Consider the following 55,760-nt stretch of genomic DNA (forward strand, 5'->3'; position numbering starts at 1 on the left):
AGAAAGGTCCTTTGCCGCCGGCACGGTTTCCGCGCGACTTCGTTCCTCCTAAGGTCAGCACCTGGCACCGCGCAGTGCGTGCCAAGCCAACCAAGCAACCGAACGAAATGGAGCAGTTTTCAATGTCGCAATGGATACGCAGGATCGGCGCCGCGGCGTCTCTATGGGGCGCAATGAGCGTCACCCTCGCCTTCGCAGCCCCCGTCGTGGGCAAGAGCCCGTGGGGCCCGAACGACGAACTCGGCCGACTGAACCTCATGACCGCGAGCACCAAGGCCCAGGTGCTTTCCCGCGCGGACGGTGCGCGTGTGTACGACCTGTCGGTCGAGTACTTCGTCGGCATGCCGAGCTGGCACGGCATCGGCGATCCGCGCTACCAGATCTGGATGACGCACACGCCGCACGGCACCGTGGTCGATGACCCGATGGGCGTCGGCCACACGCAGAACAAGCACGTGAGCTACACCGGCGCGGCCATCTCGATGTACACCCACATGGGCACGCACATCGATGCGCTCAACCATTTCGGCCTCGACGGCAAGATCTGGAACGGCTTCGAGGCGCGCGAACACCTGGGCGACCGCGGCTGGAAGAAGACCGGCGCCGAGACCATCCCGCCGATCGTGGCCCGCGGCGTCCTGATCGACGTTGCCGCCGCCAAGGGCGTCGAGATGCTGGCGCCCGGCTACCGCGTCACCCGGGCCGATCTGCAGGAGACGCTCGACAAGCAGCGCGTGAAGCTGGAGACAGGCGACGTGGTCCTGATCCGCACCGGCCGCATGAAGCTCTACGACAAAGCCGACGCCTACATGGATTCGCCGCCGGGCATGAGCGTGGATGCCGCGCGCTTTCTCGTGGAGTCGGGTGGCGCGATGGTCGTGGGTGCCGACAACCTGAGCTTTGAAACCTTCCCGCCCGACGCCGACGACAACTACGTGCCGGTGCACACCTACCTGCTCGCGCAGCAGGGCGCGCCGATCATCGAGCTGGTCAACCTGGAAGCGCTCGCCAAGGACCGCGTCTACGAGTTCGCGTTCATCGGCGCGTCGCTCAAGCTGCGTGGCGGCGACGCCGCACCGATGCGCCCCATCGCCATCCCGCTGCGGCGCTGAGACGCTCGCGCGTGCTGCGTTGGCCTCGTCGGCTGGTACGCTCGGCGCCATGGATCGCTACGCTGCCATGCAGTACTTTTGCCGCGTCGTCGAGCAGGGCAGCCTGGCCGCGGGCGCCCGTGCGCTGAACCTCTCGAACTCGGTCGTCACGAAGGCCATCCAGTCGCTGGAAGCCTGGACCGATTGCCGCCTGCTCGCGCGAACCACGCGCAGCATGCAGCTCACCGAAGCCGGCGAGCGCTTCTACAGCTTCTGCCAGCGGACGCTGGCAGACACCGAGCGCACGCTGACCGATGTCCGCTCGGTGAGCCGCGGGTTGACCGGACGGCTGGTCGTGGCTGCACCGGTGTCGCTCACGCTGTCGCATCTGCACGTGCATCTGCATGCGTTCCAGGCGCAACACCCGGGCATCGAACTCGAGATGCGGCTGAACGACCGGCCGGTCGATCTGGTGCGCGAAGGCATCGACGTCGCGCTGCGCGGCCAGGCGCGGCTGGAAGACTCGAGCCTGGTGGCCATGCCGCTGATGGACCTGGCCCGCGTGGTGTGCGCCGCGCCCGCCTACTGGGAACGTCACGGCCGGCCCGCGACACCCGCCGACCTGTCGGGCCACAACTGCCTGCAGTACCTGTTGGGCGACGACCGCGACGAATGGGTGTTCGACGGACCGGACGGGCGCGCACGTGTGCGGGTGAGCGGCACGTTCCGCGCCGACAACAGCCTGCTGCTGATCGACGCGATGCGCCGGGGCGTCGGGCTGGGCCTGGTGCCGTCGGTGATGGTGAAGGATGCACTGGCCGACGGCTCGTTGCAGACCTCGCTCGACGCCTACGTGGCGCCGCCTCGGCGCCTCTTTGCGGTCTACCCGACGCGCGACCACCTGATGCTGAAGGTGCACGCGCTGGTCACCTTCCTGAAGCAGCAGTTGCCGCCGCTCACCCCATCAGTTCCTTCGGCAGCGCCGCCATGAACGACGCGAAGTTGGTCGAGCCCTGGCCGGGGCTCATGTGCTCGACCATCAGTTCGGCCGCGGCCTTGGCATCGCGCCGCTGAATCGCGTCGAGCAGCTTGGAATGCTGCTCCCATGACGACTTGAGGCGACCGAACGCGGCAAAGGCGTGGCGCCTGTAGGCGCCCGTCTGCGAACGCATCCGCAGGATTTCCTGGCGCAGGTAGGGATTGCGCGCCCCCTGGTAGAGCGCCTCGTGGAAGCGCCGGTTGTGCTCCTGCCAGGCCTTGACGTCTTCTTTCTTGACCGCGGCGGCGGCGCGCTCGTGCGACTTGGCGAGGTCGAGCCGCTCTTCGGGCGTCATGCGCTCACAGGCCAGCCGCACGCACAGGCCCTCGAGCTCGGCCAGCAGCTCCCACATGGCCAGCAGCTGGGTCATGTCCATCTTCGCGACGACCATGCCGCCACGCGGCAGGCTTTCCACCAGGCCCTGGGCCTGCAGTTGCAGCAGCGCCTCGCGCACCGGCGTGCGCGAGACCTCGTAGGCCGTCATCAGCGCCTGTTCGTCCACCGTGTCTCCGGGCAAGAGCGTGCCGTCGCGGATGGACTCCTCGACCGCAAGGCGGATGCGTTCAGCGGTTTTCATGGGTCGAGCTCCCGTAAAACAACGATTGAATAAAACATTTTTGTGAGTTATAAATATATTTATAGACCTCATCCATCTTTTAATTTTACCTGCTCCAGAGAGAGCGCACGGTGCCAGGAGACCGCTTTGACCGACCCCACCCTCGAGCCATGGAAGACATGGGTCACGCTGAGCCTGCAGTTGCATGGCATCGATGCCGCACCCGGACTTCAGGTCCGCGCGGCGCGCACGTTGGCACGGCTGGCGCCCATGGCGAGCCGTCTGGCCGCCGGCACCACACCGCCGTTCGACATCCGCCCCGTGGAGCACGCGAATGAGTGATGCGGGCATGCCCTCCATCGCCGCGCTGCGCCGGTCGATTGCCACGGGTGCCAGCTCGGCCGATGAAGCGCTGGCCTTGCAGCGCGAGGCCTTCGAGCGCGGCGCTGCGGTCCATCGCTGCGTGGTCGAGCGCGCTACAGACAGCCGGCCGATCGCGGATGCCCCGCTCTCCGGCATCGCGATGGCGCACAAGGATGTGTTCGGCACAGGGCTGCGTGCCGCAGGGCAAGGACGACCGGAAGGCGCTGCGGCCGATGCGGTGACCGGCCCTCCTTCCGCCCCGTTGCGACGCCTTTCCGAGCGTGGCGCGACCTACCTCGGCGCCCTTGTGATGGCGGAGTACGCTTGTGGCGCGACCGCGGAGAACCCGCACTTTCCCGCACCACTGAATCCGCTGGACCCGGCGGCGGCGGTCGGCGGGTCATCCAGCGGCTCGGCGGTGGCGGTGGCTGCCGGCTTGTGCCGGGCCTCGCTGGGGACGGACACCGCGGGGTCGGTGCGCATTCCCGCATCCACCTGTGGCGTGGTCGGATTCAAGCCCGGCGCCGGCGTGATCGACGCAGGTGGCGTGTCGCAGCTGGCGCCATCGCTGGACACCGTCGGCGTGGTGGCGCGCTCGGTGTCGGATGCGGCCCATGTGTTCGCGGCGCTGCTGCCCGACGAAGCGCCGATGGCGCAGCGTCTGCTCAGCATGGAAGGCATCGAGGAAGACCTGTCGCGCCACCGCCGCTGGCGCGTGGCGTCGGCACTGGACCAGCCCGACCTGCGCGACGACGTTGCAAGCCGGCTCGGGGCATTCGAATCTCGCGCCACCTCGCACGCGGTGGCATGGCACCGCGCGTCCTTGCACGGGCTCGACGAACTGTCGTGTCTTGCCCAGATCGTGCTCCACGTCGAGGCCGCGGCCACGCATGCGCACAGCGTGCGCCACGCACTCGGCTCGCTGGCGCCGATCACGCAGGCAATCCTCCTGCCGGGCTGGGCCGTCCCGGCCGCCTGGTACCGACACGCCTGCGAAGCCCGCGCGGGCTGGCGCGACGCCTTCATCGCCGGGCACTTCGCGCAAGCCGACGTGCTGTTGTTGCCTTCGCTGCCGCGTGGCGTGCCTGACGCGCAAGCGGTGACCACCACCTCCGACCGCTTCGACCCGCGCGAACTGGTCGCGCTTCACCACTACCACGCCTTCGTGAACTACCTCGGACTCCCTTCGTTGTCGTTCCCGATCGGCACCGACGCGCGCGGCCGACCCGTCTGCATCCAGGCCATCGCTGCGCCGGGCACCGAGGCCGAGCTGCTGGCCTTCGGACACCAGTTCGCCGCGCCGACGGGCGCTCCTTCCGTTCCCGCGGCGCGCACCGCCCATCGCGCCCGCACCCCGCTTCATTGACTTCCCACGGAGAAACCATGCCCAAGATCAACGCCTCCCCTGCCCTCGCGCGCTTTCGCGTGCTCGACCTGTCCCGCGTTCGCGCCGGCCCCACATGCGTGCGCATCCTTGCGGATTTCGGCGCCGACGTGATCCGCATCGAACCCCCGGCGGGTGTCGACCCGAACGAGGCGATGTTCGCAGCCGACCGCTGGGGCGGCGACTTCCAGAACCTCAACCGCAACAAGCGATCGATGACGCTGAACCTCAAGAAGCCGGAAGGGCTCGAGGCCTTCATGCGGCTGGTGGAAACAGCCGACGTGGTGGTGGAAAACTGGCGCCCCGACGTCAAGGCGCGACTGGGCATCGACTACGAGGCGCTGCGCGCGGTCAATCCGCGGATCATCCTCGCGAGCATCTCGGGCTTCGGCCAGGATGGTCCCTATGCCTGGCGCCCTGGCTTCGACCAGATCATCCAGGGCATGGGCGGGTTGATGTCGGTCACGGGCTTCCCCGCACAGGGCCCCGTGCGCGCCGGCCTCGCGGTGGCCGATTCGGGCACCGGCGTCTATGCGGCAGCGGGCATCCTGATCGCGCTGCTGGAGCGCGAGCGTTCCGGGCAGGGGCAATGGGTGCACGGCTCGCTGCTGCACACGCAGGTGGCGCTGATGGACTTCCAGGCCGCGCGCTACCTCAACGACGGCGACGTGCCCGCCCAGGCAGGCAACGACCACCCGACGAGCAGCCCGATGGGCCTCTTCCAGGCCAGCGACGGCGTGTTCAATCTCGGCGCGTCGGGCGAAGGCAACTGGGTGCGGCTGTGCGAATGCCTGCAGACGCCGCAGTTGAGGACGGTGCCCGCCTTCGCCACAGAGAAGCTGCGCGTCGAACACCGGCTGGCCCTCAACGAGGCCCTGGCCGAGGTCTTCAAGAGCCAGACGGTCGCGCACTGGGTCGAACTGCTGAACCGCGCCGGCGTGCCCGCGGGCCCCGTCTATTCGATTCCGCAGGTCTTCGAGGACGCCCAGGTGAACCATCTGGGCATCGCGCAGGACGTGGAAGCGGGCAACGGCCGGCGCTATCGGCTGGTGTCGCAGCCCATCACGCTGGCGCGCACGCCAGCGCGCATCGCGCACGCCGCCCCGGCCTGGGGCGAGCACACCACCGAGATGCTGACCGAGATTGGCTACACGCCCTCCGACATCGAACAGCTGCAAGCGAAGGCCGCGGTATGAGCGAAGGACACATCCGGACCGAGACCGCAGCGGGGGTCGGAACCCTGGTGATCAGCCATGCACGCAAACACAACGCGATGACGCTGGCCATGTGGCAGCAGCTCGCCGAAGCCGTACAGGCGCTGGCCCACGACCGCGCCGTGCGCGTGATTGTCGTCACCGGTGAAGGCGACGCCGCTTTCGTCTCGGGCGCCGACATCAGCGAGTTTGCGCAACAGCGCAGCGGCACCGACGCCGTGGCCGCCTACGACCACGCGGTGGCGACCGCCCAGCGCGTGCTGGCCGAATGCGCCAAGCCGACAGTGGCGCGCATCCAGGGCATCTGCATGGGCGGCGGCATGGGCATCGCCCTCGCCTGCGACCTTCGCTTCGCCGCATCGAACGCACGCTTTCGCATGCCGGCCGCGCGCATCGGCCTGGGCTACGCGTTCGAGGGCATGCAGCGGCTGGTGAGATTGCTGGGTGCACCGGCCACCTTCGACCTGTTCTACACGGCGCGCAACCTCCACGCCCCCGAGGCGATGCGACTGGGCCTGGTCAACGACTGCATCGACGCCGAGATCTTCGACGCCGAAGTGGCGTCACGCGTGGCGCTTATTGCCCAGAACGCGCCGCTGGCCTTGCGGGCCGCAAAGGCCGCGATTCTCGCTACGCTGGAGCCCCCGACAGCGCAGGCCCGGGAAGCGATCGACGCGATGGTGCGCCAGTGCTTCGCCAGCCGGGACTACGCCGAGGGCCAGGCTGCATTTGCCGAGCGGCGCGCGCCGCATTTCGAAGGGAGCTGAACCGATGACCGCCACCCTGCAAGAGAACCCGTCATGAGCAATCCACGCGTCCCCTTTCGACTCTCGTCCGAGCGCCCGCCGTTGATGCCGCTGGACGGCGGCCACATCCTCGCGCACATCGTCGTGAACGTGGAGCACTGGCCTTTCGACCGTCCCATGCCGCGCACGCTGCTGACGCCGCCGCACGGCAAGGAGACGGTGCCCGACGTGCCGAACTTCAGCTGGGCCGAGTACGGCCTGCGCTGCGGGCTGCCACGCATGATCGAGGCGCTGCGCAGTCGCAGATTGCGCGCGTCCGCCAGCCTCAACGCCTCCGTGATCGACTCTCACCCGAGCGCCGCGCAGGCCATCCTGGAGGCCGGCTGGGAATTCATCGGCCACGGGGTGCAGCAGCAGTCGCTGGCGCAACTCGACGGGCACGCCCAGGCGGAAGCCATCGTGAAGTCGCTCGACCGCATCGCCGCCTTCACCGGCGCTCGTCCGCGCGGCTGGCTCTCGCCCGGCCTGCGCGAAGCGGCGGACACACCCGACATCCTCGCCGCCGCCGGCATCGACCATGTGTTCGATTGGTGCCTGGACGACTTGCCGTGCTGGATGCAAACCGAGCACCGTCCGCTGATGGCCCTGCCCTACATGCTGGAGGTCAACGATTCGGTGATCTATGCGGTCGAGAAGCACTCCTCGCCCGAAATGAAGCTGCGGCTCGAACGCACCCTGGAGGTTTTTGCGCGCGAAGTCGCCCGCCTGGGCCAGCCCCGGGTGCTGGCCATCGGGCTGCATCCGCACCTGATGGGCGTGCCCCACCGCTTCGGCGATTTCGAAGCCATGCTGGACCTGCTGCTCGCGCACCCGATGGTGCGGGTGGTGACGGGCTCATCCCTCCATGACTGGTACGCCGCGCAGGTCCCCGCGCCGGCGCCGCTCGTTGCCCGGTCCGGCGACGTCCCCTTTGTCCCGATGCCTCAATGAACGCCATCGACACCCTCATCGCCCACGTGCGCTCGCGCGATTTCGACTCCCTGCCACCCGAAGCGGTGAATGCGGCGCGGATGTTCATCTACGACACCATCGGCGTCGGCATCTCCGGCTCGCGCCATCCGCGCATGCCGGCCCTCAAGCAGGCAGCGCAGTCCCTGGGCGACGGCGACGCCGTCACGGTCTGGGGCAGCGGCGAGAAGCTGCCGTTCCCGTCGGCCGTGATGCTCAACGCCTACCAGGTGTTCAACCAGGAATTCGACGCGGTGCACGACGTCGCCGTGGTCCATGCCTTCGCCTGCATCGTGCCGGCCGCACTCGGCTATGCCCAACGCGAAGGCGGCGTCTCGGGCAAGGCGTTGATCACGGCGGTGACGCTGGGACTCGACGTGGCCATCTACGTCGCGCTGGCGCAGCGTGCGCCGATGCGCTTCTTCCGCCCCGCCATGTGCGGCGGCCTCGGCGCCACGGCCGCACTGTGCAAGCTCGCCGGCATGGACGCCGACACGATGCACAACGCGCTCGGCCTCATGTACAGCCATCTCTCCGGCACCATGCAAGCCCATGCCGAGGGCTCGCCCGCGGTCGGCCTGCAGGTGGGCCTGAACGCACGCGCCGCCGTCACCGCCTTCGAACTGGCGCGTGCCGGCTTCCCGGGACCGCGAGACATCCTGGAGGGCCCGTTCGGCTACTTCGCGCTCTATGACTTCGGCCAGTCGCGCTGGGCCGACGTGGCGAACGACGTCGGCCAGGTCTTCCAGATCGCGCGCATGAGCCACAAGCCCTACCCCACCGGCCGCGCGACCCACGCGGGCGTCGATGCGGTCGTCGATCTCATGGCCGCGCACGGCTTCGGAGCGGACGACGTGGAAACCGTGCGCGTGCATGCCTCGGCGCTGATCGCACGGCTCGTGGGGCGGCCGGCGCAGCCTGGCATGGACTCGGCCAGCGCCAAGCTCAGCATGGGCTACGTGGTGGCCACGGCACTGCGCAAGGGCCGGGTGGGCATCGAGGCCTTCGACCCGCCCGCGTTGAACGACGCGTGCACCTTCGAACTGGCACGCCGGGTCGAGGTGCTGGACGACGGCAACCCCAACCCGAACGCCCTGGGTCCGCAAGTGGTCGAAGTGGTGCTCAAACGGGGCGACACGCTGCGGCTGGCCGTGCCGCACTTTCTCGGCAGCCCCGGCCGGCCGCTGCCCGCGCCGGATCAGCAGGCCAAGTTCATGGCCTGCTGCGCCTCGATCAAGCCGCGGCTGCCGCCGTCACAGGCCGAAACACTGGATTCGGCACTGCGCCGGCTCGAAGAACTGCCTGACGTGCGCGAACTCATCCCATTGATGACGGCGCCCGCCTGACACCCCGGGGCCGCCCGGCCCCTTTCGCTTCTTTCCGTTCCCTGCATCGTTCGTTCATTGCGCCCTCGTGGCCGCAAGGGACGCGCGCGCTCGCGCGGCCGATGCCCCACTCACCCTGCCATCGAAATACACCATGAACCGTTCTTCCGACAACTACCAGGACATCCGTGACGCCGTGCGCGCGCTGTGCGCCGAGTTTCCCGACGAATACCACCGCAAGATCGACGAGCAACGCGCCTACCCCGAAGCCTTCGTCGATGCACTGACTGCCGCGGGCTGGCTGGCAGCGCTGATCCCGCAGTCCTACGGCGGTTCCGGCCTCGGGCTCGCGGAAGCCTCGGTGATCATGGAGGAGATCAACCGCTGCGGCGGCAACTCCGGCGCCTGCCACGGCCAGATGTACAACATGGGCACGCTGCTGCGCCACGGCAGCGAGGCGCAGAAAAGTCGCTACCTGCCGAGGATCGCCAGTGGCGAGCTGCGGCTTCAGTCGATGGGCGTGACCGAGCCCACCACCGGCACCGACACCACGAAGATCAAGACCACGGCCGTGCGCAAGGGCGACACCTATGTCGTCAACGGGCAGAAGGTGTGGATCTCGCGCGTGCAGCACTCCGACCTGATGATCCTCTTGGCGCGCACCACGCCGCTGGCCGAAGTGAAGAAAAAATCCGAAGGCATGTCGATCTTTCTGGTCGACCTGCACCAGGCCATCGGCAACGGCCTGACCGTGCAGCCGATCGCGAACATGGTGAACCACGAGACCAATGAGCTGTTCATCGAAAACCTGGAGATTCCGGCGGACCACCTGATCGGCGAGGAAGGCCAGGGTTTCCGCTACATCCTCGACGGGCTTAACGCTGAGCGCACGCTGATTGCCGCGGAATGCATCGGCGACGGCAAGTGGTTCATTGACCGCGTGACCGGGTATGTGAAGGACCGTGTCGTGTTCGGCCGCCCGATCGGTCAGAACCAGGGCGTGCAGTTCCCGATTGCCGAGAGCCACATCGAGGTGGAAGCCGCCGACCTCATGCGCTGGCGTGCCTGCGAGCTTTTCGACGCCCGACAGCCTTGCGGCGCGGAAGCGAACATGGCGAAGTACCTGGCCGCCAAGGCCAGCTGGGAGGCCGCCAATGCGTGCCTGCAGTTCCATGGCGGCTTCGGCTTTGCCAACGAGTACGACGTCGAACGCAAATTCCGGGAGACTCGGCTCTACCAGGTGGCGCCGATCTCGACCAACCTGATCCTCGCGTATGTCGCGGAACATCTGCTCGGTCTGCCGCGCTCGTTCTGAAGAAGCCAGGCTGGGGCTGCAGCACAAGTGGAAGCGGACACTCAGGCGGGCCAGGTTGAGTGTCGGCAACCCGTCTGGAGCCGCCGTATGCGAAGGACTGCCATGCAACGAATGCCAACGTCGGACTTGCAGCCACCGACGTCAAGCTCGAGAGCCTGATTGCTTACTGGGAGCATCGCGCCGTCAGTCCCACGTCCGATTCCCTCCTCGCTGAAATTGCCGCCGGTACGCAGAAGGCGTCGCCCCCACGATCTGACCGAAACGGCGCGCGAACTGCGTCGGCTCTCCGAAACCGGTGCTTTCGCCGATCTCCGCCGCAGAGGCGCCGGTAAAGACCAGCAGCGTCTTGGCGCGCTCGATCCGGCGTTCGGTCACCAGCTCCAGGAAGGTCTTGCCCGTTTCGCTCTTCAGCAGGTGGGCCAAGTGCGTGGGCGACACATGGCTCGCATGCGCCGCATCGCCCAGCGTCAGCTCCTGCGCGAGGTTGCGGCTGATGTAGCGGATGCAGCGCAGCACCGCCGGCCGGTACGACTGCAGGGCCATCCCCTGCGCCTCGCAGTTGCGAAACTCCTCGCCGTAGCGCCGCCACACCATGCCGATCAGATGAAGCAGATGGCTGCGAATCAGCAGGTGGCTGGCGGTGTCTTCGCCCGGCGGCCGCTGCGCTTCCTGCGCCATGTGTTCGCACAGCACTTGGAGCTGGTGGGTCTCGGTTTCATCGAAGCGGAAATCCAGGCAATGCTGGAACCGGAAAGGCGCGAGCTCGGGCGCGCGTGACAACGGCACCTCCGACAGCTCGAACACATCGAGGTCCAGCGACGGCAGCAGGTAGTCCTTGCTGATGTTGATCACATGGAACACGCCGTCGGCCGCGTTCGGGATGTAGTGCACCAGAAACGGCAGCACGAAGCTCACCGTGCCGGCACCGATGGCGCGCTGGTTGCCGCCGATGTAGTGCGTGGTCTCGCCCCGCGTGTTGACGTAGATCTGGAAGTACTCGTGCCGGTGCGGCACCGGATTCGGCAGGCAGTTGCTCTGGTCGTGGATACCGAAATAGGCGCGCTGCGCCCGCGCTGCCATCGTGTAGTTGCTGATGGCGGCACGCGCGGCACCGGCGCGGGGCGGCGGCACGAATTCGTCTGGGGAAGGCGTGGGTGGCATGAAGAGCTGATCTCAAGATCGCAAGGATTGCATATCTTTGCGCAAGCCTGCGCGTTGAGGTGAGGAGGTCTCGTTCCTAGACTCTAGCCACTCCTTTCCAAACCTTCCAGAGAGACAAACCCATGTCCCCCCACCCGACGGCCGAGCGCGCGACCGATACCCGTACCGACGCCCTTCAAGTCCAGCCCATCTCCATCGACATCGTGGACAGCGACCAACGCTTTCCAGTGCGCCGCGTCTACTGCGTGGGCCGCAACTACCTGGCCCACATCCGGGAGATGAAGGAAGGCGACGAGCGCGATCCGCCGTTCTTCTTCCAGAAGCCGTCCGACTCGGTGGTGACCGACGGGCGCGTACCCTACCCCACGCTGACGGACGACTTCCAGTTCGAGTTCGAACTCGTCGTGGCCATCGGCACTCATGCGTCGAACGTGACGCCCGAGGACGCGCTGGACCACGTCTTTGGCTACGCTGCGGGCCTGGACATGACCCGGCGTGACCGCCAGCGCGAATGCAACAAGCGCGGCCTGCCGTGGGAACAGGGCAAGTCTTTCGATCACTCGGCGCCCTGCGGCCCGATCCATCCGGTGGCGAAGGTCGGGCACATCCGCTCGGGAGCACTCAACCTCTCGGTGAACGGCGCGGTGCGGCAAGACTCGGTGCTCGAAAAGATGATCTGGAATGTCCACGAGATCGTCAGCGAGCTGTCCAAGCAATACCGCCTGCTGCCCGGCGACCTGATCTTCACCGGGACGCCGGAAGGGGTCGGCCCGGTGCAGCGCGGCGACAAGCTCACCGGCCGCATCGACGGGCTCGCGCCCCTGCAGGTCGAGATCGTCTGAGCCCGCAACAGCACACGGAGACACCATGAAACCACTCGAACGCATCTCGTACTCGTCCATCGCGGATCGCCCCGCACTGAAGTTGCCCGGCGGCAAACGACTGGCCGTCTGGGTGATCGTCAACGTCGAGGAATGGAACATCGACGAGACCATGCCCCGCACCGTGCTGACACCACCGGCCGGCGGTTCGCCGATGCCCGACATCCCGAACTGGGCCTGGCACGAGTACGGCAACCGCGTCGGCTTCTGGCGCATGCTCGAAGTGATCGACGCACTCGGCATCAACGCCACGCTCGCCATCAACGGTTCGGCCATCGGCGCCTACGAGCCCATCGCCAAGGCGGCGAAGGAACGCCAGTGGGAGTTCATCGGCCACGGCTTCGGGCAGCGCAACATGCAAAAGGTGCCCGACGAGGTCGAGGACATCGCCAAGACCACCGAGGCCATTCGCGCCTACACCGGCAAGCGCCCGCGCGGCTGGCTCGGTCCGGGGCTCACCGAGACCTGGCACACGCCCGACATCCTGGCCGAGCAGGGCTACGAGTACGTGTGCGACTGGGTACTCGACGATCAGCCGGTGCGGCTGAAGACACGCGACGGCGGCACGATCGTGAACGTGCCCTACACGCAGGAATGCAACGACGTGGCAATGATGCTGATCCAGCACCACAAGGCCAGCGAGTACCGCGACCGTGCCATCGACCAGTTCGAACAGCTCTACGCCGACGCGAAAGACTCAGCCCGCGTCATGGCGCTGGTGGTGCACCCCTACATCATGGGCGCGCCGCACCGCCTGCGCTACTTCCGAGAAGCGCTGGCGCACATCCAGCAGCATGAGGACGTGGCCTTCATGACCGGCGAGCAGATCCTCGACTGGTACGGCGCGGCAAGCCCCGCTGCGTGAACCCTCGCCGGCACAGCGCCGGCGACCCCATGCAACGAACGAACAACAAACAGATTTCTCGCTCGGCGAGAAGGAGACAACACGTGCATTCCTCAACCTCCGTCATTTCACCGGCGGTCGGTGGCGCGCGCCGCGAGGCGCCCATCACCGCACTGGAGATCGGCATGTTCCTGGTGCTGCTCGCCTCGTACGCGCTCAACGCGATGGACCGACAGATCTTTCCACTCATCGCCGCGGACGTGCGCAAGGAGTTCGGCTTCAGCCTGGCCGACACCGGCCTGCTGTCGACCATCTTCACGCTGGGCATGGCCGTGGCCGGCATTCCGACCGGCTATCTGCTGGCGCGGCTGTCGCGCAAGACGGTGTTGCAGATCGGCATTGCGATCTTCTCGCTGGGTACGCTGCTGGCGGCCTACTCGTACGGCTTCGCCGACATGATCGTCTACCGGGCCGTCACCGGCATCGGCGAAGCGATGCAACTGACGGTGGTGATCGCCATCGCCGCGAGCTACTTCGCGCGCTACCGGGCCACCGCCGTGGGCGCCATCAACTTCTCCTTCGGCATCGGCGCGATCCTGGGGCCGCTGCTCGGCGGCCACCTGATCGGCGTCGAGCGCGATTGGCGCCTGCCGCTCATCGTGTTCGGCGTCGCGGGCTTCGCGGCCATGGCGGTGATCGCGCTCACCGTGAGCAAGCGCATGACCGAGAACGTGGCGGCCACCGGCGGGCGCACCGACCAGCGCGGCGCCACCACCCTGTGGAACCGCAACACGGCCCTGCTGACTGGCATGAGCGTCATCGGTGGGCTCTGCATCTATGGCTACCTGGGCATGTACCCGACCTTCCTGCGCGAGCATCTGCACTACACGCCGTCGGACACCGGCCGCGTGATGAGCACCTTCGGCTTCGGCGTGTTCGCATCGATCTTCGGCGGCTGGCTCGGCGACCGCTTCCATCCCAAGCTCGTGCTCTCGGCGAGCTTCGTGGGCACCGGCCTGCTGGGCTTCCTGATGTTCTCGGGCCCCACCGACATGGTGGTGCAGTCGGCGCTGTCCTTCGCGTGGGGCTTCGTGGTGAGCGGCGTGCTGTACGTGAACCTGGCGGGGTATCACATCAAGGCGGTGCATGCCTCGCTCACGAGCCGCGCCACGGGCGTGTTCGTCACCACGCTGTACGGCGCGGGTGCGGTCGCGGGCTTCGTCATCGGCGGCATCGCCTCGCGCTTCGGCTGGAGCACGGCCGGGCTGGTGCAGATCACGCTGCTGGCGGCTGTCGGCGTGGGGCTCACGCTGCTGCTGCACACCGACCGCATGTCGCTGCCGGCACGCAAGCCGTGATGCTGCTCGACGGGGCGCTGCTCGGCGGCGCCGCGGCCCTGGCCGGCGCACTCAATGCCGTGGCGGGCGGCGGCAGTTTTCTGACCCTGCCGGCACTGGCGATGGTCGGCGTGCCGCTGGTGTCGGCCAACGCCACCGGGACCGCCGCGCTGCTGCCGGGCTATCTGGCCGGTGCCTGGGCATTGCGCAAGGAACTGTCTGGGCCGATGTCGCCTTCGCTCCTGCGGTTGGGCGTGCTGTCGGTGCTCGGCGGCGCGGCCGGTGCGGCGCTGCTGCTGTCGACCTCGAACCATGCCTTTGCCCGCATCGTGCCGTGGCTGCTGCTGGCCGCGACGCTGCTCTTCGCGATCGGGCCCGGCCTGGTGCGCCGCAGGCTCGCCACCGCCGACAACCACAAGCCACGAGGCCGGTGGCTCGCCGACCTGGGCATCGCCGCGGTCGCCGTCTATGGCGGCTACTTCAACGGTGGCCTCGGCATCCTGCTGCTCGCCGTGCTTGGTGCGCTGGGGCACACGGACATGGGACGCATGAACGGCATCAAGAACTTCGTCTCCGCGATCCTGACGCTGATCGCCGTGGCGATTTACGCGGCCAGTGGCGCGATCGTCTGGACCTACGCGCTGTGGATGGCCCTCGGTGCCACGGTCGGTGGCTATGCCGGCGGCATGGCGGCACGGCGGCTGAAGCCCGAGGTGGTGCGCGGCTTCGTCGTGCTGACGGGGCTGGCGATGACGGCGGCCTTTCTTCTCAAGGCGTATTGAACGGGCTTTCGTTTCTTTCTTCTTTCCGTCACTTCAATCACTCGGTCGACCCATGAAAACAACCAAGAGAGACTTCACCCGTTTTGTCGGCGCCTTGATGGTCGCCGCCACCGGTGCGCCGGCGCTCGTCGGCTCGGCGTCGGTGTCGGCCCGCACAGCGCGTGCGCCCGCGTCGCCCGGCCTTCGACGCGGCAATTACCTGATCCGCAACGGCGCGATCATCACGGTCGACCGCGCCAAGGGCGTGCTGCCGCGCGCCGACGTATGGGTCCGCAACGGCGTGATCGAGAAGATCGGGCGCGGCCTGAGCGCACCGGCTGGCGCGGAGATCATCGATGCGACCGACATGATCGTCATGCCGGGCTTCGTCAATTCGCACTATCACATGTGGAGCGCCATCGGCCGCAGCTTCACCGCACGCGACGGCGGCTTCTCGTACTACCCCGCCAAGAACGCGACCTCGACCCTGTACACGCCCGACGATTTCTACAACAGCGTGATGCTGGGTTGCGCCGAGCTGGCGAACGGCGGCACGACGACCGTGCACAACTGGTCGCACAACACCCGCTCCCCCGCCCATGCCGATGCCGAACTGCGTGCGCACCAGCACTCGCTGCTGCGCGCCCGCTACGCCTACGGCCACGTCGACAAGATGCCCGCCGACGAACTCAACCGCTACGAGGACCTGGCGCGCGTGCGGCGCGAATGGTTCGGCGAGCGTTCGCCTTTCGACGGGCTGGTGCACCTGGGGCTGAACCTGCGCGGGCCGCAGCAGAGCACCGACGCCGTGTTCCACGAAGAGATGAAGGCCGCCAAGGCCAGCGGATTGCCCGTTGCGATCCACGCACCGCAGGAGGCACCGAACAACGTCGATGCCGTCGACTACGAACGACGCGGCTACCTGGGCCCGGATTTCATGCTCGCGCACTACGTGCCCGCCAGCACGGCCGACCTGGCGGCCATGGCACGCACGAAAACGCCGCTGTCCTTTGCTACGCACTCCGAGCTGCGGCTCAGCAGCACCGGCGATGCGCGCGCCGCGCTCTTCGCGATGCGCAACGCGGGCTTGACCATTTCGTTGTCGAGCGATGCGACCTCCATCGCGCCGCCCGACATGTTCGAGGCGATGCGCTTCACCTGGAACCTGGGCGTGCCATGGGCCGGCACGCCCAGCGCGCAGTCGAAGGCGGTCGGCGTGCCCGAGGCGATCGAGATGGCGACCCTCAACGGCGCCATCGCGATGGGACTGGGCGACGTCACCGGCTCGATCACCGAAGGCAAGCGCGCCGACCTCATCCTGGTGCGCACACAGGACCTGAACATGGGCCCGGTCGGCAATGTCGAGACCGCCATCGTGCAAAGCGGCAGCGCCGCCAACGTCGACACCGTGATGGTCGACGGGCGGATCGTGAAGCGCAACGGCCGGCTGCTGGCCTACGACACACGCGGCATCATGCAGCGCGCGCGGCAATCGGCGGACCGGATTCGCGCTGCGGCGAGCGAAGCCCTGAAGGCCTGAAGCTCTTGCGGCCATTCGCACGCGGCGTACACGCCGGCGGTCGAGCGGTTGGCGGGCCGACACCGGGAAAGCCGAGTCACCGAGTCACGAACGGCTACAGCAGACGACGACGCGCCCGCCGCAGGAACTCAATGCCCGGCGCCGAGCCTCAGCACCTGCCCGGTCAGAAACTGCGCGCGCGGGCCGGCCACGTAGTCGAGCAGCGGCAGGCAGGCCTGCGGCGCGAGGCCGTGCGTCAGCTCCAGCGCGTTGATGCGCAACCCGTGCGCGCCCCATTCGGCGGCCAGCGTGGCCACCAGCATCCGGGCCGCGTCGGCGTCGCCGGCCAGTTGCCAATCGAGCTCCGGTTCGGATGCAGGCAGCAGCAGCGTGAGGCTGGCCAGCGCAGCGTGGCTCGACCGAAAGCAGCGCGCCGCATCGAGCACGGCATCGAGCCGCGTGCCGGGCTGTGCCTCCAGCGCGCGCGCGTCGATGACCGCCGGACAGCCCGCGCGGTCGAGGTGGCCTGCATGCGCGCGCACCCACACGCCCAGTGCCGCATGCCAGGCCGCCTCGCGCACGGACTCGAGATGCGGGCGCAAGGGCGCATCGAACGGAAGCAGCAGATGCGCGCCGGCCGGCAGCGGCTGGCTTCCTCCGCACACGGACGAGCCGCCGTCGAGCACCAGCAGTTGTCCGGTGAGCACGCGCGCGCCGGGGCTGGCCAGGAAGCACAACGCGTGCGCCATGTCCTCGGGCTCGGCCATCCGGCCCATGGGGATCTTCGACACCGCCTGCGCCGGGTTCAGCCGGCCGCCCTCGATCAGGCGCTGCACGAGTTCGGTTCGCACGAAGCCCGGTGCCAGCGTGGTCACCGTCCAGTCGGGCTGGGCTTGCGCCAACGCGCGGCTCTGTGCGATCAGTCCCGCCTTGCTGGGGCTGTAGAGACCGCGCCACGGAATGGCGCGCAGGCCTGCACCAGACGCCACGTTGACGATGCGCGCCCCGGGCCGCAGGTGCGGCGCACAGGCCTGCACCATGCGCGCCGGCGCGGCCAGGTTGAGCGCGAGAAGGCGAGCCGCCGAGCCGTCGTCATGGCCCGACGTGGCCTCGGCACCGCCGGCCGACAGGCCCGCGTTGTTGATCAATGCATCGAGCGGCGGAATCTCGTGCCCCAGGTGCTCGATCCGCGCCGCGTCCGTCAGGTCGGCCACGAGGCTCATCGGTGGCGCGGCGTCGGCCGGCCAGGCGGCTTCGAGGCGCTGCAGCGCCACCGCATCGGCGTCGACCAGCACGCAGCGCCATCCTTCGCGCGCCAGGCCCAACGCCGTGGCGCGGCCGATGCCTGCAGCGGCGCCGGTGAGCAGAACGGTGGGCATCAGGTGCCGCGTACGTCGCGCAACAGCGCGTACACGGCGTCGTGCGGCGCTGCCCTGCCGACCGGCTGGCGCACGCCGAACAGGGCGGCGTCGTCCTGCGTCAGCTCGGGCCGTGTGCGCTCCTCGATCCAGTCGTAGACCACGGTCCGCGCGGCCACGCGCCACTCACCGCCGCGACGCTCGAAACGGTCCACGTAACGCCCGCAAAGGAAGGTCTCGAGGTCCGGCCGTGTGGCCGTGGCCTGGAGCGCGAAGAAGCTGCTTTCCACTGCCGCAACGTCACCATGCAGCTCGATCAGCACGTTGGTGATCTGATGGACGCGGCGTCCGCCTTGCCGCAATCTGGGCAGCGCCTGCGCGATGAAGCCGGCGGCGCTGCCGTTCCACGCGCCGTGGCAGTCCGTGGCGTCCTCCCAGTAAGCCGAACGCAAGGCGGTCTCGTCGCAGCGGTCGATGCCGCGGCAATAGCGCAGCAGGCAGTCGCGGATCGCCTCGCGGTCCAGCAGCGACTGCAAGGCCGCCGGCATCGGCTCGGGTGCACTCATGCAGCAGTGGGCGCGGCGCGCCGAAAGAGCTGCACCAGGTTGCCCTCGGGATCGCGCAGCGACAGCACGGCCCCGTGGTCGCCCATGTCGCGCAGGCCCAGGACCTGCCCGCCGGCGGCCACGATGCGTTCCTGCGCGCCCTCGAAGTCGTCCACCTCCAGCACCATCACCAGCCCGCCGGTCGCGGGTGCGGCCTCTTCAAGACAGGCCAGGGCCACATTGGTGTTGCCCACGCCGTACTGGATCCAGCGGTCGCCATCGCGAAACTTCACCGGCAGGCCGAGCGCACCTTCGTAGAAGGCATGCAGGCGGGCCGGCTCCTTCGCCACGACGAACACGTTCTGCACCCGCTTGGGCGATGCGACGGCGCCGCTCACAGCGAGGTCTCCGAAGCGCCGCCGTCCAGGCGCAGCACATCCGCATTGAAGAAACGCGAGCCGTCGCCGGCCAGGAAGCAGATGGCGTCGGCGATGTCCTCCACCGTGCCCAGGCGGCCCAGCGGTGTGCGCCCGATGCGCCGGGCATCGAGTTCGGCGTTGCGATGCTTGGCCGTGCCCTCGGTGGGCACGGCACCGGGCGCGACCGCGTTCACGCGGATGTTGCGCGCGCCCAGGTCGGCCGCCGATGCGCGGGTGATGCCCAGCACGCCGGCCTTGATGCCGCTGTAGACCACCGACCGCATGGGCGACTTGAAGGCGGCGATGGACGCCACGTTGATGATCGAGCCACCGCGCTCCGCGTCCATGACTTCCGCCGCGGCCTGGATGCCCCAGATCACCGACTTGAAGCCGATCTCCACCATGCGGTCCATGACCTCCGGCGTGATCTCGGCGAGCGGCTGGTAGCGCACCCAGGCGGCGTTGTTGACCATGATGTCCAGCCGTCCCGCATCGCGCGTGAACTGCGCCACGGCCTCGCGCATACCTTCGCGCGTCGACACATCGCAGGGCAGCCCGATGGCCTGGCCACCCAGCGCGCGGATCTCGGCCACGGCCTCCTCCACGAACTCGGGCTTGAGGTCGTTGATGCCGACCGTCGCGCCCAGGCGCGCCATGGCGCGTGCGGTGGCGCGACCGATGCCGTGGCCGGCGCCGCTGATGAAGGCCGCTCGGCCTGAAAGAGACATCGTCATGGGTGGGCTTTCGTGAGGGGTGGCTCGGGCACCAGCAGGGCGTCCAGCGCATGCGCGCCGCGCCCCTGGTCCAGCACCACCAAGGGGTTGATATCGATCTCGGACACGCTGTCGGCATGGCGCACGGCAAATCGCGACAGCGCCACGATGGCCTTCGCCGCCGCCGGCACATCGGCCTTGGGCCGGCCGCGCGCGCCGTCGAGCAGCGGGAAGGCCTTGAGCGACCGCAGCATGGCGGTGGCTTGCGCCTCGTCCACGGGCGCCGGCTGCAGCGCCACGTCCTTGAAGATCTCGGCAAAGATGCCGCCCAGGCCGACCATCACCATCGGGCCGAACATCGGGTCCTTCTTCGTGCCCAGGATCAGCTCGACGCCGCCTTGCACCATCTGCGCGATGAGCACGCCGGCGATGCGGGCCGCGGGCGCCTTCTGCGCCACGCGCGCGAGCAGCTGGTCGTACTCCTCGAGCAGTTGCGCTTCGGACCGCACGCCGACGAACACGCCGCCGACCTCGGTCTTGTGGGCGATGTCGGGCGAGACGATCTTGAGCACCAGCGGAAAGCCCATCGCGCGCGCCGCGGCGAGCGCCTCGTCGCGGTTGGCGGCAATCGCCTCACGCGGCACGGGCAGGCCGGCTTCGGCCAGCACGGCCTTGGCGCTCGCCTCGGTGGCGAAGGCCTGTGCGGCCAACGGCGCGCGCTCGATGGCCGGCACCGCCACCCGTGCAGCGTCGCGCGCACCGAAGCGCAGCAGTGCCGCCACCGTCGCGCAGGCCGCATCGATGCCTTCGACCACGGGGAAACCCATCGCGTTGAGCGTGGCCCGCACGTCCTGCGGCGCGCGAGCACACAGGAGGATCAGGCGCGAAGGATGGTCCTTGCGCACCTGTTCCAGCGCGGCAAGAAACACATCACGCAGCCGGGGCACATGGAAGGCATTGGCCGACTGCAGGATCAGCGCATCGCAACTGGCGTCGCGCGCCACGGCATCGAGCATCTGGGCCAGGACTTCGGGCCGGCTCGACACCTGTGCCGTCATGTCCACCGGATTGGAGGGCGCGGCGAAGGGCACGACCGACAGGATGCGTTCCTGCGTCTGCGCGGCGAGCTTGGGCAGCGCCAGGCCTTGCGCGCTGGCCGCATCGGCCAGCAGCACGCCAAAGCCGCCGGAGGCCGTGAGCACGGCCACGCGATGGCCACCGGGCACATGCGCAGGACCGACGACCGACAGCGCATGGCCGACTTCGAGCAACTGCTCGATGCTGGGCACACGGATGGCGCCGCCGTTGCGCAGCACGGCATCGAACACGGCGTCGGAACAGGCCAGCGCGCCGGTGTGCGAGGCCGCCGCCTCGCTGCCGGCCTCCGAGACGCCCACCTTCAACACCACCAGCGGCTTGCCCGCCTCGCGGGCCATGGCCATGGCCTGCGTCAGCTTGGCGCCGTCGCGGCAGGTTTCCATGCAGCAAAGGATCACGCGCGTGCCGGGGTCGGCCGCCAGTGAGGCGATGGCATCGGCGATGTCCACGTCGCATTCGTTGCCCGTGGTCAGCATGCGGCTGATGCCCAGGCCGCGCTCGCCGGCCAGGCGCAGGGTGAAGCTGCCCAGGTTGCCGCTTTGCGAGACGATGCCCACCGGGCCGGCGACGGGAAAGGACGACTCCAGCGCCACCGAGAAGGTGGCGATGCTCTTGTCGGGCACGCCGATCGCGCCCAGGCAGTTGGGGCCGACCACGCGCAGGCCGGTGGCGCGGGCCAAGTCGCCGATCTGCGCCTGCAGACGGCCGCCCTCCTCGCCCATTTCGGAAAAACCGGCCGACAGGATGACCGCAGCTTTCACACCGCGCCGGGCGCAGTCCTTCACCGCATCGAGCACGCCCGCCGGCGGCACGGCGACCACGGCCAGCTCGGGCACTTCGGGCACTTCGTCCAGGGTTGCATAGGCCGGCAGCGACTGCACGAGACCCGCCTTGCGGTTGATCGGATAGATGCCGCCCGCGTAGCCGTACTTCTGCAGGAACTGCAGCGGCCGGCCGCCGATCTTGGTGACGTCGTCCGACGCACCGAAGATGGCGATCGAGCGCGGCTCGAACAGCGCGTCCATGCCGCGCCCCACTTCCACGACCGGCATCTCAGCGCCCCTTGTAGACGGGTTTGCGCTTCTCGAGGAAGGCCGTGCGGGCTTCCTGCGCGTCCTCGGTGCGGGCCAGCGCCATGGTGAAGTTCTGCTCGAAGCGGTAGCCGTCGCGCTGCGGCATCAGGTCCATCATGTTGGCGGCCTGCTTGGCATAGGCGATGGCCAGCGGCGCCTTGGAGGCGATCTCCTGCGCGATCTCCAGCGCGAGCGGCATCAGCTGTTCGGCGGGCACCACCTCGTCGATCACGCCGCGGCGGTACAGCTCGGCGGCAGGCACCTTCATGCCGGTGAAGAACATGCGGCGCGTGAACGACCGCCCGACCATGGTGCGCAGCATCGAGACACCGCCTGCGAGTCCGACGTTGATCTCCGGCATGGCGAAGGTGGCGTCCTCGCTCGCCAGGAAAATGTCGCACGCGGCCATGAGACCGAAGCCCGCGCCCAGCGCGGGGCCGTTGACGGCCGCGATCACGGGCTTGGCGCATTCGCGGATGGCATTGCCCGTCTCGCGCGTCCAGCGGTTGTGGTCGAGGAAGTCGCCGGCCTTGTCTGCATTGGGGCGGTCCTTCAGGTCGGCGCCGGAGCAGAAGAACTTGCCGGTGCCCGTGAGAATCGCCACGCGCACGTCGGAGCGCTCGGAGACTTCATCAAAGATCTCGATCAAGCGGCGGCGCGTGGCGCGGTCCAGCGCGTTGACCGGCGGCTTGTCGAGCCGGACGACGGCGATGTAGTCGGAAACTTCCAGATTGATGCTCATCGCACACTCCCGGTTTGGTTGGAAAAAGAAACGTGTGGTGCGCTCGCCTGCGGCGCCAGCGCCAACAGGTGGGCGACATGCAAGAGGCGGTCGCCATAGCGGAACTCGGAGGCGATGAGGCGCTGCGCCGTGCGCGTGGCCAGCACCTCCTCGCTCACGCCCATGCCCCCGTGCATCTGGATCGCCGCTTCCGCGCAGGCGCGCGCCGACTCGGCCAGCGACACCTTGGCCAGGCGCAGGGTGCGGCGCAGGTCGGGCGCGTTCTGTTCATGGGCGTGGAAGCAATGGATCACCAAGCCCTTGGCGCCCAGGTACTTCACGTACATGTCGGCCACGCGATGGCGCAGCACCTGGAAGCTCGACAACGCCACGCCGAACTGGCGCCGCTCCTTCAGGTGGGTGACCGTCTGGCGGATGAGGGTGGCCAGCGCGGCCACCGTGTCGGCGGCCGTGAGCAGCAAGGCGGCATCGGTCGCCTTGGCGCGCGCATCGCGTGCAGCAGCGCCACGCGCGATGCAAGCGCTCTCGGGCACGGGCAGCTGCGCCAGGATGAAGTCCGCGCCCAGGCGGCCCTCCATCGTCCGGTATCGGGCCTTCGGTGCGCCGACACGTTCGGCATCGACCAAGAAGATGGCGTCCTCGCCATCGACTTGCGCAGGCACGAGGTAATGCGTGGCAGGCAATGTCGCGTCGACGCCCTGCACCGTGCCGCTCAACTCGTAACCGATGTCCAGGTGCCTGGCCGTCACGGCATTGACGTCGGGCGTGGCAGACAAGGCGGTCAAGGGTGCCATCTGCACGCTGCCCTCGGCCACGGCTTCCAGCCAGCGCCGGGCCGTTTCGGCACCCGCGGCCTGCAGCAGCAGCGGCACCACGGCGCAGGTCTCGACCACCGGCAGTTGAAGGCCATGCGTGGCGAGCCCCTCCACGATGGACGCGAGATCGCTCAGGCTGCCGCCGACACCGCCGGCCTCCTCGGGCACGAGGGTGGCCGTCCAGCCCAGTTCGCGCACGGGGTCGCCCGCGACCGCGACGGCGATGTGGTCTTCGGCATAGCGGCTCGCCGCGTCCAGCAGCATGCCGGGAAAGAGCGACGGGAAAGAAGTGGACATGGCTCAGGCTCCCAGGAGTTCGTTGGCGACCACGTTGCGCTGCACCTCGGAGGTGCCGCCGGCGATGGTGCGGGCGCGCGTGAACATGTAGTTCTGGATCCAGGTGGCGTCGGGCACGTCGTCCCCCACCTCGGCGAGAAAGCGATGCGCGGCATCGGGACCGACCGCATCGAGGGCGATGGTCGTCAGGCGTTGTGCGACGTCGGCGCAGGTCATCTTGATGACCGAGGGCTGCACGCCCAGTGGCCGCTGGTGGATCAGGTCGTCGGTGGCCTGCGCCATCATCACGCGCGCGCCCTTCACGTCGGCCTCGCACAGCAGCAGCTTGTGGTGCAGGCCGCCGAAGTCGCGCAGCCCCGCAGTGGCACGGCTCGCCTCTTCCACCAGCTGCGTGACCTGGCGGCGCATGAGCTCCAGCCGCGCCACGTTGGCCGGCGGAAGACGTTCGCGCTCGAGCAGGAACTTGGCACAGGTCCAGCCCTTGCCGACCTCGCCGACGAGGTTGTCGGCGCGCACGCGCACCTCGTCGAAGAACACCTCGTTCAGATGGTGCCAGCCGTCGATCGTCTTGATGGGACGCACGGTGACGCCCGGGGTGTCCATGGGCACCAGCAGCAGCGAGATGCCTTCCTGCTTCTTCGCTTCCTTCGACGTGCGCACCAGCATGTAGATCATGCTGGCCTCGTGGGCATGCGAGGTCCAGATCTTCTGGCCGTTGACGACCCACTCGTCGCCGTCCCGCCGTGCACTGGTGGACAGCGAGGCCAGGTCGGAGCCCGAGCCGGGCTCCGAATAGCCCTGGCACCACCAGTCCGAACCGTCGAGGATGCGCGGCAGGAACCGGGCCTTCTGCTCGGGTGTGCCGAAACGGATGATCACCGGACCGATGTGGCCCAGCCCGTGGTGGTACAGCGGCGGACAGTCGTTCTCGGCCATCACCTCCTCGAAGATGAGGCGCTGGCGGATGTCCCAGCCCGTGCCGCCGGCTTCGCGCGGCCAGCTCGGCGCACCCCAGCCCTGGGCGTTGAGGATCTTCTGCCAGGCCTGGTATTCGCGCTTCGTGATCTTCTGGCCGGCCGCGACGACGGCGCGGATCTCTGGCGGGCAGGCGCTGCGCACGAACGATTCGAGTTCGCGCCGGAAGCCGGCGTAGTCGATGGACATCTTGTCTCCTGTGGAATTTCGGAAAGGCTCAACCCTTGCGCAGCTGCGTGATCAGCTCGTCCAGGGCGGCGGTGGCACCGGCGGCGTCGCGCTGGCGCAGGTTGTGCGCCACCTTGCGGCGCAGCGGAAACAGGTCGGGACGCGGGCGCACCGAGAGCACATGCGTCATGCGCTCGCGCAGCACGCTGGTCATGGTCTGCGCCATCAGCGTGAGCGCTTCGTTGTGGCCGGCCGTGGCGATCGAGGAGAAGAACGCACTGGCGGAGGCGATGCGCTCTTTGAGCGGCGCGTCGTCGGGATGGGCCTCGATGGCACCGGCGGCTTCATGCACGGCGTCCAGCTCGGCCTCGGTGGCGCGTTCGCTGGCCAGGCGCAGCAACGTGCCATAGAGCGTGCGATAGGCCTCGTCGATGTCGGCGTCTCCCAGCCGCCCTTCCACGACCAGCTTGCGCAGCGACTCGGCCAGCTTCATGTAGGCGCCCTTGTAGAACACCAGCGCCTGGTCGGCCGCTCCGGCGCTCAGGTGCCGGACCTCGCCGATGAAGATGGTGTGGTCGCCGGCTTCGTGAGCCGCATGCACGCGGCATTCGAAGCTCGCCAGGCAATCGTCGATCAGCGGCATGCCCAGCGCGCCGGCGCGCCACGGCACGCCCTCGAACTTGTCTTCGATCTTGCTCGATGCAAACCGGCCCGACAGCGCATCCTGCTGCTCCGACAGAATGTTGATGACGAAGCCGTCCGCCGCCTGGAACGTGCCCAGCAGGCGGCTGGCATTGCGCAGGCTGAACAGCACCAGCGGCGGGTCCAGCGAGACCGAGCTGAAGGAGTTGCAGGTCAGGCCGGCCGGTTGGCCGTCCGGCGTGCAGGTGGTGATGACCGCCACGCCGGTTGGAAAGCAACCGAGCAACTGACGGAACTGGGCAGCCTCGATGGCGCCGCGGGTGCTTTCTTCTTCAGCGACTTCGGACATGGCGTCTCCTGGCGCTGGGCCTCAGGCCGCAGCGAGTTCGGTCGGGGCCACGGGCCGGTGCGGCGGATCGTTGGCGATCTCCTGCTGCACCGTCGGAATGATGACCTTGCCCCAGACCTCGAGCTGGCGCAGCATCGTGGCGTGATCGAAGTCGCCCATCTGCGTCTGGAAGCAGTAGTGCACCGGCTTGAGCGTGCGGATCTCGTTGACCACGCGCTCGATCACGGTGTCGATGTCGCCCACGGGCAGCAGCGCGCGCATCTCGTCCAGCGTGGGCTCGCCCTCGACGATGCCCTCTTCGACCTGGTAGTCGTCGGCGATCTGCGCGGTGCGGCGCTTCAGGCTCACGGCGATGCGGCGCTGGTAGCGGGCGCATTCGAGGTAGCTCTCCACCTCGTCCTTGTTGTTGCTGGCATAGGCCGCGCGCAGCAGGCCGACCTGCACGCCGGCCGGGTCCTTGCCCTCTGCCGTGGCCACCTTGTCGATGAGCGCCCGGGTGCTCGCCAGCTTCTCCAGGCCGCCGTCGCCGCCGGAAACGAACACATGGTGGTCGGACTTCACGGCGCGCGACAGGAAGGCCGGATCGACGCTGGTGATCCACATCGGCGGCATGGGGCGCTGCACCGCGCGCTGGCTGATGGCGCTCATCGGCTGCTGGTAGTACGCGCCGTCGTAGCTGAACTTCGGCTCCTTCAGGCCCGCCTCGAGCATGTCGAGCATCTCGAAGGTGCGGCCCTTGGCGGATTCGAGCGACACGCCGAAGCGCTCGAACTCGAACTGCTGGTAGCCCGAGCCGATGCCCAGGTTCAGGCGGCCGTTCGACAACTGGTCGACCATCGCCACATCGGCGATCAGGCGGGCCGGCGTGTACAGCGGAGCGACGACAATGCCGGTTCCCAGCCGGATGTTGCGGGTGACCGCAGCGCAGTGCGCGATCATGGTCAACGGCGACGAGCACATGCCGTAGTTGCTGAAGTGGTGCTCGGCGTACCACGCGGCCCCGAAACCCAGTTCGTCCGCCAGACGCGTCTGCTCGATGGCGTCGCGCAGGATCTGGTGGGAGGTCTTATGCTTGTTCCGCTGCTGCATCAAAATGAAGATTCCGAAATCCATCGCTGTTGCTCCTGGTTGGCTGGTGTTGATCGAGGTCCATCGTAGGAACTCAACGCCTGCGTGGATCACCAGCGAACGCACAGCTTCTTTGCGTCTTTCGAAATGAAGGCCCTCGACTCGCTGCGCATCTTTGTGGCCACCCAGAGAAAGGGCAGCCTCTCGGCCGCGGCCCGCAGCCTCAGCCTCTCGCCCGCGACCATCTCTAGGCGCATCAGCGCACTGGAAGAAGAACTGGGCGTGCAACTGGTGGACCGCACCAGCCGCAATCTCAAGGTGACGGAAGCAGGCCAGGCCTTCCTGGAGCGGGCCGAGGCAATGCTGGAACTCATGAGCGAGGCCGAGCAGGCCGTGCACAACGCGCGCCAGCGGCCCGAAGGCCGCCTGCGCGTGCATTCGCGCACGCACATCGGCCTGCGCGTGCTCGCGCCTCTGCTGCCGCGTTTCGCGGAGCTCTATCCGGACATCCGTGTCGAGCTCGAACTCTCCGAGCATCCGATCAACCTGGTGGAGCACGACTTCGACGTCGACATCCGCACGGGAGAGTCCAACGATTCGGGCTTTGTCATCAAGCGGCTGCAGTCCAGCGACGAGGTGCTGGTGGCCAGCCCGGCCTTCGTGAAGACCTACTCGCGCATCCGCCACCCCAGCGACCTGCCGCAGGTGCGCTGCCTCACCTACCGGCGCGAGCGCGAGGTCATCACCTGGAAGTACATCGACCCGGCGGGCGAGCAGCAGGAACTGGCCATACAGGGCGTGCTGAGTGCCAACAACGGCGAGCTGCTGCGGCTGGCCGCCATCGGCGGCATGGGCGTGGCGCTGCTGTCCGAGGCCACCGTGCGCGACGACCTGCGCGACGGCACGCTGGTGCGGCTGCTGCCCGAATACCGCTTTGCCGTGCGGGCGTTCTCCAACGGCGTCTTCGCCGTCTTCCGGCAGAGCCGCGTGCTGCCGCTGAAGGTGCGCGCCTTCGTGGACTACGTGGCGGACGCACTCAGAAGCGAGACCCGCTAGACGTCGGCGAAGTGATGGGGCAGACGCCCCGTGGCGGGCAGGCCGGTGATCACGAACAGCCCGCCATCCTGCGCCTGGTTGCCCTCCAGCCGTGCGCTGCGTGAAATGGTGGTCAGGTACATGTGCTCCAGGCGGGGCCCGCCGAAGCAGATGCTCGTGGGGTAGCTCACCGGCAACTCGACCAAGCGCTCCAGCGTGCCGTCCGGGGCATAGCGCGCCAGCTTGGCGGCGCGGGTCAGCACTGTCCAGAGGAACCCTTGTGAATCCACCGTCGCCCCGTCGGGCCCGGAGTCGAACGCATGCGTCTTCGCGAACTCGCGCTTGTTGCGCAGGGGACCGCTCGGATCGTAGTCATAGGCCCAGAGGGTTCTCTCCAGGCTGTCGGCCAGGTACAGCACGCGGCCGTCAGGGCTGAAGCAAGGCCCGTTGGCAAAGCCGATGTCGTCGGCCAGGTGCTCCACGCCAAGGTCGGGGCGCAGCCGGTAGAGCCCGCCCTTCACGGCCTCGCCGGCCTGGCGATCGACGTGCATGGTGCCCGCCAGGAAGTTGCCCGCCGGATCGCATTTGCCATCGTTGAAGCGGACCTTCGGATCGTCCACGGGAATGCGGGCCAGGTGCGCCAGTGTCCGCGTGGCGAAGTCATAGCGCGCAAAGGTGTGGCGCAGCGCCACCACGACAGCCTGACTGCGGCACGGCGCGATCGACCCCACGGGCGCAGGCAACGGGTGCCGCTCGGGCAGCCCGGCCTCGGGGTTCAACCGCCACAGCGTGCCGGCCAGCGCGTCGATCCAGTTCAGGGCCTGTGCATCGGCATCCCAGCAGGGGCTCTCGCCCAGTTGATCTTTGGTCGTCCCGACCCGGGTGATCTTCACGGTCATCGGGCAAGTGTGCGGGCGCGCTGGCGCCCCTGTCGGCGCATCCCGCAAAGCTGCTTTTCATTCCTTGCAGATCACCGCTGTGAGCTGCGCCCTAGACTGAATCCAGCGTTCGATTCGAACCAGAACAGGAGACAAGAATGAGCTATCGAAAACTCGTCATGGGGTTGGCGCTGGGTGCCTTCGCGCTCGCCCCGGCCCTCGCCCTTGCCCAACAGGTGACCCGCCTCGTCGTGCCCTTTGCGGCCGGCGGCGGCACCGACCAGTACTGCCGCATCCTGGCCCAGGAACTCGGCAAGCAAGGGCTGAACGTCATCATCGAGAACAAGCCCGGCGCCAGCGGCATCCTTGCCGCCGACTACGTGGCCCGCGCCAAACCGGATGGGCAGACCGTGCTCGTGTCGTCGCTGGGCACGCTCGCGAACAACAGCGTGCTCTACGAGAAGCTGCCCTACGACCCCGTGAAGGACTTCGCACCGGTCACGCAGATCGCCTACCAGCCCGCCATCGTCGTGGGCCGCACCGACCTGCCCTACAAGAACATCAAGGAAATGGTGGCCTACGCCAAGCAGAACCCCGGCAAGATCAACCGCGGTTCGCCCGGCGCGGCCATCCTGACCAACCTGGCACCCATCGCTTTCGAAAAGGAGCAAGGCTTCAGCACCTTGCACATTCCTTTCAACGGAGACGCCCCCGCACTGCAGGCGCTGCTGGGCAACCAGATCGACATCCACGGCACGTCGATCACGGGATCGCTGCCCTATGTGAAATCGGGCAAGTTGCGCGTGCTCGGCGTGATGGATTCGCGGCGCCTGCCGCAGGTGCCCGACGCCCCCACGTTCAAGGAGCAGGGCTTCGACATGGAAGCCACGCTGTGGTACTCGCTCTCGGTTCCCACCGGCACGCCCAAGCCGGCAATCGATCGACTGAACAAGGCCGTGAACCAGGTGATCGCCGACCCCGACTTCGTGGCCCGCGCCCGCGCCATCGGCATGGAGCCCCGCGGCGGCACGCCCGAAGAGCTGGCCCGGTTCATCAAGGTCGAGGCGGACCGCTGGCTTCCGATCCTGCGCAGTTTGAATCTGCCGAAGCAATCGCACTGATCCTCAGAGCCCCATGCACAACGCCCCGGAACTCAAGCCTCAAAGGGCTTCGGGTTCCGGGGCGTTGTTGCGAGGGCGCCGGCACCCGAGGGTGCCAACCCAAAATCAGATCGAGATGTCCTTCTCCGACGCCACCTTGTTCCACCGCTCGAACTCGCTGGCCATCCGGCGCTTCATGACTTCCGGCGGTTGGTAGGCGCTGAGCGCGCCGATGTTTTCGAGCCCGCGCTTCGTGTCCGCTTCGGCCAGGATGCGGCGCAGTTCCGAGTCGAGCCGGGTCACCACGCCGGCCGGCGTGCCGTTCGGCACGATCAGGCCGCTCCAGCTGCTCACATTGAAGCCAGCGAAGCCTTGCTGCGCGATGGACGGCACCTCGGGCAGGAAGGCCCGGGCATCGGCGGAGCCGAGCGCCAGCGCCTTGAGGCGTCCGCTGCGGATGTGCGGCATGGCCGCGACCAGGTCGACGAACATGGCGCCGATCTGCCCACCCAGCAGGTCGGTGATGGCCGGCGCACTGCCCTTGTAGCCCACGTGCTGCATGGGAAAGCCGCCCATGTCCTTGAGCTGCTCCATCGCCAGGTGGCCGATGCTGCCCGACCCCGCGGTGGAATAGTTGACCGGCTGCGCCTTGGCGGCCGCGATGAAGCCCTTGAGATCGTTCACGCCCGGCAGCACCAGCGGGTTGATCATCAAGACCAGCGGCAAATCGTAGACCGACGCTACGCAGGTGAAGTCCTTGCGCACGTCGTACTGGTTGTTCCTGTAGACGATCGGCGCCACCAGCGCGGGCATGCCGAACATCGACACCGTGTAGCCGTCGGGCGCCGACTTGATCAGCGACGTGGTGCCGATGGACCCCGAGGCGCCGGGACGGTTGTCCACGATGACGGGCTGGCCGAGCGCGCTGGCCAGCTTCTGCGCGACCAGGCGCGCGGTCGCATCGGTCGGGCCGCCGGCCGGAAAGGCCACGACCATGCGAACGGTTTTTTCGGGCCAGCGACTCGCCGCGTTGGCGCCGCCGGAGAGCGACGCCAGCCAGGGCGCTGCGCCGGCCGCGAGGCACGACTTCAGCAGGAGCCGGCGCGGGGCGGCTGGTTCGATTTCGCGCATGCGGTGTTCATTCATTTGATGACGCTTCTTTGGCTCAGTGAATCAAGTTGGCCGTCGCCCATGTCGAGCAGCTCACGCAGCACTTCGGCCGTGTGCTCCCCCAGGTGCGGCGGGTGGTGGCGCACGCCCGCGCGTGCGCCGTCGATGATGTAAGGCGGCGCGTGGACAGCCTGTGGCCCCGCCTGCGTGTCTTCGAAGCGGTGCCAGACCTGTGTCTGCGCGGTCCGGTCCGACTGCAGCGCGTCATAGAGGCCGAGCACCTCCCCGCAGGGAATGCCCGCCGTGTTCATGCGTTCGATGAGAACGGCGCGCGAGAACTGCCCGATCTTCGCGAGCAGGAGCGGCAGCAACTCATGCCGGTGCTTCGAGCGTTCAGTGTTGGTGGCGAACTTCGGATCGACCGGCAGCTCGGGGCAAAAAATCACCTCGTCGCAGAACTTCCTGAACTGGCCGTTGTTGCCGACGGCGATCACCACCGGGCCATCAGCAGCCTCGAACACGCCGTAGGGCACGATCGACGGGTGCGAGTTGCCGAACTTGGCGGGGTCGCCCTTGTTGAGCCACGCCGTGAGCCCGTAGTACGAGGTGATCATCATCCCGCTGTCGTACAGCGACATCTGGATGTGGCGGCCCTCGCCGGTGCGCGTGCGTTCGTAGAGCACGGCCAGGATGGCCTGTGCCGAGTACATGCCGGTGAACATGTCGACCGCGGCAATGCCGAACTTCAGTGGGCCCTGGCCTTCTTCACCGTTCATGGCCATCAGGCCCGTCTCGCCCTGGATCACGAGGTCGTAGCCCGGTCGCGCCTTCTCCTGGCTCAGCACCGAATAACCCGAGATCGAGCAGTAGATGAGCTTCGGGTTGATCTTGCGCAGATCGTCGTAGCCCAGGCCCATCTTCTGCGCGCCGCCGTACTTGAAGTTCTGGATGACCACGTCGCACTGCGCGGCGAACTGGCGCACGATGTCCTGGCCCTCCTTGTCCTGCAGGTCCACGCAGATGGAGCGCTTGTTGCGGTTGCAGCTGTTGAAGTAGGACGTGTTGTGGCTGCCGATGCGCACGCCCCAGTCGCGCGTGTCGTCGCCGCGCTCGGGATGTTCGACCTTGATCACGTCGGCGCCCAGGTCGGCCAGCGCCATGCCGCACAGGGGGCCGGCCATGACGCGTGACAGGTCCAGCACGCGCACGCCTGCAAGGGGTTGCATGAAAGTTGGGTTCATTCGATGGTTCTCGGGTCTTGTCTTCGATGCGGCCGGCGCGGGCGATCGCCGTCGGCCGCCTGCCCCGCGCGGCGCAGGCACGCGGCATTTGTCAGTTGGCGGTGTAGCCGCCGTCGACCGGCAGGATGGTTCCGGTGACGTAGCGCGCCTGCTCCGAGGCCAGGAACACCACGGGGCCCGCGATGTCCTGCGGATCGCCCACGCGGCGCAGGAACGTGCGGCGCACCATCCGCTCGCGACGCTCCGCGTCGTCCGCGATGTGGGCGGTCATCGGCGTCATGACCAGCCCGGGTGCGACGGCATTGACGCGCACGCCATGCGGACCGAAGTCGCGCGCCAGAAACTTCGTGAGCTGACCGACCGCCCCCTTCGACGCGCCATAGGCCATGTGGGCCGAGGTCGCCACGAGCGAGGTGATGGACGCCACATTGACGATGGTGCCCCGCGTCTTGCGCAGGCCTTCGGTGCAGGCCACGGTGAGGTTGAGCACGCCCTTGACGTTCACCGCCATCACGTGGTCGATGTCGTCCGAGAGCGACTGCGCCTCGAACGCCGCGCTGCGGCCACCGACGCCCGCGTTGTTCACGAGCACGCCCACGGGGCCCCAGGCTTGCTGCAGGTCGGCGACGACGGCCTCGCACTGCGCGGCGTCGCGCACGTCCAGCGCGTACGGGCGCACGCGGTCCGCCGCATAGCCCGTGCGCGCGGCGGCCTCGCGCGTTTTGTCGGCGTCGATATCGGTCAACGCGACGCGACAGCCGGCCTCCAGCAGGCGGGTCGCAATGGCGAAGCCGATGCCCTGGCTCGCCCCGCTGACCAAGGCCACCGTGTCATCGAACAACGGACGCATTCAATGCCCCTGCTTGGGCAGATCCAGGCGCTGAAGCAATGGAACCCAGCGCTCGGTCTCGGCCTTCACATAGGCGGCCAGCGCCTGCGGCGTTCCGCCTCGCGGCTCCATGCCGATCGCCTGGGAGCGCGCGATGAAGTCCGGATCGACCAGCACCTGGTTGACGGCGCGATTGAGCTTGTCGATGGTGTCCGTGGGCGTGGCGGCCGGCGCGGACAGCGCGTACCACAGCAGGGCCTCGATGTCGTAGCCCTGCTCCTTGAACGTGGGCGCATCGGGCACCTGGGGCAGGCGCTTGGCGTCCATGACGCCCAGCACGCGCATCTTGCCCGCCTTGACGTGCTGCAGCGGCCCGGTGATGGAGGTCCCCTGGATGTCGATCTGGCTGCCCAGCAGCGCCTGCAAGCCGGGCGAATCGCCATTGAACGGAATGTGCGTCGTGCGAATGCCGGCCATGCCTTCGAAGGCCAGCGGCGCCAGGTTGGTCAGGATGGAGGCGCCCGGCGAGCCGCGGTTGATCTTGTCCGGATGGGCCTTGGCATAGGCCACCATTTCCTTGATGTTCTTGTAGGGCAGGTCCGAGCGCCCCACGACGATGGTCGGCTGGTAGGCGATCTGCGTGACGGGCGCGAAGCTCTTCACCGGGTCGTAAGGCAGCTTGTCGTACATCACGGTGTTGCTGGCCAGGATGCTCAGCGAGCTCATGAGCACGGTGGTGCCATCGGGCTTGGAGCGCGCGACGTTGTCGGCTGCCAAGATGCCACTGGCGCCTGGCTTGTTGTCGACGATGGTCTGGGTGCCGCGCCGGGTCAGTTCGGCGGCCAGCAGCCGTGCGTACTGGTCGGTGCCGCCGCCGGCCGCAAAGGGCACGACGATGCGAAGGGGTTGCTGGGCCTGCGCCGTGCCGACGGCGAGGACGAGGCCGAGCAGAAAGCCGCCGAGGCGCTTCCGGGATTGCATGGCGATGTCTCCTGAATGGGGTGCCGAGATGGCTTTCCTCAGTTTAGGAGCGAGGGCTTGGCGGCATGCATCAAGGGATGAAAAGGTGCTTTGTAGTTTCGGGAGGAACGTTCGAGAGGTGTCCACCTACAGTGAACCGCCCTCGGAAGCTGGATGTCAGCTGGCCACCGGCGCTGCACGGGGACGAAACGCAGCTTCATCTTCGCAAGATTTCACAACCTCACATCCATCAGAAGGAAAAGCGACATCGTGAACGTCCTGAAACCACTCCTGTGTGCAGCGGCAATCGGCATTCAAATGGCCACCGCGTCCGCGGCGACACCGCAGCCCTTGCTTGAGCGCGCACTCGCCTTGTCCGATGCAGCCGAGCCCGACGTCATCGCATGGCGTCGCCATCTCCATCAGCACCCAGAACTTGCGTACGCCGAAGTCGAGACGGCCAAGTACATTGCTGCCGCATTGGGCAAGATCCCAGGTGTCGAAGTCCAGACCGGCATCGCCAAGACCGGCATCAAGGCCGTACTGCGTGGCGGCAAGCCCGGCCCGGTGGTTGCGTTGCGCGCCGACATGGACGCCCTGCCTGTCGAGGAGCGCAACGACCTGCCGTTCCGTTCAACGGCCAAGGCTCTGTGGCGTGGCCAGGAAGTTTCGGTGTCGCATGTCTGCGGCCACGACACACACGTAGCCATGCTGCTGGGCGCGGCTCAAGCCCTTTCGGCCATGCGAGAGGATCTGCCCGGCACGGTGGTCTTCCTGTTCCAACCAGCCGAAGAGATCGGCCCCGGCGCCGAAAACCCCAGCGGCGCGCTGGCAATGGTCAAGGCCGGCGTTCTGGACAATCCCAAGGTCGATGTCGTATTGGGCCAGCACATCGGCGCACAAGCGCCCAAGGGCTCCATCTCCTATCGACCTGGTGCCATGCTGGCCAGCATCGACGTGTTCAACATCAAGCTCAACGGCGCTGGTGGGCACGGTGCCGCGCCATGGGCGGCCAACTCTCCCATGTTGGCGGCGGCGGAAATTGCCCTGGGCTTGCAGAACATCGTCAGCCACCGCACCAACCCGACGATCGATGGAGGTGCCACCGTGGTGACGGTAGGCATGCTGCAAAGTGGCAACCGCTTCAACATCCTGCCCGAGACCGCAGAACTCTCGGGCACGGTACGCGCGCTGTCGGCGCAGAACCAGAAGGTCGCCCACGAGCAGATTCGCATGAAAGCCGAGCACATCGCGGCCAGCTACGGCGTCAAGGCCAGTGTCCGCATCGATACCGGTGGGGGCTACGGCGTGCTTGTCAACGATGCGCCGACCACGATGGCGCTCGTCGATGCATTGAAGGCTGCAGCAGGAAAAGACAAGGTCGCGGAGATCTTGCCGTCAATGGGATCGGAAGACTTTGGCGCCTTCGGCGGCACGGGCGTTCCGGTGGTGTTCTGGATTCTGAACGCCTCGCCGTACCCCGATCGGGCCGGCCCGACCAATCATTCGCCATTGTTCACCGTCGATGAATCCGCGATGCGCATCGGGGTGAGAGCCTTGACCAGTGCGACCCTGGCGCAAATGACACGTGCAAGGACAGGCACGCCCTGATGAATCGGATGGTGCAAGCCGCGCGGCACATGCCCTTGGAACTTCGCCCACAACTCGCTGAAGGATTTGCGCATCCAGAAACGCGCCTCCACTGGACGCATAAAGAAAAAGCCGCCGCTCAAGTGAGCAGCGGCTTGATGTGTGTTTCTGTTGGCGCCACTCCGATTCGCCGAGCGAGCGCCGGGCCATTAGCCTAGCCCCAGTGGCCGGTCCATTTCCTTGGGAAACGTCTTCGCGCTCTGGCGGCCGTGCTGACCTCTCGGCGAGGTCGAAGCGTCACGATTGAGGAGACCTCTAGGTGCATGGGCAGCAGAAATGACGAAGGGGTTAGCAACTACTACGCTGCTAACCCCTGTCAATTTTGGTCGGTGTGAAAGGATTCGAACCTTCGACCCCTTGCACCCCATGCAAGTGCGCTACCAGGCTGCGCCACACACCGAAGCTCTCGATTATAGCGGGCTAAATTCAGTGTCCGACAGTCAGAAGCTCACGAATTTCAAAGAGTTCGCGGCGAAGGTGCAACAACTGCGACAGATCGACGCTCTGCGCGGCCGCCGCGGACCCCGGTTCCTCGTGCACGGCGGCGTCGAATTCCTCCTGGCCGATCTCGATGGCCTCCAGGCCTTCGAGCGGCACTTCGCCTGCCTTGCGACGGTCGCGCTCGCCCTGCGTGAGTTCCTGCAGCTTGTTGCGCGCACCGCTGATGGTGAAGCCCTGGTCGTAGAGCAGGTCGCGGATGCGGCGGATCATCAGCACTTCGTGGTGCTGGTAGTAGCGGCGGTTGCCGCGCCGCTTCATCGGGCGCAGCTGCGTGAACTCCTGCTCCCAATAGCGCAGCACGTGCGGCTTCACACCGCAGAGCTCGCCGACCTCACCGATGGTGAAGTAGCGTTTGACGGGAATCGGCGGGAGCGTTTTCTCCATTGAAATCAAGACTGTGCGCAGGAAACCTCATAGATTACTCTACGCGGCCGCACAGCACCAAGCACTATTCCGCGCCCAGACTCCACTCGACTTCGGAAGTGCCGCCCTGCGGCTCCACGCTGCCCTGGATCTGCTCCTTGAGCTTGGCGCTGGCATGGAAGGTGGCCACGCGGCGCTCGCCGATCGGAATGGCTTCGCCAGTGCGCGGGTTGCGCCCGGGACGCGGCGCCTTCACGCGGATCTGGAAGTTGCCGAAGCCCGAAATCTTCACGTCCGTGCCTTCGATCAGGCTGCTGGCCACGAGTTCGAAGAACGCCTCCACCATGTCCTTCGACTCACGCTTGTTCAGGCCGATCTGCTCGAACAGCAGGTCGGCCAGGTGCGCCTTGGTGAGCGCCGGCGTTTCGAGGGCTTCGAGCGTGAATTCGGCGGCGTTCATCTTCATCCTCTCAAGCGGCCGCCCAGGGTGGCGCCCAGTTGTTCGACGATTGCACGGACAGCGGGTTCGACCTGCTCGTCCGTCAGCGTGGCGGCATCGCTCTGGAAGGTCAGGCGCACGGCCATGCTCTTCTCGCCCGGTGCCAGCGCACCCGGCGCCGCCACGGCGCCTTCGCGCAACGGCTGCGGACGGTAGATGTCGAACAGCGTCGCATCGCGCAGCAGGCCAGAGGCGGACGCGCCCGCGCGGATGGCCTGCATCAGCGCGTCATGCGACACCGCTTCGGCCACGACCACCGCGATGTCACGTTCGACGGCCTGGTGCTTGGGCACCGGCTGCGCCACGGGCACGGGCCGCGCCGTGACGGCGTCGAGGTCGAGTTCGAACAGCACGGGCGCCTGGGTGAAGTCCCACTTCTGGCGCCAGCGCGGATGCAGTTCGCCGATGAAGCCGATGGCCTGGCCGTCGAGCAGCACGCGGGCCGAACGGCCGGGGTGCAGCGCGGGGTGCTCGGCCGCTTCGAAGGTCGGCACGCGCGGCGCGAGCAGCGCTTCGACATCACCCTTGACGTCGTAGAAATCGACACGCTGCGGCTTGCCGTCCCAGCGCGATGCCTCGGCATCGCCCCAGGCCAGGCCGGCCACGCGCATGGGCTGGTTCACGCCGCGCACGGTGCTGTCGGTGGTGACGACGCTGTCGTCGCGCAGGAACACGCGGCCCAGCTCGAACACGCGCACGCGCGGTGCCTTGCGGTCCAGGTTGAACTTGAGCACCTGCAGCAGCGAGCCGAGCAGCGACGAGCGCATCACGCTCATCTGGCTGGCGATGGGGTTCAGCAGCTTGACCGGGTTGGCGTTGCCCGCCAGGTCCTGCTCCCAGTGCGCTTCGACAAAACTGAAGTTGATGGCTTCCTGGTAACCCAGCGCGGCGACGCTGCGACGCACCGCGAAGCGGCTGCGCTGCGCCTCGGGCCGCACGCGGGCCGTGATGGGCGCGAGCGGCGCGGTGGTCGGCAGGTTGTTGAAGCCGATCAGGCGCGCCACTTCTTCGATGAGGTCTTCCTCGATCAGCAGGTCGAAGCGGTGCGGCGGCGGCGTGACGGTCAGCGTGCCTTCGCCTTCGGTGATCGCGAAACCGAGGCGATGGAGGGCGTCGGCACATTGCGCCTGCGTCAGCGGCATGCCGATGACGCGCGCGGCACGGGCCACGCGCAGCGTGACGGGCGCGGCTTCGGGCAGGCGCAAAGTCTGGTCGTCCATCTTGCCGGCTTCGCCGCCGCAGATCTCGACAACCAGTTGCGTGATGCGCTCGATGATCTGCACGGTGCGGCTCGGGTCGACGCCGCGCTCGTAGCGGTGGCCGGCGTCGGTCGAGAAGTTGAAGCGACGCGAACGGCCCTGCACGGCCTCGGGCCACCAGAACGCGGCCTCGACGTAGATGTTGCGCGTGTCGTCAGTCACAGAGGTGGCATCGCCGCCCATGATGCCGGCGAGCGACTCGACCTCGCGGTCGTCGGCGATCACGCCGACCTTCTCGTCGACGGTGATCGTCGTGCCGTTGAGCAGCTTGAGCTGCTCGCCCGCCTTGCCCCAGCGCACCGTGAGGCCGCCGTGGATCTTGTCGAGGTCGAAGATGTGGCTGGGCTGGCCGTACTCGAACATCACGTAGTTCGAGATGTCAACCAGCGGCGTCACGCTGCGCTGGCCGCAGCGCGCGAGGCGCTCGACCATCCACGCGGGCGTGGCGACCTTGGTGTTCACGCCGCGCACGATGCGGCCCGAGAAGCGGCCGCACAGGTCGGGTGCCTCGACCTTGACGGGCAATACATCGGAGAACGACGTGGCCACGGGTGCAATGGCCGGCGTCTTCAGCGGTGCGCCGGTGAGTGCGGCGAGTTCGCGCGCCACGCCGTACACGCTGAGGCCGTGCGCCAGGTTCGGCGTGAGCTTGAGCGTGAGCAGCGCGTCGTCGAGCTTGAGCACGTCGCGCACGTCGGCGCCGATGGGGGCGTCAGCGTCGAGTTCGAGCAGGCCGCCGTGGTCTTCGCTCAGCTTCAGCTCACGCGCCGAGCACAGCATGCCCTGACTCTCGACGCCGCGCAGCTTGCCCAGCTTGATGAGGAAGGGCTTGCCGTCTTCACCCGGGGGCAGTTCGGCGCCGACGAGGGCGCACGGCACCTTGATGCCGACGCGCGCATTGGGCGCGCCGCACACGATGTTGAGCAAGGCGCCCTGCCCCACGTCGACCTGGCACACGCGCAGGCGATCGGCATTCGGGTGCTGCTCGGCTTCCTTGATTTCGCCGACCACGATGCGCGTGAAAGGCGGGGCCACCGGACGGCGCTCTTCGACCTCGAAGCCGCCCATGGTGAGCGTTTCGGCCAGTGCGGCGCTGTCGAGGGGCGGGTTGCAGAACTCGCGCAGCCAGGATTCCGGGAATTGCATCTCTTCGATCTCGATCTGGTTTTTCTATCTGTGGAGGGGGCGTGCTTACTGGAACTGCGAGAGAAAACGCAGGTCGCCGTCGAAGAACAGGCGCAGGTCGTTCACGCCGTAGCGCAGCATGGTGAGCCGGTCGGGGCCCATGCCGAAGGCAAAGCCGATGTAGCGCTCGGGATCGAGGCCCATGTTGCGCACCACGTTCGGGTGCACCTGGCCCGAGCCGGCGACTTCGAGCCAGCGGCCGGCCAGCGGGCCGCTCGCGAACTGGATGTCGATCTCGGCGCTCGGCTCGGTGAACGGGAAGAAGCTCGGACGGAAGCGCAGCACGAGGTCGTCGCGCTCGAAGAAGGTGCGGCAGAAGTCGGTGAAGACGACCTTCAGGTCCTTGAAGCTGACGTTCTCGCCGAGCCACAGGCCTTCGCACTGGTGGAACATGGGCGAGTGCGTGGCGTCGCTGTCGACGCGGTAGGTGCGGCCCGGCGCGATCACGCGGATCTCGGGCGCCTTCACGGTGCCGGTGGTGTCGGCGGCGGCAGCGGCGAACTCGGCCGCGTACTTCTTGGTGTGCTGGTGGGCGTAGCGCACCTGCATCGGGCTGGTGTGCGGACGCAGGTTGTAGGGAATGCCGTCGTCGCCCTTGAGGTCGACGTAGAAGGTGTCCTGCATCGAACGCGCCGGGTGGTTCGGCGGGTTGTTGAGCGAGGTGAAGCTGTGCCAGTCGCTCTCGATCTCGGGGCCGTCGGCCACGTCGAAGCCCATGCTCGAGAAGATCTCCTCGATGCGCTCCAGGGTGCGGCTCACGGGGTGCAGTCCGCCGCCGGCGCGGTGACGGCCGGGCAGGCTCACGTCGAGCGCTTCGGCGCGCAGCTGCAGCGAGAGTTCTTCGTCGGCGAGTTGCTGGCGGCGGTCGGTCAGTGCGGCCTCGATGGCCTGCTTGCCGACGTTGATCGCGGCGCCGCGGGACTTCTTCTCTTCGACACTCAGCGCGGCCATGCCCTTCATCAGCTCGGTGATGCGGCCCGACTTGCCAAGGAACTGGGCCTTGGCGTTTTCGAGCTCTGCGGGCGTTTTCGCTTCAGCGAAGGCGGCGCGTGCGGTGTCGACCAGGGAGTCCAACTCGTTCATAGCAACAAAAATCTTCGAGGGGAAATAAAAAAGAGCTGGAGCCTTTTCAAGCGCCAGCCCTTGAGCCGTGGGCGCAAGAAGCCGTCCGGAGACGGCGACCTGCTGTGCAAAATCAAGCAGCCAGCTTGGCCTTGACCTGCTCCACGATGCCGGCAAAAGCGGCCTTGTCGTGCACGGCGATGTCCGCAAGCATCTTGCGGTCGATCTCGATACCGGCCTTGCGGATGCCGTTGGCGAACTGGCTGTAGGTCAGGCCCAGTTCACGCGAGGCGGCGTTGATACGCGCGATCCACAGCTGACGGAACACGCGCTTCTTGGTACGGCGGTCACGGTAGGCATATTGCCCAGCCTTCATCACCGCCTGTTTGGCGACGCGGAAGACATTACCGCGGCGACCGCGAAAACCCTTGGCGAGTGCGAGAACTTTTTTGTGGCGGGCGCGAGCCGTTACACCACGTTTGACGCGAGGCATGTGTGTACTCCTTGTTCGTCTGAGTTAAATGCCACGACCGGGCAGCATGGCGGCGACAGAAACCATGTTGGTCTCATGCACTGCGACTGCACCACGCAGGTGACGCTTGTTCTTGGTGGTCTTCTTCGTCAAGATGTGACGCTTGAAGGCTTGACCGCGCTTGACGGTGCCACCGGGACGAACGCGGAAACGTTTTTTCGCGCTGCTCTTGGTCTTCATTTTGGGCATGTGAATGCTCCTTTAGTTTGTGCTCGTGAGGCGCCGCGGATACTCCACGGACTTGTTGGCCCCGAGACACTTCTTTATCTCGCCCCCGCCTGCACTTCTTTCGAAATGCGGGCCAGGGCGAAATCCCTTCAAAACCCGTCTACTGCAAATGCCTCAGGCGGTTGCCGTGGGCGCTGCTGCCGGCGCAGCATCTGCTGCCGGCTTCGGCGCCGCGCCGCCAACCTTCTTGCGGCCCGGAGCGATCATCATGATCATCTGACGGCCTTCCAGCTTCGGGAACTGCTCGACCATGATCGTGTCGCCCAGCTCGTCGCGAATGCGCTGCAAGAGTGCCAGACCGAGCTCCTGGTGCGTGATCTCGCGGCCGCGGAAGCGCAGCGTGATCTTGCATTTGTCGCCCTCTTCAAGAAAGCGCCTGATGTTGCGCATCTTGATGTTGTAGTCGCCATCGTCGGTACCGGGCCGGAACTTGATTTCCTTGACCTCGATGACCTTCTGCTTCGACTTCGCCTCGGCTGCCTTTTTCTGCTCGTGGTACTTGAACTTTCCGTACTCGATCAGGCGGCACACGGGCGGATTGGCCGCAGCAACGACCTCCACCAGATCCACGTCAGCCTCACCCGCAAGGCGCAAGGCTTCGGAAAGGCTCATGACACCCAATGGCTCGTTTTCCGGGCCGACCAGGCGGACTTCCGGGGCCATGATTTCCCGGTTCAGGCGGTGTTGGCGTTCCTCGCGGTGGCGGCGGTCGCGAAATGCAGTAGCGATGGTCAGAATCCTTCAAAGTTTGCTACAAAATCTGTAGCGATCGCCGCTCAGTCTTCGCGGACAGGCGGCACGAGATGGCAGAGAAACATATGGGGTGTTTCAGAGACAAATCAACGCTTGTCAGCAACGTCCTGGACGAGCCGTTGCGTGAACGATTCGAGGGACATTGCACCGAGGTCTTGATTGCCCCGGGCGCGCACTGCGACGGCACCTGCTTCCTTTTCCTTGTCACCCACGACGAGGATGTAAGGGAGCTTTTGCAACGAATGCTTCCGTATTTTATACGTAATCTTTTCGTTGTGCAGATCCAGCTGAACTCTAAGCCCTTGATTTTGCAGCGTTTTCGCAACTTGCGCAGCGTAATCGGCCTGTCCTTCGCTGATATTGAGCACCGCCACCTGCACCGGAGCGAGCCATGCGGGCATGGCGCCGGAGTGGTGTTCGATCAGCATGCCGATGAAGCGCTCGAGGCTACCGACGATGGCGCGGTGCAGCATCACCGGGTGGGCGCGGCCGCTCGACTCCGTGACGTACTCACCGCCCAGGCGCTCCGCCGTGTTGAAGTCGACCTGCATCGTGCCGCACTGCCAGTGGCGGCCGATGGCGTCGCGCAGCGTGTACTCGATCTTCGGGCCGTAGAAGGCGCCGTCGCCGGGCGAGATGACGAAGTCCACGCCCGAGCGGCGCAGCGATTCCATCACCGCGTGCTCGGCCTTGTCCCACAGTTCGTCGGAGCCGACGCGGTTCTCGGGCCGCGTCGCGACCTTGTAGAGGATGTCCGTGAAGCCGAAGTCGGCATAGACCTTCTGCAGCTGCGCCGTGTAGGCGATGCATTCGTCGAGGATCTGGTCTTCCGTGCAGAAGATGTGGCCGTCGTCCTGCGTGAAGCCGCGCACGCGCATGATGCCGTGCAGCGCGCCGCTGGGTTCGTTGCGGTGGCACTGGCCGAACTCGCCGTAGCGCAGCGGCAGGTCGCGGTAGCTGCGCAGGTCGCTCTTGAAGATCAGCACGTGGCCCGGGCAGTTCATCGGCTTGAGCGCGTACTCGCGCTTCTCCGACTCCGTCGTGAACATGTTGTCGCGGTAGTTCTGCCAGTGGCCCGTCTTCTCCCACAGGCTCTTGTCCAGGATCTGCGGGCCCTTCACTTCCCAGTAGCCCGTGTCGCGGTAGATGCCGCGCATGTACTGCTCGACCTGCTGCCAGACCGCCCAACCCTTGGGGTGCCAGAACACCACGCCCGGCGCCACTTCGTCGATGTGGAACAGGTCGAGTTCCTTGCCCAGCTTGCGGTGGTCGCGCTTCTCGGCTTCCTCGATGCGCTGGATGTACTGGTCGAGCTGCTTCTTGTCAGCCCAAGCCGTACCGTAGATGCGCTGCAGCTGCTCGTTCTTGGCGTCGCCGCGCCAGTAGGCGCCGGCCAGCTTCGTGAGCTTGAACACCTTCAGGAAGCGCGTGTTCGGCACGTGCGGGCCGCGGCACATGTCGACGTATTCCTGGTGGTAGTACAGGCCCATGGCCTGCTCGTCGGGCATGTCTTCGACCAGGCGCAGCTTGTAGTCCTCGCCGCGCGACTTGAAGACCTCGATGACTTCCGCGCGCGGCGTCATCTTCTTGATCACGTCGTAGTCCTTCGCGATCAGCTCGCGCATGCGCGCCTCGATGGCGGCCATGTCCTCGGGCGTGAACGGGCGCTCGAACGAGATGTCGTAGTAGAAGCCTTCGTCGATCACCGGCCCGATGACCATCTTGGCCGTCGGGTACAGCTGCTTCACCGCATGGCCGACCAGGTGGGCCGTCGAGTGGCGAATGATCTCCAGGCCCTCGTCATCCTTGGGCGTGATGATCTGCAGCCTGGCGTCACGGTCGATGACGTCGCTGGCATCGACGAGCTTGCCGTCGATCTTGCCGGCCACCGTCATCTTGGCGAGGCCGGGGCCGATGGACTGGGCCACTTCGGCCACCGAAACCGGGCCGGGGAACTCGCGGCGCGAGTTGTCGGGGAGCGTGATCTGGATCATGTGAAAACCTCGGGGAGAAAAACAAAAAAGCGCGGTGGATGCCGCGCTTTGCTTGGTTGGTGCGCTGGAAAAACCAGCGAGCGCGGGGCTACCGGCCCTTTCCTTCGAAGAAGAAAAAGCCGCTGAATCCTTGCGGGGTAGTTCGCGGTGTCATAACCAAGGTGCCTTTCTCGCTCTTGTTGAGTGCAGAGTGGGCGATTCTAGCCGCTGCCCGCTTCAGCCGCGCGCCTCGAACAGGAGGCTGGAAACGCACTGTCCGACCGGCCCGTCGCGGTCGTGCAGCTGCCCGACGGCATAGCCCGTACCCATCGGCCCCGCAAGCGTGAGGGCATCGACCAGCACCCAGTCGCCGCGCGGCGCCCGCCGCAGGTTGATCGTCAGGTCGGCATTGACGAAACCCAGCCGCGCCGGATGCGCCCACTGCGAGATGCCCGCCACGAGATCGGCCGCCGAGGCCACCTGGGCCAGCGGCGATGCGGCCTCAGCGTCGACCAGCGGCCGGCCCAGGCGCAGCCACGCGGCAGCCGGGCCGGGCTCGAGAATCTGCCCGCGTGCCATGCGCACGTCCACGCCGGCAAAGAACGGGCTCATGCGGGACGCCACCGCGGGAATGGGCGCGCCCTCTTCCGGCGGCGCGAATGTCGCGGCGGCGAAGGCGTCGGCGTCGGCGGCCGGCAGTGCGGGCCTCTGCCCGCTGCGCAGCAGCAAGGCGGTGCAACGCAGCACGGACTTGCCATCCTGGACCATGTCGAACGCCACCGTGCGCGCCTTGGCGCCGTCTCGCAATAGGGTGAATTCAAGCGTGATCGGTGCCCGGCTCACCGGGCGCCAGAAATCGAAGCTCAACCGAGCCACCTCGCGGCCGCGGCTCGCCTCGTGCGCCTGGAGTGCGCGCACGAGCAGCGCGGCAGTCGCGCTGCCCTGCAGGGCGTCGGCGGACCACGGGCCGATGGCCGCCTCGGTGGGCACGAAGCGTTCGCCATCGCTGACGAACACCGGGTCGCCGATAGGTGTCGTCATGGGCTGCGTCTGCACGCTCACGACGCCGCGGCCGCCACGTTCTTGAGGCCCAGCACCTCGATCGGCTCGATCGAGGGCGGTCCGGCGAACAGCTCGGGCGCCTGCGCCATCAGGGCCTGGGCGATCGGGCCGGTCAGGTGGGCCTGGCGGCCGGCCTCGTCCTCGAACGCGTCGAACACGCCGAAGGTGCTGGGCGACAGCCGCAGCGCAAACCAGATCGGCGTGGTCTTTTCCTCGCGCGCCATGGCCAGGCCGGCCTCGAGGAATTGCTGGACGGCGGCTTCCTTGCCGGGCTTGGCTTCAAGGCGGGCAAACAGTGCGAACTTGATCATGGGACATCTCCTGGGTGGACAACAACGGCGCACGGGATTGCGCGGCGCTGGCATGGACTCTAGGCAAGCCCCGCCCTCTGGACCATTGGCTTTTTTGACATCTTTGGTATCGTTATTGCCATGAAACTCGATGTCCTCGCCCTCGACGGCGTGTTCGACTCCGGCCTGGCCACGGTGCTCGACGTCTTCACCACCGCGAACGAACTCGCCGCCATGCTGCAGCTCGACGTGGCGCCTTTCGACGTCACCATCGTGGGCACCCGCAAGCGCGTGCGCACCGCCCAGGGTTTCACCGTGCCGGTGACGCACACGCTGGCCGACACCGGCGCCGCCACCGACTGGCTCGTCGTCCCAGCGCTCGGCTGCAAGATGCCCGAGACGCTGGAGCCCGCCCTGCAACGCGCCGACGTCCGCGATGCCTGCGCGGCACTGCGCGCGCGCGCCGAAGGCGGCGGCTGCATCGCCGCGGCGTGCATCGGCACCTTCGTGCTGGCGGAAGCCGGCGTGCTCGCGGGCCACAAGGCGACCACCACCTGGTGGCTGGCCACCCTCTTCCGGCAGCGCTACCCGGCGGTGCTGCTCGACGATTCGCGCATGTTGGTCAGCTCGGGGGCGCTCGTCACGGCGGGCGCGGCGCTGAGCCACGTCGACATGGCGCTGTGGCTGGTGCGCCAGGCCAGCCCCGAACTCGCGGCGCTGGTCGCGCGCTACCTCATCGTGGACTCGCGCCCCTCGCAGTCGGCCTACGTGATCTCCGACCATCTCTCGCACGCCGACCCGCTGGTGGAGCGCTTCGAACGCTGGGCGCGCGGCCGGCTGGCCGAGGGTTTCTCGCTCGACGAAGCGGCGCAAGCCGCGGGCACCAGCAAGCGCACGCTGGCCCGGCGCATGCAGCAGGTGCTGGGCAAGAGCCCGCTGTCGTAAGTGCAGGACCTGCGCGTCGAACGCGCCGTGCACCTGCTCAAGACCAGCAACAAGAGCCTCGAGCAGATCGCGGGCATGGTCGGCTACGCAGACGGCGTCACCTTGCGCACGCTGCTGCGCCAGCGGCTGGGGCGCGGCGTGCGCGAGGTGCGGCTCGAAACCTGAGCCTGGCCCGTCGAGCACCCACGAAAAAGCCCGGCACGAGGCCGGGCTTGGCGGCGACAGCGCAACGCGCCGTCACTCAGCGATCAGCGAAGGCAGCTCAGTGGAACTGTTCTTCTTCGGTCGAACCGGTCAGCGCCTTCACGCTGGACGAGCCGCCCTGGATCACGGTGGTCACGTCATCGAAGTAGCCGGCGCCGACTTCCTGCTGGTGCGACACGAAGGTGTAGCCCTTGTCGCGTGCGGCGAACTCGGGTTCCTGCACCATGTTCACGTAGTGCTTCATGCCTTCGCCGCGGGCATAGGCGTGGGCGAACTGGAAGGTGTTGAACCAGTTGATGTGGATGCCGGCCAGCGTGATGAACTGGTACTTGTAGCCCAGCGCCGACAGGTCTTCCTGGAACGATGCGATCTGCTTGTCGTCCAGGTTCTTCTTCCAGTTGAACGACGGCGAGCAGTTGTACGACAGCAGCTTGCCGGGGCAGGCGGCGTGCACGGCTTGCGCGAATTCACGGGCGAAGCCGATGTCCGGCACGCCGGTTTCGCACCACACCAGGTCGGCGTACGGTGCGTAGGCAACGCCGCGGCTGATGGCTTGCTCCAGGCCGTTCTTGACGCGGTAGAAGCCTTCTTGCGTGCGCTCGCCCGTCAGGAAAGGCTTGTCGTTGGCGTCGTGGTCGGACGTGATCAGGTTCGCGGCTTCCGCGTCGGTGCGGGCCAGAACGATGGTCGACACGCCCATGACGTCAGCAGCGAAACGTGCCGAGATCAGCTTCTCGCAGGCTTCCTGCGTCGGCACGAGCACCTTGCCGCCCATGTGACCGCACTTCTTGACGGCAGCCAGCTGGTCTTCGAAGTGCACGCCGGCAGCGCCCGACGCGATCATGTTCTTCATCAGCTCGAAAGCGTTCAGCACGCCGCCGAAGCCGGCTTCTGCGTCGGCCACGACCGGCAGGAAGTAGTCGATGAATTCCTTGTCGCCCGGGTTGATGCCACGGCCCCACTGGATTTCGTCAGCGCGCTTGAAGGTGTTGTTGATGCGACGGACCATCGTCGGCACCGAGTCGTAGGCGTACAGCGACTGGTCGGGGTACATCGTTTCCGAGGTGTTGCCGTCGGCGGCGACTTGCCAGCCCGACAGGTACACGGCTTCCAGGCCGGCCTTGGCCTGCTGCATGGCTTGGCCAGCAGAGATCGCGCCGAAGGCGTTCACGTAGCCCTTCTTGGCACCGCCGTTGATCTTGTCCCAGAGCTTTTCAGCGCCGCGCTTGGCCAGCGTGTGCTCGATGGGGAGCGAACCACGCAGGCGAACCACGTCGGCTGCGCTGTAGCCGCGCTTCACGCCCTTCCAGCGCGGGTTGGTGGCCCAGTCCTTTTCGAGGGCGGCAATTTGCTGTTCGCGGCTCAGTTGTTCGTTCAGGGTCTGGGGCATGGTCACTCCGTGAGGTTGATTGAAGGTTGGCGTTGCGGCCGTGGGGTTACTGTAATCCGATTGAGGACTCTTATGTCTTATAGAAGACATATTTTTGAGTCAACAAAATCAACAACTTATGGAGATATTTCTCAATGAGAAATTATTTTTCTCATATCGAGAAAAAATATTGCGGCGCAGCAGTTCGAGTTTTCGCGATGCGGAATCACTCTTTCGGTTGTGAAAACGAACGCGCTTCCGCCGCGATGTCCGCCGCATGCGCGATCCAGTCGCAGCCGTCGATCACGCGACGGCCCGCGATGCGCGTCGGATGGATCTCGTAGACCAGGCAGTCGATCGATTGCACGCCCACCGCCACGCGCACGCTGCGCCGGATGTACTCCCCCGAATCGTCGTCGGCCACTTCTTCGAGCCGGTCGAGTTCGCGCTCGACCTCCAGCGTGATGCGGTAGACCTCGCCCTTCACGCGCCCTGCCCCGCCAAGCACCACGCCCGGGTACGCACCCAGGTCGTACAGCGTGCCAGCGATGAAGGCCTCGCCGACGAACACCGGCGCCGGCCGGTAGCGCGCGATGTCGTTGCGCCCGCCGCGCCGCAGCGTGCCGTAGACAAGAACGTGGGGCATCATCGAATCCATCCGATCAACAACCAGCGCCCAGTCTATTGAACCCCGCCGCTTCCACCTCCGGCCGCCTCGTGGCCTACGGCTGCCTGGCCTTGAGCATGTCGCTCGTCGGCATCTACGTCGCCCTCTCCAAGCCGCTGGTGGCCGCCTTCCCGGTGCTGCTGCTGGCCTGGTTGCGCTTCGGCATCGCGGCGCTCGCCATGCCGCATTGGCTCCAGCCCGCGCCCGACGAGCCGCCCATGAGCGCACGCACGCGCGGGCTCGTCTTCCTCGAGTCCTTCCTCGGCAACTTCCTGTTCTCGATCTGCATGCTGTTCGGCGTGAGCCTCACGAGCGCCGTGTCTGCGGGCGTGATCATGGCGTCGATCCCCGCCGTGGTCGCTGTGGCCAGCTGGCTCTTCCTGCGCGAGCGCATCACGGTGCGCATCGGCCTGGCCATTGCCTGCGCGGCACTGGGCATCGGCCTGCTCGCGTTCACGCCGACGCATGCACCGACCGCCACCGGCAGCGCGGCCGGTGCGCCGTCGATGCCCTGGCTGGGCAACCTGCTCGTGTTCTGCGCGGTGCTCTGCGAGGCCGCCTACGCGGTGATCGGCAAGTCGCTCACCGGCAAGCTGGGGCCCAAGCGCATCGCGTCGCTCATCAACCTGTGGGGCTTCGTGCTGTCGATGCCCTTCGGCATCTGGTTCGCGCTGCAGTTCGACTTCACCGCCGTGCGCTTCGGCACCTGGGCGCTGCTGGTCGCCTACGCACTGGCCGCCAGCATCTGGACCGTGTGGCTGTGGATGACCGGACTTCGCCACGTACCAGCGGCACAAGCGGGTGTCTTCACTGTGCTGCTGCCCGTCAGCGCGGCCCTCGTGGGCGTGCTCGTGCTCGGGGAAAACCTCACTTCGCCGCAGCTGCTTGCCTTCGCGATCGCCCTCGTGGGCGTGGTGCTGGCGACGTGGCCGGGGCGACGAACGTGAACAACGTCCCTTCTCCCCTCTGAAAAAACAACAGCTCCCAATGAAAAAAGCGCTTTTTCCCTTGGAAACGCGTTTTTTCTCATTTAGCATCCGCATTGCCACTGGAGACGCAAGTTTTTCATTGGTGAACGTTCAACCAAAAAAGGAAATCAACCATGGCAACTGCAAAGAAGGCTCCGGCCAAGAAAGCTCCGGCAAAGAAGGCCGCTCCCGCAAAGAAGGCTGCGGCTCCTGCAAAGAAGGCCGCACCGGCCAAGAAGGCAGCGGCGCCCGCCAAGAAGGCTGCTCCTGCAAAGAAGGCTGCACCGGCGAAGAAGGCTCCTGCAAAGAAGGCCGCTCCCGCCAAGAAGCGCACCCCCAACGCTGCGTTCATGAAGGCCCTGACCCCCAGCCCGGCTCTGGCCGCTGTGGTCGGTTCGACGCCTCTGCCGCGCACCGCTGTGGTGAGCAAGCTGTGGGACTACATCAAGAAGAACAACCTGCAAGACAAGGCCAACAAGCGCAACATCAACGCCGACGCCAAGCTGAAGGAAATCTTCGGCAAGGCCCAGGTTTCGATGTTCGAACTGGCTGCGCTGATTGGCAAACACGTCAAGTAAGCGTTCGGGGGCCTCGTGCTCCTGAGTCAAAAAGCCCGCGTCATGCGGGCTTTTTTTTCGCCTGCAGCAAACCCTCGCCCGCCTCGAAGAAGCGCGCGGGCGTGCAGCCGAAGTGCTTGCGGAAGGCCTCGATGAAGGCACTCACCGAGCTGTAGCCCACCGTCAGCGCCGCCGCCGTCACCGGCTCGCGCAGGCTCAGCAGTTCCACCGCCTTCAGCAGGCGCGCCTGCTGGCGCCATTGCGTGAAGCTCAGCCCGGTCTCGGCAGCGAAGCGGCGCGTGAGCGTGCGACGGGCCATGCCGATGCGATCGGCCCAGTCGTCGATGCCGTCGGCCAGTGCCGGATCGTCCGCCAGCGCACGCGCCATCGCCACCAGCCGCGGGTCCTGCGGCATGGGCAGGTGCAGCGACTCGCGCCCGCCGGCCGCCAGCTCGTCGACCAGCACGCCCACCAATCGCGCGCGGCGGGGCTCCAGCAGTGCGTCGGAGGGCGCCAGCGACATCAGCCGCGCCACCAGCTCTCGCACCAGTGGCGTGGCGGCAAAGACATGCGGCCCCTCCGGCAAGGCCTGCGCCACCGACGCATCGATGTGCAGGTGCCATCCCGCCGTGGCCCCGAAGCTTTGCGCGGCATGGGCGCAGCGCGGCGCGATCCAGCCGATCCATCCCGGCGGCTGCACCCAGCGCCCTGCGGGCGTCTCGATGACCTGCAGGCCTTCGCGCAGCGCGAACAGCTGGCCGGTCTCGTGTGCGTGGCAGCCCGTGACGCGCGGTGCCTCATGCGCGTAGCGCCAGAGCGTGGCAGGCGATTCAGCCGCCATGACTGGCCCGCACGCGGTATCGATTGGCCCCGCGCCGCAAGCCGGGGACCGCCCCGCTGCCTAGCATCGAAGGCATCTCCACCAAGGAATCCCCATGAAAGCGCAAGACATCATTCCCGACGGACAGGACTTCACCGTCATCGACGGCCACACCGTGCGCAAGGGCTCGGTCGGCGCCTTCCTCGCCAATGCGCGCGTGCTCGAAGACCCGAACGCCACGGCCGACGAACGCCGCATCGCCCGCGACGACCTCGCGGCGCTGATCCCCACGCTCGATGCGCTCGGCCTGTTCGACGTCTTCGAACTGCGCTCGCCCGCGCTGCGCGACGAGGTGGCCCGCCATCGCGTGACGCTCAGCCCTGCGCCTGCTGCTTCGCCGCGCGCGTGATCGACGCCAGCGTGCCGCGCGTGGTGATCACCTCGGGGTCGAGCGGGATCTCGATCAGCGTGCCGGTGTCGGCCGCCAGCGCGCGCAGCAGCGCGGCTTCGAACTGCGCCGTCTCGGTGACGCGCTCGGCCGCGTAGCCGTAGGCGCGCGCCAGGCCGCAGAAGTCGGGGTTGCGCAGCGCGGTGCCGCTGGTGCGCTCGGGGTACTCGCGCTCCTGGTGCATGCGGATCGTGCCGAACATGCCGTTGTTGAGCAGCACGACGATGCTCTTGCCGCCGTGCTGCGAGGCCGTTGCCAGCTCCTGCCCGTTCATCAGGAAGTCGCCGTCGCCCGCGATGGTGAAGGCCACGCGCCCGGTGGCGATGCTCGCGGCAATGCCCGCCGGCACGCCGTAGCCCATCGCCCCGCTGGTGGGTGCCAGCTGCGTCTTGGCGCCCTTGGCGAGCCCGTGGTAGCGGAAGTAGCGGTGCACCCAGCTCGCGAAGTTGCCGGCGCCGTTGGTGATGGCCGCATCCGCCGGCAGGTGCTTTTGCAGCAGCGCCACCACGGCCGCCATATCGACCGCGCCGCGCGGCGTCTTGGCCGGCATGCCGGCGAGCGCCTGCGGCTGCAGCCAGGCTTCGTAGTCGGCGTGCAGCTGCTGCGTCCAGGCTTCCCATGGCAGCGAGGGCGGCGCGCTCAGCACCTCGAGGCTGCGCGCCGCGGCGCTCATGCCGGCGTTGATCGCCAGGTCGGCCTGGTAGACGCGGTTCAGCTCCTCGGCGCTCGCATGGATGTGCACCAGCGTCTGCTTGGCCTTCGGTGCTTCGAGCAGCGTGTAGCCGCCGGTCGTCATCTCGCCCAGGCGCGGGCCGATGGCCAGCACCAGGTCGGCGTCCTTCACGTGCTGCGCGAGCTTCGGGTTGATGGCGATGCCGACGTCGCCCGCGTACTGCGGGTGGTGGTTGTCGAAGGTGTCCTGGAAGCGGAAGGCGTTTGCCACCGGCAGGCGCCAGTTCTCGGCGAAGCGCTGCAGCGCCTGCGCAGCCTGCGGCGTCCAGCCCCCGCCGCCGGCGATCAGCAGCGGGCGCTGCGCCTTCAGCAGCAGCTCGCGCAGCGTGCGCAGCGCGCCCGGGTCGCTCCACGGCTGGACCGCCTCCACGCGCGCCAGCGGCCGCGCCGCCGTCTCGGTGCGCAGCATGTCCTCGGGCAGCACCAGCACGACCGGGCCCGGGCGGCCGTTCATCGCGGTGGCGAAGGCGCGCGCGATGTACTCGGGAATGCGGTCGGCGTCGTCGATGCGCTCCACGCGCTTGGCAAAGCCCTTGGTGCTCGGCCCGAAGAAGCTGGCGTAGTCCACCTCCTGGAAGGCCTCGCGGTCGCGGAAGTCGCTGCCGACGTCGCCCACGAACAGCACCATCGGCGTCGAGTCCTGGAACGCGTTGTGCACGCCGATCGAGGCATTGGTCGCGCCCGGCCCGCGCGTCACGAAGCACACGCCCGGGCGCCCCGTGAGCTTGCCGTGCGCCTCGGCCATGAAGGCCGCGCCGCCCTCCTGCCGGTTCACCACGAAGCGTGCGCGTTCGCGGTACGCATGGAAGCCATCGAGCACCGCCAGGAAGCTCTCGCCCGGCACGCCGAAGGCGAGTTGCATGCCTTGTTCGACCAGGCACTCGACGATCAGGTGGCCCGCGGGTTGTGATGTACTCATGGAAAGTTCGAACCTCAGTTGCAAATGTCTCCGGCGATTATGTGTGCCTGCCTTCCACGCCTTGTCTTAATTCCCCAATTGGTTAAATTCGCGTCATGAAGGCCCCCAAGGACTCTTTGCCCGAAACGCTCGAGCCGCGCTCGCGCGACGCCGACCGCTCGCAGCTGGCCATCCTCGCGTCGGCGCGCGACGAGTTCGCCGCGCGCGGCCTGGCCGGTGCGCGCATGGACAGCATCGCCGAGCGCGCGGGCCTGAACAAGCGCCTCATCTACTACTACTTCGGCAGCAAGGACGACCTGTTCCTGGCCGTGCTGGAGCGCGTGTACGCCGACATCCGCGCCGCCGAGCAGCGCCTGCACCTGGACGAGATCGAGCCCGTCGAGGCGATCCGCCAGCTGGTGTCCTTCACCTGGCACTACTACCTGGAGCACCCCGAGTTCATCACGCTGCTCAACAGCGAGAACCTGCACGGCGCAGCGCACCTGAAGCGCTCCGACCGCATCCAGGAGATGAACTCGCCGCTGGTGCAGCTGCTCGACACCGTGCTGGAGCGCGGCAAGAAGGACAACCTCTTTCGCGCCGGCGTCGACCCGGTGCAGCTGTACATCTCGATCGCCTCGCTGTGCTACTTCTACCTCTCGAACAACCACACGCTGTCGGCCATCTTCGGGCGTGACCTGCGTGCCCCCAAGGCGATGGCGCAACGCCTCTCGCACATGACCGATCTCGTGCTGGGCTACGTCCTGCACTGAGCCTTCGGGCGCTGCAGACGCCCTTTTCCACGCCCTCGGGTTTTCACCAAGCAGCGTCGGTTGACGCTGCGGCGCAGCCGTTCCTACAATTCACTAATTCACTCAATGGTGAATTGATGACTCAAGAACTGCGGCCCGACCGCGCGGAGACAACCTTGAAGCAACTTGCACGCACCACCCTCCTGGCCTCGCTGACCTGCCTGGCCGCCCTGCTGCCAGGCCTGGCGACCGCGCAGAACGGCTACCCCACCAAGCCGATCCGCGTGATCGTTCCCTTCGCCGCCGGCAGCACGACGGACATCATTGCCCGCGCCATCGCCGACAAGATGGGCGCCAGCATGGGCCAGGCACTGATCATCGAGAACCGCGGCGGCGCCAGCGGCACCATCGGCCAGCAGGCGGTGGCCACGGCCGCGCCCGATGGCTACACGGTGATGATCCATTCGTCGTCGCACACGGTCAGCCCGTCGACCTTCGCCAAACTGCCCTTCGATACGGTGCACGACTTCGCGGGCGTCACGCCGATCTCGTCGCTGCCCAACGCGCTGGTCATCTCGCCCAGCAAGAACATCAAGACCCTGCCGCAGCTGCTGGCCGCCGCGCGCGCCAAGCCCGGCAGCATGAACTTCGCCTCGGCCGGCCAGGGCAGCGCCACGCACCTGAACGCCGAGAAGTTCAAGATGGCCGCGAAGATCGACGCGACCAACATCCCGTTCAAGGGATCGGGTGAGGCCGTCACCGAAGTGCTGTCGGGCCGCGTCGACTACTACTTCTCGCCCATCGCGCCCGTCATCGGCCAGATCAAGGAAGGCCAGCTGCTCGCACTGGCCGTGGGCTCGCCCAAACGCGCCGCCGCCCTGCCCGACGTGCCCACCACCACGGAGGCCGGTGTGCCCGGCTCCGAGTTCAACTTCTGGATCGGCATGATGGCGCCCGCCAAGACGCCGCGCGACATCGTCAACCGCCTGCACGACGAAGTGGTCAAGGCCTTGGCCACGCCCGAGGTGAAGGAGCGCTTCCTCAAGTTGGGCGCCGACGCCTGGACGCTCAAGCCCGAGCAGTTCGACGCCTACATCAAGGACGAGATCACCAGCAACGCGCAGCTCGTGAAGGCCGCCGGCCTCGCGGTCCAGCAGTAACAGCAGACACGCCGAGGTCTCACGCCGCGTCGTGCACGCGGGGCAGCCCGGCCTGCCCCGGCGTTGCCACGCGCCACGCCGATCGAAGCCCCTTTCTCTTTTCCCCTGCATCTCCCCAAGGAACCCACGATGGCCACCCAACGTCTCGGAATCATCATGCACGGCGTCACCGGACGCATGGGCATGAACCAGCACCTGATCCGCTCCATCTGCGCCATCCGCGCCCAGGGCGGCGTGACGCTGTCGAACGGCGACAAGGTCATGCCCGACCCGATTCTCATCGGCCGCAACGCCGAGAAGATGGAAGCACTCGCCAAGACCCACAACATCGCGCGCTGGGGCACTGACCTCGACCAGGCGCTCGCGAACAAGGACGACACCGTCTTCTTTGACGCCGGCACCACGCAGATGCGCCCCACGCTGCTGGCCAAGGCCATCCGCGCCGGCAAGCACGTGTACTGCGAGAAGCCGATCGCCACCAACCTCAACGAAGCCGTCGAGATCGCCCGCCTGGCCGACGAAGCCGGCAAGGCCACGGGCCTCAAGCACGGCGCGGTGCAGGACAAGCTCTTCCTGCCCGGCCTGCGCAAGCTCGACATGCTGCGCCGCGCGGGCTTCTTCGGCCGCATGCTCAGCGTGCGCCTGGAGTTCGGCTACTGGGTGTTCGAGGGCGACCTGCAGCCCATCCAGCGCCCGAGCTGGAACTACCGCAAGGAAGACGGCGGCGGCATGATCCTGGACATGATGTGCCACTGGCGCTACGTGCTGGACAACCTGTTCGGCGAGGTGAAGTCGGTGTCGTGCATCGGTGCCACCCACATCCCCACGCGCTGGGACGAAGCCGGCAAGCCCTACGAGGCCACCGCCGACGACGCGGCCTACGCCACCTGCGAACTCACGGGCCACAACGGTGAGCCGGTGATC

Annotated in this window: 54 protein-coding genes, 1 tRNA gene and 1 pseudogene (1 of these 56 running past the window's edge); 24 read left to right on the top strand and 32 right to left on the bottom strand. The window is 67.2% G+C overall.

Features of this window, described 5'->3' with window-relative positions; translation table 11 throughout:
• Positions 1-173: 173 nt before the first annotated feature.
• Complete coding sequence (locus AC3WQR_RS01210) at positions 174-1,112, top strand: cyclase family protein (RefSeq protein WP_223301353.1); 939 nt, start codon at positions 174-176, stop codon at positions 1,110-1,112.
• A 49-nt stretch (positions 1,113-1,161) separates the two neighbouring features.
• Positions 1,162-2,082: a LysR family transcriptional regulator gene (locus tag AC3WQR_RS01215; RefSeq protein WP_447745537.1), complete on the top strand. Its 921-nt coding sequence runs from the start codon at positions 1,162-1,164 to the stop codon at positions 2,080-2,082.
• Here the strand turns inward: AC3WQR_RS01215 and AC3WQR_RS01220 are convergent.
• Positions 2,048-2,707, bottom strand: coding sequence for a GntR family transcriptional regulator (locus tag AC3WQR_RS01220; RefSeq protein WP_095745971.1), 660 nt, complete (start codon positions 2,705-2,707; stop codon positions 2,048-2,050). The two genes, AC3WQR_RS01215 and AC3WQR_RS01220, sit on opposite strands and share 35 nt — an antisense overlap.
• 126 nt (positions 2,708-2,833) lie before the next feature.
• Between AC3WQR_RS01220 and AC3WQR_RS01225 the strand changes: the two genes are divergently transcribed.
• The 7 genes from AC3WQR_RS01225 (at position 2,834) to AC3WQR_RS01255 (ending at position 10,041) form a co-directional block, all read left to right on the top strand.
• Positions 2,834-3,028: a hypothetical protein gene (locus tag AC3WQR_RS01225; RefSeq protein ID WP_447745543.1), complete on the top strand. Its 195-nt coding sequence runs from the start codon at positions 2,834-2,836 to the stop codon at positions 3,026-3,028.
• Positions 3,021-4,415, top strand: a complete 1,395-nt coding sequence (locus AC3WQR_RS01230; protein ID WP_492740944.1) for an amidase — start codon at positions 3,021-3,023, stop codon at positions 4,413-4,415. The genes AC3WQR_RS01225 and AC3WQR_RS01230 overlap by 8 nt, the downstream gene beginning before the upstream one ends.
• 17 nt (positions 4,416-4,432) lie before the next feature.
• Positions 4,433-5,629, top strand: a complete 1,197-nt coding sequence (locus AC3WQR_RS01235; protein WP_447745548.1) for a CaiB/BaiF CoA transferase family protein — start codon at positions 4,433-4,435, stop codon at positions 5,627-5,629.
• A complete protein-coding gene (locus AC3WQR_RS01240; RefSeq protein WP_447745551.1) occupies positions 5,626-6,414 on the top strand; it encodes an enoyl-CoA hydratase in 789 nt (262 codons plus the stop codon). The genes AC3WQR_RS01235 and AC3WQR_RS01240 overlap by 4 nt, the downstream gene beginning before the upstream one ends.
• 33 nt (positions 6,415-6,447) lie before the next feature.
• A complete protein-coding gene (locus AC3WQR_RS01245; protein ID WP_447745554.1) occupies positions 6,448-7,383 on the top strand; it encodes a polysaccharide deacetylase family protein in 936 nt (311 codons plus the stop codon).
• On the top strand, positions 7,380-8,747 hold the full coding sequence (locus AC3WQR_RS01250; RefSeq protein WP_447745557.1) for an MmgE/PrpD family protein: 1,368 nt from the start codon (positions 7,380-7,382) through the stop codon (positions 8,745-8,747). The genes AC3WQR_RS01245 and AC3WQR_RS01250 overlap by 4 nt, the downstream gene beginning before the upstream one ends.
• 133 nt (positions 8,748-8,880) lie before the next feature.
• Positions 8,881-10,041: an acyl-CoA dehydrogenase family protein gene (locus tag AC3WQR_RS01255; protein WP_070061255.1), complete on the top strand. Its 1,161-nt coding sequence runs from the start codon at positions 8,881-8,883 to the stop codon at positions 10,039-10,041.
• 183 nt (positions 10,042-10,224) lie between these two features.
• Here AC3WQR_RS01255 and AC3WQR_RS01260 read toward each other — a convergent pair whose 3' ends face one another.
• On the bottom strand, positions 10,225-11,202 hold the full coding sequence (locus AC3WQR_RS01260; protein WP_447745559.1) for a helix-turn-helix domain-containing protein: 978 nt from the start codon (positions 11,200-11,202) through the stop codon (positions 10,225-10,227).
• Between the two features lie 122 nt (positions 11,203-11,324).
• Here AC3WQR_RS01260 and AC3WQR_RS01265 point away from each other — a divergent pair, with 122 nt between their 5' ends.
• The 5 genes from AC3WQR_RS01265 (at position 11,325) to AC3WQR_RS01285 (ending at position 16,565) form a co-directional block, all read left to right on the top strand.
• Positions 11,325-12,044, top strand: a complete 720-nt coding sequence (locus tag AC3WQR_RS01265) for a fumarylacetoacetate hydrolase family protein (protein ID WP_447745562.1) — start codon at positions 11,325-11,327, stop codon at positions 12,042-12,044.
• Between the two features lie 25 nt (positions 12,045-12,069).
• Positions 12,070-12,948, top strand: a complete 879-nt coding sequence (locus AC3WQR_RS01270; protein ID WP_447745565.1) for a polysaccharide deacetylase family protein — start codon at positions 12,070-12,072, stop codon at positions 12,946-12,948.
• A gap of 83 nt (positions 12,949-13,031) precedes the next feature.
• Positions 13,032-14,285 carry an MFS transporter gene (locus AC3WQR_RS01275; protein ID WP_447745567.1) on the top strand — a complete coding sequence of 418 codons (1,254 nt, stop codon included), beginning with the start codon at positions 13,032-13,034 and terminating at the stop codon, positions 14,283-14,285.
• Positions 14,286-14,287: 2 nt separating this feature from the next.
• Positions 14,288-15,046: a sulfite exporter TauE/SafE family protein gene (locus AC3WQR_RS01280; protein ID WP_447748784.1), complete on the top strand. Its 759-nt coding sequence runs from the start codon at positions 14,288-14,290 to the stop codon at positions 15,044-15,046.
• A gap of 52 nt (positions 15,047-15,098) precedes the next feature.
• Positions 15,099-16,565 carry an amidohydrolase family protein gene (locus tag AC3WQR_RS01285; protein WP_492740945.1) on the top strand — a complete coding sequence of 489 codons (1,467 nt, stop codon included), beginning with the start codon at positions 15,099-15,101 and terminating at the stop codon, positions 16,563-16,565.
• 128 nt (positions 16,566-16,693) lie between these two features.
• Here AC3WQR_RS01285 and AC3WQR_RS01290 read toward each other — a convergent pair whose 3' ends face one another.
• From AC3WQR_RS01290 to AC3WQR_RS01335, 10 genes are read right to left on the bottom strand one after another with little or no spacing between them, the layout of a single operon-like run.
• A complete protein-coding gene (locus tag AC3WQR_RS01290; RefSeq protein WP_447745573.1) occupies positions 16,694-17,923 on the bottom strand; it encodes an SDR family NAD(P)-dependent oxidoreductase in 1,230 nt (409 codons plus the stop codon).
• Positions 17,923-18,468, bottom strand: coding sequence for a nuclear transport factor 2 family protein (locus AC3WQR_RS01295; protein WP_447745576.1), 546 nt, complete (start codon positions 18,466-18,468; stop codon positions 17,923-17,925). The genes AC3WQR_RS01290 and AC3WQR_RS01295 overlap by 1 nt, the downstream gene beginning before the upstream one ends.
• Positions 18,465-18,845 carry a VOC family protein gene (locus AC3WQR_RS01300; protein WP_447745578.1) on the bottom strand — a complete coding sequence of 127 codons (381 nt, stop codon included), beginning with the start codon at positions 18,843-18,845 and terminating at the stop codon, positions 18,465-18,467. Before AC3WQR_RS01300 ends, AC3WQR_RS01295 begins: the two co-directional genes overlap by 4 nt.
• Positions 18,842-19,600, bottom strand: a complete 759-nt coding sequence (locus AC3WQR_RS01305) for an SDR family NAD(P)-dependent oxidoreductase (RefSeq protein ID WP_447745581.1) — start codon at positions 19,598-19,600, stop codon at positions 18,842-18,844. Before AC3WQR_RS01305 ends, AC3WQR_RS01300 begins: the two co-directional genes overlap by 4 nt.
• Positions 19,597-21,729, bottom strand: coding sequence for an acetate--CoA ligase family protein (locus AC3WQR_RS01310; RefSeq protein ID WP_447745583.1), 2,133 nt, complete (start codon positions 21,727-21,729; stop codon positions 19,597-19,599). The genes AC3WQR_RS01305 and AC3WQR_RS01310 overlap by 4 nt, the downstream gene beginning before the upstream one ends.
• Before the next feature lies 1 nt (position 21,730).
• Positions 21,731-22,492 (bottom strand): enoyl-CoA hydratase/isomerase family protein, encoded by a 762-nt coding sequence (locus tag AC3WQR_RS01315; RefSeq protein WP_447745585.1) that lies wholly within the window; start codon positions 22,490-22,492, stop codon positions 21,731-21,733.
• A complete protein-coding gene (locus AC3WQR_RS01320) occupies positions 22,489-23,604 on the bottom strand; it encodes an acyl-CoA dehydrogenase family protein (protein ID WP_447745587.1) in 1,116 nt (371 codons plus the stop codon). Before AC3WQR_RS01320 ends, AC3WQR_RS01315 begins: the two co-directional genes overlap by 4 nt.
• 3 nt (positions 23,605-23,607) lie before the next feature.
• Positions 23,608-24,768, bottom strand: coding sequence for an acyl-CoA dehydrogenase family protein (locus AC3WQR_RS01325; protein ID WP_447745589.1), 1,161 nt, complete (start codon positions 24,766-24,768; stop codon positions 23,608-23,610).
• Positions 24,769-24,796: 28 nt separating this feature from the next.
• Positions 24,797-25,738: a flavin reductase gene (locus AC3WQR_RS01330; RefSeq protein ID WP_447745591.1), complete on the bottom strand. Its 942-nt coding sequence runs from the start codon at positions 25,736-25,738 to the stop codon at positions 24,797-24,799.
• Positions 25,739-25,759: 21 nt separating this feature from the next.
• Positions 25,760-26,851: an LLM class flavin-dependent oxidoreductase gene (locus AC3WQR_RS01335; protein ID WP_447745593.1), complete on the bottom strand. Its 1,092-nt coding sequence runs from the start codon at positions 26,849-26,851 to the stop codon at positions 25,760-25,762.
• Positions 26,852-26,953: 102 nt separating this feature from the next.
• Here AC3WQR_RS01335 and AC3WQR_RS01340 point away from each other — a divergent pair, with 102 nt between their 5' ends.
• Positions 26,954-27,862, top strand: coding sequence for a LysR family transcriptional regulator (locus tag AC3WQR_RS01340; protein WP_369629385.1), 909 nt, complete (start codon positions 26,954-26,956; stop codon positions 27,860-27,862).
• Here the strand turns inward: AC3WQR_RS01340 and AC3WQR_RS01345 are convergent.
• The gene (locus AC3WQR_RS01345) at positions 27,859-28,740 is read right to left on the bottom strand and encodes an SMP-30/gluconolactonase/LRE family protein (RefSeq protein ID WP_447745598.1); all 882 of its coding nucleotides are present in this window, start codon (positions 28,738-28,740) and stop codon (positions 27,859-27,861) included. The two genes, AC3WQR_RS01340 and AC3WQR_RS01345, sit on opposite strands and share 4 nt — an antisense overlap.
• A 137-nt stretch (positions 28,741-28,877) precedes the next feature.
• Between AC3WQR_RS01345 and AC3WQR_RS01350 the strand changes: the two genes are divergently transcribed.
• The gene (locus AC3WQR_RS01350; RefSeq protein ID WP_447745600.1) at positions 28,878-29,840 is read left to right on the top strand and encodes a Bug family tripartite tricarboxylate transporter substrate binding protein; all 963 of its coding nucleotides are present in this window, start codon (positions 28,878-28,880) and stop codon (positions 29,838-29,840) included.
• Between the two features lie 105 nt (positions 29,841-29,945).
• On the opposite strand, the gene AC3WQR_RS01355 is transcribed toward AC3WQR_RS01350, so the two are convergent.
• The 4 genes from AC3WQR_RS01355 to AC3WQR_RS01370 form a co-directional block, all read right to left on the bottom strand.
• On the bottom strand, positions 29,946-30,965 hold the full coding sequence (locus AC3WQR_RS01355; RefSeq protein WP_447787665.1) for a Bug family tripartite tricarboxylate transporter substrate binding protein: 1,020 nt from the start codon (positions 30,963-30,965) through the stop codon (positions 29,946-29,948).
• The gene (locus AC3WQR_RS01360) at positions 30,962-32,155 is read right to left on the bottom strand and encodes a CaiB/BaiF CoA transferase family protein (RefSeq protein WP_492740946.1); all 1,194 of its coding nucleotides are present in this window, start codon (positions 32,153-32,155) and stop codon (positions 30,962-30,964) included. Before AC3WQR_RS01360 ends, AC3WQR_RS01355 begins: the two co-directional genes overlap by 4 nt.
• 106 nt (positions 32,156-32,261) lie before the next feature.
• Positions 32,262-33,020 carry an SDR family NAD(P)-dependent oxidoreductase gene (locus AC3WQR_RS01365; RefSeq protein WP_447745608.1) on the bottom strand — a complete coding sequence of 253 codons (759 nt, stop codon included), beginning with the start codon at positions 33,018-33,020 and terminating at the stop codon, positions 32,262-32,264.
• Positions 33,021-33,980 carry a Bug family tripartite tricarboxylate transporter substrate binding protein gene (locus tag AC3WQR_RS01370; RefSeq protein ID WP_447745611.1) on the bottom strand — a complete coding sequence of 320 codons (960 nt, stop codon included), beginning with the start codon at positions 33,978-33,980 and terminating at the stop codon, positions 33,021-33,023.
• 249 nt (positions 33,981-34,229) lie between these two features.
• Between AC3WQR_RS01370 and AC3WQR_RS01375 the strand changes: the two genes are divergently transcribed.
• Entirely contained in the window at positions 34,230-35,570 is a 1,341-nt protein-coding gene (locus AC3WQR_RS01375) for a M20 metallopeptidase family protein (protein ID WP_447745614.1), read from the top strand.
• 362 nt (positions 35,571-35,932) lie between these two features.
• Here AC3WQR_RS01375 and AC3WQR_RS01380 read toward each other — a convergent pair.
• From AC3WQR_RS01380 to AC3WQR_RS01430, 11 genes are all read right to left on the bottom strand, one after another.
• Positions 35,933-36,009 (bottom strand) — tRNA-Pro (locus tag AC3WQR_RS01380).
• A 26-nt stretch (positions 36,010-36,035) separates the two neighbouring features.
• Positions 36,036-36,494 (bottom strand): MerR family transcriptional regulator, encoded by a 459-nt coding sequence (locus tag AC3WQR_RS01385; protein WP_139702245.1) that lies wholly within the window; start codon positions 36,492-36,494, stop codon positions 36,036-36,038.
• 64 nt (positions 36,495-36,558) lie between these two features.
• On the bottom strand, positions 36,559-36,933 hold the full coding sequence (locus AC3WQR_RS01390; RefSeq protein WP_095747662.1) for an integration host factor subunit alpha: 375 nt from the start codon (positions 36,931-36,933) through the stop codon (positions 36,559-36,561).
• Positions 36,934-36,935: 2 nt separating this feature from the next.
• Positions 36,936-39,377, bottom strand: coding sequence for a phenylalanine--tRNA ligase subunit beta (pheT, locus tag AC3WQR_RS01395; RefSeq protein ID WP_447745618.1), 2,442 nt, complete (start codon positions 39,375-39,377; stop codon positions 36,936-36,938).
• Positions 39,378-39,422: 45 nt separating this feature from the next.
• Entirely contained in the window at positions 39,423-40,499 is a 1,077-nt protein-coding gene (gene pheS, locus AC3WQR_RS01400; RefSeq protein WP_056579739.1) for a phenylalanine--tRNA ligase subunit alpha, read from the bottom strand.
• 112 nt (positions 40,500-40,611) lie between these two features.
• Positions 40,612-40,971 carry a 50S ribosomal protein L20 gene (gene rplT, locus AC3WQR_RS01405; RefSeq protein ID WP_007832499.1) on the bottom strand — a complete coding sequence of 120 codons (360 nt, stop codon included), beginning with the start codon at positions 40,969-40,971 and terminating at the stop codon, positions 40,612-40,614.
• A gap of 24 nt (positions 40,972-40,995) precedes the next feature.
• Complete coding sequence (gene rpmI / locus AC3WQR_RS01410) at positions 40,996-41,199, bottom strand: 50S ribosomal protein L35 (protein WP_007832497.1); 204 nt, start codon at positions 41,197-41,199, stop codon at positions 40,996-40,998.
• A 153-nt stretch (positions 41,200-41,352) separates the two neighbouring features.
• Positions 41,353-41,976 carry a translation initiation factor IF-3 gene (gene infC / locus AC3WQR_RS01415; RefSeq protein WP_082818065.1) on the bottom strand — a complete coding sequence of 208 codons (624 nt, stop codon included), beginning with the start codon at positions 41,974-41,976 and terminating at the stop codon, positions 41,353-41,355.
• Positions 41,977-42,077: 101 nt separating this feature from the next.
• Positions 42,078-43,985: a threonine--tRNA ligase gene (gene thrS, locus AC3WQR_RS01420; protein ID WP_492740947.1), complete on the bottom strand. Its 1,908-nt coding sequence runs from the start codon at positions 43,983-43,985 to the stop codon at positions 42,078-42,080.
• A gap of 216 nt (positions 43,986-44,201) precedes the next feature.
• Positions 44,202-45,005 (bottom strand): thioesterase family protein, encoded by an 804-nt coding sequence (locus tag AC3WQR_RS01425; RefSeq protein WP_492740948.1) that lies wholly within the window; start codon positions 45,003-45,005, stop codon positions 44,202-44,204.
• Positions 45,006-45,022: 17 nt separating this feature from the next.
• The gene (locus tag AC3WQR_RS01430) at positions 45,023-45,337 is read right to left on the bottom strand and encodes a putative quinol monooxygenase (RefSeq protein ID WP_070061263.1); all 315 of its coding nucleotides are present in this window, start codon (positions 45,335-45,337) and stop codon (positions 45,023-45,025) included.
• Between the two features lie 120 nt (positions 45,338-45,457).
• On the opposite strand from AC3WQR_RS01430, the pseudogene AC3WQR_RS01435 reads away from it, so the two are divergent.
• Positions 45,458-46,426, top strand: a pseudogene (locus AC3WQR_RS01435) (GlxA family transcriptional regulator).
• 97 nt (positions 46,427-46,523) lie between these two features.
• Here AC3WQR_RS01435 and aceA read toward each other — a convergent pair.
• Complete coding sequence (aceA, locus tag AC3WQR_RS01440) at positions 46,524-47,855, bottom strand: isocitrate lyase (protein WP_099790869.1); 1,332 nt, start codon at positions 47,853-47,855, stop codon at positions 46,524-46,526.
• Positions 47,856-48,060: 205 nt separating this feature from the next.
• Positions 48,061-48,483 (bottom strand): gamma-glutamylcyclotransferase family protein, encoded by a 423-nt coding sequence (locus tag AC3WQR_RS01445; RefSeq protein WP_447745632.1) that lies wholly within the window; start codon positions 48,481-48,483, stop codon positions 48,061-48,063.
• Positions 48,484-48,518: 35 nt separating this feature from the next.
• Here AC3WQR_RS01445 and AC3WQR_RS01450 point away from each other — a divergent pair, with 35 nt between their 5' ends.
• Both AC3WQR_RS01450 and AC3WQR_RS01455 read left to right on the top strand, forming a co-directional pair.
• Positions 48,519-49,448, top strand: coding sequence for a DMT family transporter (locus tag AC3WQR_RS01450; RefSeq protein WP_447745634.1), 930 nt, complete (start codon positions 48,519-48,521; stop codon positions 49,446-49,448).
• Between the two features lie 155 nt (positions 49,449-49,603).
• A complete protein-coding gene (locus AC3WQR_RS01455; protein ID WP_062473465.1) occupies positions 49,604-50,047 on the top strand; it encodes an SWIB/MDM2 domain-containing protein in 444 nt (147 codons plus the stop codon).
• Between the two features lie 40 nt (positions 50,048-50,087).
• Here AC3WQR_RS01455 and AC3WQR_RS01460 read toward each other — a convergent pair whose 3' ends face one another.
• A complete protein-coding gene (locus tag AC3WQR_RS01460) occupies positions 50,088-50,867 on the bottom strand; it encodes an AraC family transcriptional regulator (RefSeq protein WP_447745637.1) in 780 nt (259 codons plus the stop codon).
• A 94-nt stretch (positions 50,868-50,961) separates the two neighbouring features.
• On the opposite strand from AC3WQR_RS01460, the gene AC3WQR_RS01465 reads away from it, so the two are divergent.
• A complete protein-coding gene (locus tag AC3WQR_RS01465; RefSeq protein WP_095946948.1) occupies positions 50,962-51,255 on the top strand; it encodes a hypothetical protein in 294 nt (97 codons plus the stop codon).
• On the opposite strand, the gene AC3WQR_RS01470 is transcribed toward AC3WQR_RS01465, so the two are convergent.
• Positions 51,221-52,945: a thiamine pyrophosphate-binding protein gene (locus AC3WQR_RS01470; protein ID WP_447745640.1), complete on the bottom strand. Its 1,725-nt coding sequence runs from the start codon at positions 52,943-52,945 to the stop codon at positions 51,221-51,223. The genes AC3WQR_RS01465 and AC3WQR_RS01470 overlap by 35 nt on opposite strands.
• A gap of 95 nt (positions 52,946-53,040) precedes the next feature.
• Here AC3WQR_RS01470 and AC3WQR_RS01475 point away from each other — a divergent pair, with 95 nt between their 5' ends.
• The 3 genes from AC3WQR_RS01475 to AC3WQR_RS01485 all read left to right on the top strand — a co-directional run.
• Positions 53,041-53,697: a TetR/AcrR family transcriptional regulator gene (locus AC3WQR_RS01475; RefSeq protein WP_095946946.1), complete on the top strand. Its 657-nt coding sequence runs from the start codon at positions 53,041-53,043 to the stop codon at positions 53,695-53,697.
• A gap of 155 nt (positions 53,698-53,852) precedes the next feature.
• Positions 53,853-54,836: a tripartite tricarboxylate transporter substrate binding protein gene (locus tag AC3WQR_RS01480; RefSeq protein WP_447745645.1), complete on the top strand. Its 984-nt coding sequence runs from the start codon at positions 53,853-53,855 to the stop codon at positions 54,834-54,836.
• Positions 54,837-54,965: 129 nt separating this feature from the next.
• Positions 54,966-55,760, top strand: partial view of a Gfo/Idh/MocA family protein gene (locus AC3WQR_RS01485; RefSeq protein WP_447745648.1) — the 5' portion only. It continues 381 nt past the right edge of the window; 795 of the gene's 1,176 nt are visible here — the first part of the coding sequence; its start codon is at positions 54,966-54,968; its stop codon lies off the right edge, out of view.

The sequence above is a fragment of the Variovorax sp. FW305-3-2-15-B-LB1 genome, from assembly GCF_058787635.1.

Bases quoted from the DNA above. Each gene is read 5' to 3' on its own strand.
- AC3WQR_RS01220 (WP_095745971.1), bottom strand. From the start codon at position 2,707: ATGAAAACCGCTGAACGCATCCGCCTTGCGGTCGAGGAGTCCATCCGC.
- AC3WQR_RS01345 (WP_447745598.1), bottom strand. From the start codon at position 28,740: ATGACCGTGAAGATCACCCGGGTCGGGACGACCAAAGATCAACTGGGC.
- AC3WQR_RS01325 (WP_447745589.1), bottom strand. From the start codon at position 24,768: ATGTCCATCGACTACGCCGGCTTCCGGCGCGAACTCGAATCGTTCGTG.
- pheS (WP_056579739.1), bottom strand. From the start codon at position 40,499: ATGAACGAGTTGGACTCCCTGGTCGACACCGCACGCGCCGCCTTCGCT.
- AC3WQR_RS01355 (WP_447787665.1), bottom strand. From the start codon at position 30,965: ATGAATGAACACCGCATGCGCGAAATCGAACCAGCCGCCCCGCGCCGG.
- AC3WQR_RS01460 (WP_447745637.1), bottom strand. From the start codon at position 50,867: ATGGCGGCTGAATCGCCTGCCACGCTCTGGCGCTACGCGCATGAGGCA.
- AC3WQR_RS01360 (WP_492740946.1), bottom strand. From the start codon at position 32,155: ATGCAACCCCTTGCAGGCGTGCGCGTGCTGGACCTGTCACGCGTCATG.
- AC3WQR_RS01235 (WP_447745548.1), top strand. From the start codon at position 4,433: ATGCCCAAGATCAACGCCTCCCCTGCCCTCGCGCGCTTTCGCGTGCTC.
- AC3WQR_RS01315 (WP_447745585.1), bottom strand. From the start codon at position 22,492: ATGAGCATCAATCTGGAAGTTTCCGACTACATCGCCGTCGTCCGGCTC.
- AC3WQR_RS01475 (WP_095946946.1), top strand. From the start codon at position 53,041: ATGAAGGCCCCCAAGGACTCTTTGCCCGAAACGCTCGAGCCGCGCTCG.
- AC3WQR_RS01305 (WP_447745581.1), bottom strand. From the start codon at position 19,600: ATGACGATGTCTCTTTCAGGCCGAGCGGCCTTCATCAGCGGCGCCGGC.
- AC3WQR_RS01215 (WP_447745537.1), top strand. From the start codon at position 1,162: ATGGATCGCTACGCTGCCATGCAGTACTTTTGCCGCGTCGTCGAGCAG.
- rplT (WP_007832499.1), bottom strand. From the start codon at position 40,971: ATGCCTCGCGTCAAACGTGGTGTAACGGCTCGCGCCCGCCACAAAAAA.
- AC3WQR_RS01340 (WP_369629385.1), top strand. From the start codon at position 26,954: ATGAAGGCCCTCGACTCGCTGCGCATCTTTGTGGCCACCCAGAGAAAG.
- aceA (WP_099790869.1), bottom strand. From the start codon at position 47,855: ATGCCCCAGACCCTGAACGAACAACTGAGCCGCGAACAGCAAATTGCC.
- AC3WQR_RS01210 (WP_223301353.1), top strand. From the start codon at position 174: ATGAGCGTCACCCTCGCCTTCGCAGCCCCCGTCGTGGGCAAGAGCCCG.
- AC3WQR_RS01455 (WP_062473465.1), top strand. From the start codon at position 49,604: ATGGCAACTGCAAAGAAGGCTCCGGCCAAGAAAGCTCCGGCAAAGAAG.
- pheT (WP_447745618.1), bottom strand. From the start codon at position 39,377: ATGCAATTCCCGGAATCCTGGCTGCGCGAGTTCTGCAACCCGCCCCTC.
- AC3WQR_RS01265 (WP_447745562.1), top strand. From the start codon at position 11,325: ATGTCCCCCCACCCGACGGCCGAGCGCGCGACCGATACCCGTACCGAC.
- AC3WQR_RS01270 (WP_447745565.1), top strand. From the start codon at position 12,070: ATGAAACCACTCGAACGCATCTCGTACTCGTCCATCGCGGATCGCCCC.
- AC3WQR_RS01335 (WP_447745593.1), bottom strand. From the start codon at position 26,851: ATGGATTTCGGAATCTTCATTTTGATGCAGCAGCGGAACAAGCATAAG.
- AC3WQR_RS01470 (WP_447745640.1), bottom strand. From the start codon at position 52,945: ATGAGTACATCACAACCCGCGGGCCACCTGATCGTCGAGTGCCTGGTC.
- rpmI (WP_007832497.1), bottom strand. From the start codon at position 41,199: ATGCCCAAAATGAAGACCAAGAGCAGCGCGAAAAAACGTTTCCGCGTT.
- AC3WQR_RS01310 (WP_447745583.1), bottom strand. From the start codon at position 21,729: ATGCCGGTCGTGGAAGTGGGGCGCGGCATGGACGCGCTGTTCGAGCCG.
- AC3WQR_RS01370 (WP_447745611.1), bottom strand. From the start codon at position 33,980: ATGCAATCCCGGAAGCGCCTCGGCGGCTTTCTGCTCGGCCTCGTCCTC.
- AC3WQR_RS01290 (WP_447745573.1), bottom strand. From the start codon at position 17,923: ATGCCCACCGTTCTGCTCACCGGCGCCGCTGCAGGCATCGGCCGCGCC.
- AC3WQR_RS01430 (WP_070061263.1), bottom strand. From the start codon at position 45,337: ATGATCAAGTTCGCACTGTTTGCCCGCCTTGAAGCCAAGCCCGGCAAG.
- AC3WQR_RS01295 (WP_447745576.1), bottom strand. From the start codon at position 18,468: ATGAGTGCACCCGAGCCGATGCCGGCGGCCTTGCAGTCGCTGCTGGAC.
- AC3WQR_RS01330 (WP_447745591.1), bottom strand. From the start codon at position 25,738: ATGTCCGAAGTCGCTGAAGAAGAAAGCACCCGCGGCGCCATCGAGGCT.
- AC3WQR_RS01445 (WP_447745632.1), bottom strand. From the start codon at position 48,483: ATGATGCCCCACGTTCTTGTCTACGGCACGCTGCGGCGCGGCGGGCGC.
- AC3WQR_RS01255 (WP_070061255.1), top strand. From the start codon at position 8,881: ATGAACCGTTCTTCCGACAACTACCAGGACATCCGTGACGCCGTGCGC.
- AC3WQR_RS01245 (WP_447745554.1), top strand. From the start codon at position 6,448: ATGAGCAATCCACGCGTCCCCTTTCGACTCTCGTCCGAGCGCCCGCCG.
- AC3WQR_RS01250 (WP_447745557.1), top strand. From the start codon at position 7,380: ATGAACGCCATCGACACCCTCATCGCCCACGTGCGCTCGCGCGATTTC.
- AC3WQR_RS01260 (WP_447745559.1), bottom strand. From the start codon at position 11,202: ATGCCACCCACGCCTTCCCCAGACGAATTCGTGCCGCCGCCCCGCGCC.
- thrS (WP_492740947.1), bottom strand. From the start codon at position 43,985: ATGATCCAGATCACGCTCCCCGACAACTCGCGCCGCGAGTTCCCCGGC.
- AC3WQR_RS01240 (WP_447745551.1), top strand. From the start codon at position 5,626: ATGAGCGAAGGACACATCCGGACCGAGACCGCAGCGGGGGTCGGAACC.
- AC3WQR_RS01425 (WP_492740948.1), bottom strand. From the start codon at position 45,005: ATGACGACACCTATCGGCGACCCGGTGTTCGTCAGCGATGGCGAACGC.
- AC3WQR_RS01350 (WP_447745600.1), top strand. From the start codon at position 28,878: ATGAGCTATCGAAAACTCGTCATGGGGTTGGCGCTGGGTGCCTTCGCG.
- AC3WQR_RS01465 (WP_095946948.1), top strand. From the start codon at position 50,962: ATGAAAGCGCAAGACATCATTCCCGACGGACAGGACTTCACCGTCATC.
- AC3WQR_RS01365 (WP_447745608.1), bottom strand. From the start codon at position 33,020: ATGCGTCCGTTGTTCGATGACACGGTGGCCTTGGTCAGCGGGGCGAGC.
- AC3WQR_RS01320 (WP_447745587.1), bottom strand. From the start codon at position 23,604: ATGTCCACTTCTTTCCCGTCGCTCTTTCCCGGCATGCTGCTGGACGCG.
- AC3WQR_RS01285 (WP_492740945.1), top strand. From the start codon at position 15,099: ATGAAAACAACCAAGAGAGACTTCACCCGTTTTGTCGGCGCCTTGATG.
- AC3WQR_RS01230 (WP_492740944.1), top strand. From the start codon at position 3,021: ATGAGTGATGCGGGCATGCCCTCCATCGCCGCGCTGCGCCGGTCGATT.
- AC3WQR_RS01385 (WP_139702245.1), bottom strand. From the start codon at position 36,494: ATGGAGAAAACGCTCCCGCCGATTCCCGTCAAACGCTACTTCACCATC.
- AC3WQR_RS01390 (WP_095747662.1), bottom strand. From the start codon at position 36,933: ATGAACGCCGCCGAATTCACGCTCGAAGCCCTCGAAACGCCGGCGCTC.